This window comes from Empedobacter sp. UBA5528 (genome assembly GCF_002426075.1).
Taxonomy (GTDB): Bacteria; Bacteroidota; Bacteroidia; order Flavobacteriales; family Weeksellaceae; genus Empedobacter; species Empedobacter falsenii_B.
This window is the reverse complement of record NZ_DINY01000011.1, coordinates 1-57,671: the sequence shown is the minus strand read 5'-3', so window position 1 is coordinate 57,671 and position 57,671 is coordinate 1. Positions and strand designations below refer to the sequence as shown.

General features: G+C 30.3%; 62 protein-coding genes and 1 pseudogene (1 of these 63 running past the window's edge). 33 read left to right on the top strand and 30 right to left on the bottom strand.

What is annotated here, in order from left to right; genetic code table 11:
• The 4 genes from B4L98_RS03125 to pafA all read right to left on the bottom strand — a co-directional run.
• Window positions 1–549, bottom strand: the 5' portion of a protein-coding gene (locus B4L98_RS03125; RefSeq protein WP_291077510.1) for a hypothetical protein. The gene continues 228 nt to the left of window position 1, outside the view; the window shows 549 of its 777 coding nt (coding positions 1–549); the start codon lies at window positions 547–549; its stop codon lies beyond the left edge, outside the window.
• Between the two features lie 70 nt (window positions 550–619).
• Window positions 620–1,789: a porin gene (locus B4L98_RS03120; protein WP_286494816.1), complete on the bottom strand. Its 1,170-nt coding sequence runs from the start codon at window positions 1,787–1,789 to the stop codon at window positions 620–622.
• 54 nt (window positions 1,790–1,843) lie between these two features.
• Window positions 1,844–2,905, bottom strand: coding sequence for a linear amide C-N hydrolase (locus B4L98_RS03115; RefSeq protein WP_286494817.1), 1,062 nt, complete (start codon window positions 2,903–2,905; stop codon window positions 1,844–1,846).
• 406 nt (window positions 2,906–3,311) lie between these two features.
• Window positions 3,312–4,958 carry an alkaline phosphatase PafA gene (gene pafA, locus B4L98_RS03110; protein ID WP_286494818.1) on the bottom strand — a complete coding sequence of 549 codons (1,647 nt, stop codon included), beginning with the start codon at window positions 4,956–4,958 and terminating at the stop codon, window positions 3,312–3,314.
• Between the two features lie 104 nt (window positions 4,959–5,062).
• Here pafA and B4L98_RS03105 point away from each other — a divergent pair, with 104 nt between their 5' ends.
• On the top strand, window positions 5,063–5,515 hold the full coding sequence (locus tag B4L98_RS03105; RefSeq protein ID WP_115000556.1) for an SRPBCC family protein: 453 nt from the start codon (window positions 5,063–5,065) through the stop codon (window positions 5,513–5,515).
• Window positions 5,516–5,565: 50 nt separating this feature from the next.
• Here B4L98_RS03105 and B4L98_RS03100 read toward each other — a convergent pair whose 3' ends face one another.
• Complete coding sequence (locus B4L98_RS03100; protein ID WP_038334195.1) at window positions 5,566–5,772, bottom strand: hypothetical protein; 207 nt, start codon at window positions 5,770–5,772, stop codon at window positions 5,566–5,568.
• A 136-nt stretch (window positions 5,773–5,908) separates the two neighbouring features.
• On the opposite strand from B4L98_RS03100, the gene fumC reads away from it, so the two are divergent.
• From fumC to B4L98_RS03085, 3 genes are all read left to right on the top strand, one after another.
• Window positions 5,909–7,306 carry a class II fumarate hydratase gene (gene fumC / locus B4L98_RS03095; protein ID WP_180904387.1) on the top strand — a complete coding sequence of 466 codons (1,398 nt, stop codon included), beginning with the start codon at window positions 5,909–5,911 and terminating at the stop codon, window positions 7,304–7,306.
• A 128-nt stretch (window positions 7,307–7,434) separates the two neighbouring features.
• Window positions 7,435–7,869 carry an antitoxin Xre/MbcA/ParS toxin-binding domain-containing protein gene (locus B4L98_RS03090; RefSeq protein ID WP_221854470.1) on the top strand — a complete coding sequence of 145 codons (435 nt, stop codon included), beginning with the start codon at window positions 7,435–7,437 and terminating at the stop codon, window positions 7,867–7,869.
• A gap of 2 nt (window positions 7,870–7,871) precedes the next feature.
• Complete coding sequence (locus tag B4L98_RS03085; protein WP_180904386.1) at window positions 7,872–8,324, top strand: RES family NAD+ phosphorylase; 453 nt, start codon at window positions 7,872–7,874, stop codon at window positions 8,322–8,324.
• A gap of 58 nt (window positions 8,325–8,382) precedes the next feature.
• Here B4L98_RS03085 and B4L98_RS03080 read toward each other — a convergent pair whose 3' ends face one another.
• The 3 genes from B4L98_RS03080 to B4L98_RS03070 all read right to left on the bottom strand — a co-directional run bounded on the left by B4L98_RS03080 (window position 8,383) and on the right by B4L98_RS03070 (window position 13,539).
• Window positions 8,383–10,785, bottom strand: coding sequence for a heavy metal translocating P-type ATPase (locus B4L98_RS03080; protein ID WP_291077508.1), 2,403 nt, complete (start codon window positions 10,783–10,785; stop codon window positions 8,383–8,385).
• An 85-nt stretch (window positions 10,786–10,870) separates the two neighbouring features.
• The gene (locus tag B4L98_RS03075; RefSeq protein ID WP_286494821.1) at window positions 10,871–12,127 is read right to left on the bottom strand and encodes a sensor histidine kinase; all 1,257 of its coding nucleotides are present in this window, start codon (window positions 12,125–12,127) and stop codon (window positions 10,871–10,873) included.
• Between the two features lie 65 nt (window positions 12,128–12,192).
• On the bottom strand, window positions 12,193–13,539 hold the full coding sequence (locus tag B4L98_RS03070; RefSeq protein ID WP_286494930.1) for a sigma-54-dependent transcriptional regulator: 1,347 nt from the start codon (window positions 13,537–13,539) through the stop codon (window positions 12,193–12,195).
• A gap of 191 nt (window positions 13,540–13,730) precedes the next feature.
• Here B4L98_RS03070 and B4L98_RS03065 point away from each other — a divergent pair, with 191 nt between their 5' ends.
• The 4 genes from B4L98_RS03065 (at window position 13,731) to B4L98_RS03050 (ending at window position 18,423) form a co-directional block, all read left to right on the top strand.
• A complete protein-coding gene (locus tag B4L98_RS03065) occupies window positions 13,731–14,972 on the top strand; it encodes an efflux RND transporter periplasmic adaptor subunit (protein ID WP_286494822.1) in 1,242 nt (413 codons plus the stop codon).
• 117 nt (window positions 14,973–15,089) lie between these two features.
• Window positions 15,090–15,800, top strand: coding sequence for an ABC transporter ATP-binding protein (locus B4L98_RS03060; RefSeq protein ID WP_286494823.1), 711 nt, complete (start codon window positions 15,090–15,092; stop codon window positions 15,798–15,800).
• A gap of 5 nt (window positions 15,801–15,805) precedes the next feature.
• Entirely contained in the window at window positions 15,806–17,953 is a 2,148-nt protein-coding gene (locus B4L98_RS03055) for an ABC transporter permease (RefSeq protein WP_286494824.1), read from the top strand.
• On the top strand, window positions 17,950–18,423 hold the full coding sequence (locus B4L98_RS03050; protein WP_286494825.1) for a TolC family protein: 474 nt from the start codon (window positions 17,950–17,952) through the stop codon (window positions 18,421–18,423). Before B4L98_RS03055 ends, B4L98_RS03050 begins: the two co-directional genes overlap by 4 nt.
• Before the next feature lie 166 nt (window positions 18,424–18,589).
• Here B4L98_RS03050 and B4L98_RS03045 read toward each other — a convergent pair whose 3' ends face one another.
• From B4L98_RS03045 to B4L98_RS03025, 5 genes are read right to left on the bottom strand one after another with little or no spacing between them, the layout of a single operon-like run.
• Entirely contained in the window at window positions 18,590–19,627 is a 1,038-nt protein-coding gene (locus B4L98_RS03045; protein ID WP_291048244.1) for a cytochrome-c peroxidase, read from the bottom strand.
• A gap of 7 nt (window positions 19,628–19,634) precedes the next feature.
• Window positions 19,635–21,233, bottom strand: a complete 1,599-nt coding sequence (locus tag B4L98_RS03040) for a DUF6850 family outer membrane beta-barrel protein (RefSeq protein WP_291059635.1) — start codon at window positions 21,231–21,233, stop codon at window positions 19,635–19,637.
• A gap of 12 nt (window positions 21,234–21,245) precedes the next feature.
• Entirely contained in the window at window positions 21,246–22,250 is a 1,005-nt protein-coding gene (locus tag B4L98_RS03035) for a DUF4876 domain-containing protein (RefSeq protein ID WP_291072435.1), read from the bottom strand.
• A gap of 27 nt (window positions 22,251–22,277) precedes the next feature.
• A complete protein-coding gene (locus B4L98_RS03030) occupies window positions 22,278–24,602 on the bottom strand; it encodes a TonB-dependent receptor plug domain-containing protein (protein ID WP_291059631.1) in 2,325 nt (774 codons plus the stop codon).
• 5 nt (window positions 24,603–24,607) lie between these two features.
• The gene (locus B4L98_RS03025) at window positions 24,608–24,877 is read right to left on the bottom strand and encodes a carboxypeptidase-like regulatory domain-containing protein (RefSeq protein WP_291077506.1); all 270 of its coding nucleotides are present in this window, start codon (window positions 24,875–24,877) and stop codon (window positions 24,608–24,610) included.
• On the opposite strand from B4L98_RS03025, the gene B4L98_RS14665 reads away from it, so the two are divergent.
• Complete coding sequence (locus B4L98_RS14665) at window positions 24,861–24,962, top strand: NUDIX domain-containing protein (RefSeq protein ID WP_414646663.1); 102 nt, start codon at window positions 24,861–24,863, stop codon at window positions 24,960–24,962. The genes B4L98_RS03025 and B4L98_RS14665 overlap by 17 nt on opposite strands.
• A gap of 649 nt (window positions 24,963–25,611) precedes the next feature.
• Here B4L98_RS14665 and ffh read toward each other — a convergent pair.
• On the bottom strand, window positions 25,612–26,973 hold the full coding sequence (gene ffh, locus B4L98_RS03020) for a signal recognition particle protein (protein WP_219034600.1): 1,362 nt from the start codon (window positions 26,971–26,973) through the stop codon (window positions 25,612–25,614).
• 116 nt (window positions 26,974–27,089) lie between these two features.
• Here ffh and B4L98_RS03015 point away from each other — a divergent pair, with 116 nt between their 5' ends.
• On the top strand, window positions 27,090–27,452 hold the full coding sequence (locus B4L98_RS03015; protein WP_219034601.1) for a hypothetical protein: 363 nt from the start codon (window positions 27,090–27,092) through the stop codon (window positions 27,450–27,452).
• A gap of 57 nt (window positions 27,453–27,509) precedes the next feature.
• Here B4L98_RS03015 and hemB read toward each other — a convergent pair whose 3' ends face one another.
• Entirely contained in the window at window positions 27,510–28,505 is a 996-nt protein-coding gene (gene hemB, locus B4L98_RS03010; RefSeq protein WP_038334133.1) for a porphobilinogen synthase, read from the bottom strand.
• A 196-nt stretch (window positions 28,506–28,701) separates the two neighbouring features.
• Here hemB and B4L98_RS03005 point away from each other — a divergent pair, with 196 nt between their 5' ends.
• The gene (locus B4L98_RS03005) at window positions 28,702–29,160 is read left to right on the top strand and encodes a hypothetical protein (protein ID WP_291048257.1); all 459 of its coding nucleotides are present in this window, start codon (window positions 28,702–28,704) and stop codon (window positions 29,158–29,160) included.
• Between the two features lie 43 nt (window positions 29,161–29,203).
• On the top strand, window positions 29,204–29,890 hold the full coding sequence (trmD, locus tag B4L98_RS03000) for a tRNA (guanosine(37)-N1)-methyltransferase TrmD (RefSeq protein ID WP_125349373.1): 687 nt from the start codon (window positions 29,204–29,206) through the stop codon (window positions 29,888–29,890).
• A 36-nt stretch (window positions 29,891–29,926) separates the two neighbouring features.
• Here trmD and B4L98_RS02995 read toward each other — a convergent pair whose 3' ends face one another.
• The 3 genes from B4L98_RS02995 to B4L98_RS02985 form a co-directional block, all read right to left on the bottom strand.
• Window positions 29,927–30,712, bottom strand: a complete 786-nt coding sequence (locus B4L98_RS02995) for an alpha/beta fold hydrolase (protein WP_291048260.1) — start codon at window positions 30,710–30,712, stop codon at window positions 29,927–29,929.
• A 75-nt stretch (window positions 30,713–30,787) separates the two neighbouring features.
• Window positions 30,788–31,489, bottom strand: a complete 702-nt coding sequence (gene def, locus B4L98_RS02990; protein ID WP_219034603.1) for a peptide deformylase — start codon at window positions 31,487–31,489, stop codon at window positions 30,788–30,790.
• Complete coding sequence (locus tag B4L98_RS02985) at window positions 31,486–31,899, bottom strand: DoxX family protein (protein WP_291062517.1); 414 nt, start codon at window positions 31,897–31,899, stop codon at window positions 31,486–31,488. Before B4L98_RS02985 ends, def begins: the two co-directional genes overlap by 4 nt.
• 122 nt (window positions 31,900–32,021) lie before the next feature.
• Here B4L98_RS02985 and B4L98_RS02980 point away from each other — a divergent pair, with 122 nt between their 5' ends.
• From B4L98_RS02980 to B4L98_RS14660, 3 genes and pseudogenes are all read left to right on the top strand, one after another.
• Window positions 32,022–32,837 carry a hypothetical protein gene (locus B4L98_RS02980; RefSeq protein WP_291062516.1) on the top strand — a complete coding sequence of 272 codons (816 nt, stop codon included), beginning with the start codon at window positions 32,022–32,024 and terminating at the stop codon, window positions 32,835–32,837.
• A gap of 96 nt (window positions 32,838–32,933) precedes the next feature.
• The gene (locus tag B4L98_RS02975; RefSeq protein ID WP_291072437.1) at window positions 32,934–33,362 is read left to right on the top strand and encodes a hypothetical protein; all 429 of its coding nucleotides are present in this window, start codon (window positions 32,934–32,936) and stop codon (window positions 33,360–33,362) included.
• 122 nt (window positions 33,363–33,484) lie between these two features.
• Window positions 33,485–33,646 (top strand): annotated as a pseudogene (locus tag B4L98_RS14660) (DUF4130 domain-containing protein); the annotation flags it as partial.
• A gap of 17 nt (window positions 33,647–33,663) precedes the next feature.
• On the opposite strand, the gene B4L98_RS02970 reads toward B4L98_RS14660, so the two are convergent.
• Entirely contained in the window at window positions 33,664–34,764 is a 1,101-nt protein-coding gene (locus B4L98_RS02970; RefSeq protein WP_286494835.1) for a PorV/PorQ family protein, read from the bottom strand.
• Window positions 34,765–34,869: 105 nt separating this feature from the next.
• On the opposite strand from B4L98_RS02970, the gene B4L98_RS02965 reads away from it, so the two are divergent.
• The 4 genes from B4L98_RS02965 to B4L98_RS02950 all read left to right on the top strand — a co-directional run bounded on the left by B4L98_RS02965 (window position 34,870) and on the right by B4L98_RS02950 (window position 38,839).
• A complete protein-coding gene (locus B4L98_RS02965) occupies window positions 34,870–35,610 on the top strand; it encodes a CDP-alcohol phosphatidyltransferase family protein (RefSeq protein ID WP_286473582.1) in 741 nt (246 codons plus the stop codon).
• Window positions 35,607–36,365 (top strand): 3'-5' exonuclease, encoded by a 759-nt coding sequence (locus tag B4L98_RS02960; RefSeq protein WP_038334216.1) that lies wholly within the window; start codon window positions 35,607–35,609, stop codon window positions 36,363–36,365. Before B4L98_RS02965 ends, B4L98_RS02960 begins: the two co-directional genes overlap by 4 nt.
• A gap of 3 nt (window positions 36,366–36,368) precedes the next feature.
• A complete protein-coding gene (locus B4L98_RS02955; protein ID WP_115000569.1) occupies window positions 36,369–36,977 on the top strand; it encodes a fumarylacetoacetate hydrolase family protein in 609 nt (202 codons plus the stop codon).
• A gap of 92 nt (window positions 36,978–37,069) precedes the next feature.
• On the top strand, window positions 37,070–38,839 hold the full coding sequence (locus tag B4L98_RS02950; protein ID WP_291072439.1) for a MutS-related protein: 1,770 nt from the start codon (window positions 37,070–37,072) through the stop codon (window positions 38,837–38,839).
• Between the two features lie 2 nt (window positions 38,840–38,841).
• Here B4L98_RS02950 and B4L98_RS02945 read toward each other — a convergent pair whose 3' ends face one another.
• On the bottom strand, window positions 38,842–39,507 hold the full coding sequence (locus B4L98_RS02945; RefSeq protein ID WP_291059913.1) for an HAD family hydrolase: 666 nt from the start codon (window positions 39,505–39,507) through the stop codon (window positions 38,842–38,844).
• Window positions 39,508–39,725: 218 nt separating this feature from the next.
• Between B4L98_RS02945 and B4L98_RS02940 the strand changes: the two genes are divergently transcribed.
• The 8 genes from B4L98_RS02940 (at window position 39,726) to recN (ending at window position 46,906) form a co-directional block, all read left to right on the top strand.
• Window positions 39,726–40,193, top strand: a complete 468-nt coding sequence (locus B4L98_RS02940) for a hypothetical protein (RefSeq protein WP_038334238.1) — start codon at window positions 39,726–39,728, stop codon at window positions 40,191–40,193.
• Window positions 40,194–40,419: 226 nt separating this feature from the next.
• Complete coding sequence (gene dapA, locus B4L98_RS02935; RefSeq protein ID WP_291077504.1) at window positions 40,420–41,298, top strand: 4-hydroxy-tetrahydrodipicolinate synthase; 879 nt, start codon at window positions 40,420–40,422, stop codon at window positions 41,296–41,298.
• Window positions 41,299–41,310: 12 nt separating this feature from the next.
• Window positions 41,311–41,817 carry a ferritin gene (locus B4L98_RS02930; RefSeq protein ID WP_038334248.1) on the top strand — a complete coding sequence of 169 codons (507 nt, stop codon included), beginning with the start codon at window positions 41,311–41,313 and terminating at the stop codon, window positions 41,815–41,817.
• 81 nt (window positions 41,818–41,898) lie between these two features.
• The gene (locus B4L98_RS02925; protein ID WP_038334250.1) at window positions 41,899–42,780 is read left to right on the top strand and encodes an outer membrane protein assembly factor BamD; all 882 of its coding nucleotides are present in this window, start codon (window positions 41,899–41,901) and stop codon (window positions 42,778–42,780) included.
• A 27-nt stretch (window positions 42,781–42,807) separates the two neighbouring features.
• Window positions 42,808–43,131, top strand: coding sequence for a DNA-directed RNA polymerase subunit omega (locus tag B4L98_RS02920; protein WP_019973784.1), 324 nt, complete (start codon window positions 42,808–42,810; stop codon window positions 43,129–43,131).
• On the top strand, window positions 43,131–44,330 hold the full coding sequence (coaBC, locus tag B4L98_RS02915; protein WP_286494839.1) for a bifunctional phosphopantothenoylcysteine decarboxylase/phosphopantothenate--cysteine ligase CoaBC: 1,200 nt from the start codon (window positions 43,131–43,133) through the stop codon (window positions 44,328–44,330). The genes B4L98_RS02920 and coaBC overlap by 1 nt, the downstream gene beginning before the upstream one ends.
• A gap of 8 nt (window positions 44,331–44,338) precedes the next feature.
• Complete coding sequence (locus B4L98_RS02910; RefSeq protein ID WP_286494840.1) at window positions 44,339–45,247, top strand: DUF4835 family protein; 909 nt, start codon at window positions 44,339–44,341, stop codon at window positions 45,245–45,247.
• Window positions 45,248–46,906, top strand: a complete 1,659-nt coding sequence (gene recN / locus B4L98_RS02905; protein ID WP_291077502.1) for a DNA repair protein RecN — start codon at window positions 45,248–45,250, stop codon at window positions 46,904–46,906.
• Window positions 46,907–46,977: 71 nt separating this feature from the next.
• Here the strand turns inward: recN and B4L98_RS02900 are convergent, their stop codons facing one another.
• The 5 genes from B4L98_RS02900 to B4L98_RS02880 all read right to left on the bottom strand — a co-directional run bounded on the left by B4L98_RS02900 (window position 46,978) and on the right by B4L98_RS02880 (window position 50,145).
• Window positions 46,978–47,850 carry a nucleoside phosphorylase gene (locus B4L98_RS02900; RefSeq protein WP_286494841.1) on the bottom strand — a complete coding sequence of 291 codons (873 nt, stop codon included), beginning with the start codon at window positions 47,848–47,850 and terminating at the stop codon, window positions 46,978–46,980.
• A gap of 65 nt (window positions 47,851–47,915) precedes the next feature.
• Complete coding sequence (locus tag B4L98_RS02895) at window positions 47,916–48,245, bottom strand: translation initiation factor (RefSeq protein ID WP_115002063.1); 330 nt, start codon at window positions 48,243–48,245, stop codon at window positions 47,916–47,918.
• Between the two features lie 85 nt (window positions 48,246–48,330).
• Window positions 48,331–49,059 (bottom strand): hypothetical protein, encoded by a 729-nt coding sequence (locus B4L98_RS02890; protein ID WP_221854480.1) that lies wholly within the window; start codon window positions 49,057–49,059, stop codon window positions 48,331–48,333.
• On the bottom strand, window positions 49,047–49,286 hold the full coding sequence (locus B4L98_RS02885; RefSeq protein ID WP_038334320.1) for a hypothetical protein: 240 nt from the start codon (window positions 49,284–49,286) through the stop codon (window positions 49,047–49,049). Before B4L98_RS02885 ends, B4L98_RS02890 begins: the two co-directional genes overlap by 13 nt.
• A 157-nt stretch (window positions 49,287–49,443) precedes the next feature.
• Complete coding sequence (locus B4L98_RS02880) at window positions 49,444–50,145, bottom strand: DUF1826 domain-containing protein (RefSeq protein WP_115000583.1); 702 nt, start codon at window positions 50,143–50,145, stop codon at window positions 49,444–49,446.
• A gap of 111 nt (window positions 50,146–50,256) precedes the next feature.
• Here B4L98_RS02880 and B4L98_RS02875 point away from each other — a divergent pair, with 111 nt between their 5' ends.
• From B4L98_RS02875 to B4L98_RS02850, 6 genes are all read left to right on the top strand, one after another.
• Entirely contained in the window at window positions 50,257–50,472 is a 216-nt protein-coding gene (locus B4L98_RS02875) for a hypothetical protein (RefSeq protein ID WP_038334324.1), read from the top strand.
• Between the two features lie 60 nt (window positions 50,473–50,532).
• Entirely contained in the window at window positions 50,533–51,177 is a 645-nt protein-coding gene (locus B4L98_RS02870) for a peptidylprolyl isomerase (RefSeq protein WP_115000585.1), read from the top strand.
• A gap of 101 nt (window positions 51,178–51,278) precedes the next feature.
• On the top strand, window positions 51,279–51,632 hold the full coding sequence (locus tag B4L98_RS02865; RefSeq protein WP_115000587.1) for a YkvA family protein: 354 nt from the start codon (window positions 51,279–51,281) through the stop codon (window positions 51,630–51,632).
• Window positions 51,633–51,795: 163 nt separating this feature from the next.
• On the top strand, window positions 51,796–52,257 hold the full coding sequence (locus B4L98_RS02860) for a MaoC family dehydratase (RefSeq protein ID WP_038334338.1): 462 nt from the start codon (window positions 51,796–51,798) through the stop codon (window positions 52,255–52,257).
• 95 nt (window positions 52,258–52,352) lie between these two features.
• A complete protein-coding gene (gene miaA, locus B4L98_RS02855) occupies window positions 52,353–53,267 on the top strand; it encodes a tRNA (adenosine(37)-N6)-dimethylallyltransferase MiaA (protein ID WP_291077499.1) in 915 nt (304 codons plus the stop codon).
• Window positions 53,268–53,270: 3 nt separating this feature from the next.
• Window positions 53,271–53,762 (top strand): 3'-5' exonuclease, encoded by a 492-nt coding sequence (locus tag B4L98_RS02850; RefSeq protein ID WP_038334348.1) that lies wholly within the window; start codon window positions 53,271–53,273, stop codon window positions 53,760–53,762.
• A gap of 483 nt (window positions 53,763–54,245) precedes the next feature.
• Here the strand turns inward: B4L98_RS02850 and B4L98_RS02845 are convergent, their stop codons facing one another.
• The 5 genes from B4L98_RS02845 to B4L98_RS02825 all read right to left on the bottom strand — a co-directional run bounded on the left by B4L98_RS02845 (window position 54,246) and on the right by B4L98_RS02825 (window position 56,938).
• Window positions 54,246–54,572, bottom strand: a complete 327-nt coding sequence (locus B4L98_RS02845) for a DUF493 family protein (protein WP_219034621.1) — start codon at window positions 54,570–54,572, stop codon at window positions 54,246–54,248.
• A gap of 95 nt (window positions 54,573–54,667) precedes the next feature.
• Window positions 54,668–55,189 carry a GNAT family N-acetyltransferase gene (locus tag B4L98_RS02840; RefSeq protein ID WP_221854488.1) on the bottom strand — a complete coding sequence of 174 codons (522 nt, stop codon included), beginning with the start codon at window positions 55,187–55,189 and terminating at the stop codon, window positions 54,668–54,670.
• Complete coding sequence (locus tag B4L98_RS02835; protein WP_219034623.1) at window positions 55,189–55,515, bottom strand: DMT family transporter; 327 nt, start codon at window positions 55,513–55,515, stop codon at window positions 55,189–55,191. Before B4L98_RS02835 ends, B4L98_RS02840 begins: the two co-directional genes overlap by 1 nt.
• Window positions 55,516–55,589: 74 nt before the next feature.
• The gene (locus B4L98_RS02830) at window positions 55,590–56,150 is read right to left on the bottom strand and encodes a Crp/Fnr family transcriptional regulator (RefSeq protein ID WP_219034624.1); all 561 of its coding nucleotides are present in this window, start codon (window positions 56,148–56,150) and stop codon (window positions 55,590–55,592) included.
• Between the two features lie 83 nt (window positions 56,151–56,233).
• Window positions 56,234–56,938, bottom strand: a complete 705-nt coding sequence (locus tag B4L98_RS02825) for a phosphoadenylyl-sulfate reductase (protein ID WP_286494849.1) — start codon at window positions 56,936–56,938, stop codon at window positions 56,234–56,236.
• Window positions 56,939–57,671 lie beyond the last annotated feature (733 nt).

Genomic DNA, 57,671 nt, shown 5'->3' with positions numbered 1-57,671 from the left:
TTTGTTTGGTAAACTTCTTGTTCTTGCAACTAACATTGGATCTACCCAAGTTTTAGAAATACTACGATCTAAATGCATTGGTTTTAAAGAAACTGGATTGATTAGATTTATATCAAATCCAGATTTAATATTTACAAGGTTCATACTAATACCAGCTTCTAGCCAAGGTGTAATTTTTCTCAATAAACCTGCTTCAAAAGAGAATTGTTTTACTGTTAATTTACCATCCAAAACTAAAGGGTCTTTTTTAACATTTGCAGCTAAAGAAGCATAAATAATATCAGATGTAATCACCCAATCTTTGTTTTCGGCTTCAAAAATTAACATTCCAGCAAATTTCAAATGCTCAAAAAAGTCTGAAGGGGATTGACTTACATGTACATTCGGAAGTCGAGAAACACTCGCTTTTCCTTTCATATGAGGCAACATCATATTTGGCTCTACTTTGAAATGCCAAGAATCATCTGGCTGAATTGAGTCTTGAGCAAAAGTTTGCGTACTTGATGCTAATAGAATTAAAAATGTGCTTTTTTGAAAAAAGTTAAACATAATTTTTTAAGTTTCGTTTTATTAATTATTTCAAATGATAGAGAGAAAAGTTAAGTTAGTTGTGGTTTTATTATAGGTTAAGTTTCTTATTAAATTGTCTAGATAAATCTAGTTTCATTCCCAATGTAAAAACACTTTGTTCTTTTTTACCAATATAATTTTTACCAAAAGAGATACGCTGTTCTGTATATAATTGTACATATTTCATCGGATAATATTCTAATCCTGTAATGAAATCACTTCGTCTGAAATTTTTATCAATGATTATATTTTCTACAGATTTCTTTGTTTCAGGAACATATAAATTATAACCTCCTAAAATTGAAAATTTATTTAGTTTATATTTCAACGCTGTCTCAAAACCTTTTGCATCAAAAACATATGAAGGATTAATTGTATTTTCAGATTGATATGAAATAGGTATAAAATCACCATTTTGCTGTAAAATTCCAAGTAGACTAACATCAAATTGTTTACTCGTATATTTTAAACCAATTGAATAAAAAGTTGGATGTCCTGATAAACCTAAGATATGATTATCATCAATTAAGTTTTGAGCTATAAAAGCACGGTTAAATGCAGCTCCAATACTAATATTTTGATTTAATTCTAATTGAGCTGAAAAACCAAAACCATCAATAATCTTATCATCATTTCCACCTTTTGTTTGGATTTGAGCACCAAATTGAAAAGCTTTAATTTTATTTCTATAAATTATTGATTGATCTGCTCGTCCTGTTCCTAGCAAACCACCATCTGTTCCACCTGTAAAAGTTGCAGAAGCGCGTCCTCCAAATACATTAAAACGATCTGTATAAGCTGTAACATCACGGTAAACACTCCATTGTTTACCAAATGTTATTTTACCATATTTAGACAAATCAATACCTAAGTAACCCAAGCGATTACCAAAAACTTGTTGTTTTTGTTCTGAAACAATTGTCAAAAGATCACTATCTAAATTTCCATCAACATTAAACGACGAGTTACCTTTGAACATATTTATTTGGAGTTCAATACCAGCTACAAATGCAATATTTCCTTTTTTTAGATTAATTTCAATTCCAGCACGAGAGGCATTTTCTTGTAGCTCCATTACTTTATCATGCACAGCAAGATGACCTCTCAAACTAGTGTAAGGTCTTATCGAAATATCAATTGTATCATTTGATTTTTGAGCATAAACAATAGATCCTAATAATAAAAAGGCAGATATAAAATGTTTGTTATTGGCAATCATATTGAATGTTGATTTAGAACTATTTGCAAGAAAAATATTGATTAATTTTTCGATCTAAATTCCAACAAATGTAAATGGTTTTGTATCACTAAAAAGTTGTGAAGTTTCGCCAGCATACGTTTCATTTTTACTTACGCTTAATCGTTTTGTTTTTGCATTTTTACCAAAATCAATTTTCTTTAAATCAACCCAAAATGTATTTGGAGTTTTTGTAGTTTCAAAGTAATAAACAAGATTTTTATGATCAGAAACTGATCTCCATCTTGTAGACGATATGTTAGGTTCTGCTTCTGAAGAAATTCCTAACGGAACCGATACATTTCTGATAACACTAAAAACACTTGCAGTAGAAGTGCGAGTATCAGCGGTTTGCGGAATTGCATTAATGTAATATGATGCTCTTACATAACGATCAGCAGCTCTGTTAGTTCCTGGTAACATAATTGTTCCTGGAATCCCTTTCCAATATTGATTAATTGCTAATTGCTCATCAAAAACTGGAGAATTTGTCATTACTGTATAAGAAGGATCATGGTGTATTTTTAATTTCCCGTTTACATATTCGAAAATTGCATTGTCTCCATTTGCATCAGAAATTGAAAGATGTAAAGTTGTAAATTTTTGAGTACCTGGAATGTAGTCAGAAACAATTACAAATTTTTCTTTTCTCAAATCATCTACAGCTTCTTTTACTGTAGCATAATTATCTAAAACATATTGTGCCCAAGCTGCAATTGTAACACCTGGCTTTGTTCCTTTTGGATTAAATTGAGGATACTGGCTTTCTACTAACCACAAAACATTCGCAACAAGTCCTTTTTCGTTCATGCCATCTGTTGTCGCAATGTCCCAAGCACTTGCAATTACACTTCCGTATTTTGAAGTCCATTTTTCCGAAGCATTTCCAACGTTGCCAGATCGATCTATACCTCTAGGAAAAACCCAAATATTTGCATCAATTTCATCTTTCCAATCCATAGAACGAGCTGTGATTACAGTATTTTCTGGACCTTTATAGACAACTCTTGTGCAAGCATCTAGTTGTGGAGATAATAAAAAAAATAGGTTGGTAGAAAATAATGTCAAAGTTAATTTACTTAAAAAAGTCTTTTTCATTATGATGTATTTAGAATATTAAAGTTATTAATTTAATTGGAGAAAATTATACTCTTTTACTAATATTGTGCAGAATATTAAAAATTATCCATTTATACAATGTTGTTTTTGGAATATTATAACGTTCTATAATTTCTCATGATTTTGTATAATTATCTTCTATTACAAATCAACGAAAAATGCTGATTTTCCTCTTAAAACAAATCCCTCATTACCCCCTCTTATTTATATTTTTCTCATTATCAATAATATGAGCTTATTATTTATCAAAATAATGTTATAGATGTTAATCGTTAATTTCTTTAATTATAAAATTTAAACAATTGAAATAGAGTAAATAATAATTATAGAAACAAAAAAAAACGCAACTAATTAAGTTGCGTTTTTAGAATTATCTTTTATAAGATTATTTTGGATTTGTTACTTCAGAAACTGGTTCGCCAATATTTCCGTTTGGCTCTTCTATATGTAGCAAAGCGGCAACTGTAGGTGCGATATCTGTCATATAAACACGGTTATTATTTTTACCATGTTTTATACCCCAACCCATCAAAACAAATGGAATGTGAGCATCGTAAGCCCCCCAAGTTCCGTGTGTTGTTCCTCCAGCATTTTGTTTTCCGCCGTACCATTGTGGTTCTAAAATATAAGTAATAGCACCGCTACGTTTACGATTGTAACCGTTAACCATTCGTTCTTTGATAATCGCAGGAATAGAAGCTTCTCCAATTTTATCCATATCAGCTACGAAAGAAACACCATCAACTTTTTGCATAAACTTTACGATTTCTTCTTTGATATCTTCTTCGTCTAATTTATTTTGTTCGATCGTTTGATAATTCAAATGAACCTGATAATTTGTCAATGAGCGTACAATATCAGTAGATTTGAATTTCTCTTGTAATTTAGCATTTAATGCTTTTTTTACTTCTCCAGTTGGAAAGTATCCTGCATTACCTTTTTTATCTTGGAAATATTTAGGATTATGAGCTCCACCATGATCTGCAGTTAAGAAAACTAAATATTGCCCTTTTCCAACTTTTTGGTCTAAGTGATTAAATAATTGTTCCAAGTCTTTATCTAAACGCAAATAAGTATCTTCGGCTTCGATTGTATTTGGAGAAAATTGATGTCCAACATAATCAGTAGAAGAGAAACTAACCGCTAAAAAATCTGTAATTCCTTTCTCATTTTGACCTAATTTTTCGTTATCAATAATTTCAATCGCGATATCTTTTGTTAACGAATTTCCGAAAGGAGTAGAGCGAATCAAACCTAAACCATTTTCTTTTTTCAACGCTTTCAAATCATAAGGAAATTGCATTTTATCTAATCCTTTATAATTTTCGCGATATGGATTTCCATCTTTTTCACTTTGTACATAAGTATCAATCGGATAAAGTGTGTTCCATTTGTCTAAATATTTTTCAGGAACTTTTTTATCGTTGAATTTTTGTAACCATTTTGGCAACTCATTCATATAAAATGTACTCGAAACCCAGTTACCAGATTCTCCATCAAACCAAAAAGCAGCATCAGCAAAATGACCTGCAGGTAATATTCCTCCACGATCTTTTAACGAAACTCCATATACTTTTGAACGGAAATTTGTTGATAATTTTAATTGATCAGTAACTGTAGAAGTTAACAAGTTTTTTGGAGACATTTTTCCTGCTTTTGATGAAGTTCCAACCCCATTTACAGCATCATCTTGCGTACAATACATTTCTTGTCCTGTTGCTTGAATGATAAAATCGTTCCCAGCAATTCCGTGAATAGCAGGCACAGAACCTGTATAAATAGTGCTATGACCGATAGCTGTATAAGTAGGTATATAAGGAATATAGGTATTTTCGTTGCTAAAACCTTCGTTTAACATACGATTGAAACCTCCTGTAGAATATCTATCTTGGTAACGATATAAATAATCCCATCGCATTTGATCGACAACGATACCAACTACTAGTTTTGGACGGCTAACCTCTTGTTGCGCATATAGCGAAAGACCAGCAAATAACCCTAAAACACTTAAAAAAGTTTTATTAAATTTCATTTTAAAAATTTTACACATAGCAAATGTAACAATTAAATTTTGGGCTAAATTTAAATAATAATTAAAAAATTAGTAAATTAAACAAAATCATAAAAAAATAGAATATGAGTGCAAAGCCTGTAGAAATAGTAGAAATTTTTGATGTTTCAATTGATAAAGTGTGGAATGCCTTAACGACAAAATCTGCTTTTGATAAATGGTATTTTGATATTAAGAAGTTTGTTCCAGAAGTTGGATTCGAATTTGAGTTTTATGGCGGATCGTATTTACATCACTGTAAAATAGTAGAAGTAGAGCCGACTAAATTGTTAGCTTATACATGGAAATATCCTGTCTACGAAGGAAATTCTGTTGTTACATTTATTTTGGATGAATTAACAGATGAAATTGTTCCGCAAACAAAATTAACGTTGATTCATGAAGGAATTGAAACTTTTCCGCCTGATGATAAAAATTTCTCGCGCGAAAGTTTTGAAGCTGGTTGGACAGAAATTATCCGAATTAGTTTGAAAAATTATTTGGAAGGAAATTATGAAGAAGATTCGAAAGTCGAATAAATAAAAAAAGGAACTTCGTCAAGTTCCTTTTAATTTTTTTTTACAGCTTATTATTTTTTGAATAATACTGTGATTCCTTCTTGATTTGGTAAAATCGGACGAGGATCTTCTGCTGTTACTATTCCAGCTTTTTCTTTTCTTAAATTCGCAACCCAAAATGGAATCCAAGAAATAGCCATCGTTGCAAAAAAGATGATACCCCAGAATCCGCATAAAGCGATTGTTAAGAATAATAAGAAACCTAAAAATTGAATCATGATTTTATTTTTATGTGATACAAACTTAGTAAATAAAATTTATAGAAATACTAACATTAATCACTTTTCTTTCATCAAACGATTTCTTAAATTTGTGAGATAAGTAAACAATATATAAATAATAAAAAATACCAAAATGGAATACAGAATTGAGAAAGACACCATGGGGGAAGTAAAAGTTCCTGCAGATAAATATTGGGGTGCTCAAACAGAACGTTCTCGCAACAACTTTAAAATTGGCCCTGCGGCTTCTATGCCTCATGAAATTGTGGAAGGTTTCGCTTATCTTAAGAAAGCTGCTGCTTATGCAAATGCTGAATTAGGTGTTTTACCAGTTGAAAAACGTGATGCTATTGCTGCTGTATGTGACGAAATTTTAGCAGGAAAATTAGATGATCAATTTCCTTTAGTAATTTGGCAAACAGGTTCAGGAACTCAATCTAATATGAATGTGAATGAAGTTGTTGCTAATCGTGCGCAAGTTTTAGCTGGATTCAAAATTGGAGAAGGTGAACCAGTTCTTAAAGCGAATGACGACGTTAACAAATCTCAATCTTCTAATGATACTTTCCCAACAGGTATGCACATTGCTGCTTACAAAGCAGTTGTTGAAGTAACAATTCCAGGTGTTGAGCAATTACGTGACACATTAGCTAAGAAAGCAGAAGAGTTTAAATCTGTTGTAAAAATTGGTCGTACACACTTAATGGATGCAACTCCATTAACTTTAGGTCAAGAGATTTCTGGATATGTAGCGCAATTAAACCACGGTTTAAAAGCTTTAAGAAATACATTAGAGCATTTATCTGAAGTTGCTTTAGGTGGAACTGCTGTAGGTACAGGTCTTAACACGCCAGAAGGATACGATGTTTTAGTTGCTAAATACATTGCTGAATTTACAGGTCATCCATTTGTAACAGCAGAAAATAAGTTCGAAGCATTAGCTGCTCACGATGCAATCGTAGAAACTCACGGAGCTTTGAAACAATTAGCTGTTTCATTAAACAAAATTGCAAATGACGTTCGTATGTTAGCTTCTGGACCTCGTTCAGGTATTGGAGAAATTATCATTCCAGAAAACGAACCAGGATCTTCTATCATGCCAGGTAAAGTAAATCCAACTCAATGTGAGGCATTAACAATGGTTGCAGCTCAAGTTATGGGTAACGATGTTGCAATTACAATTGGAGGAACTCAAGGTCATTATGAATTGAATGTTTTCAAACCAGTTATGGCTGCAAACTTCTTACAATCTGCACGTTTATTAGGAGATGCTTGTGTGTCTTTTGATGAGCATTGTGCGCAAGGTATTGAGCCAAATTATGCTCGTATCAAAGAATTAGTTGATAATTCATTAATGTTAGTTACAGCACTTAATACGAAAATTGGTTACTACAAAGCTGCTGAAATTGCTCAAACAGCTCACAAAAATAACTCAACGTTAAAAGAAACTGCAATCGCATTAGGGTATGTAACTGCTGAAGAATTTGACGAATGGGTAAAACCAGAAGATATGGTTGGTTCTTTGAAATAAGAAATTTTAAATCATTATATAAGAAGAGGTTGCCTAAGCAGCCTCTTTTTTTGTTAAATTTATTTAAATTTGAGAAAAAGTTCCTTTATTAAGTGGAAAAATTGTAACTTTAATAAAAGTTTAGAATTATGGCAACTGTTAAACTAAAAAAATACGAACAAATCATAAATGAAATCCCTGAAGTAAGAGATTTTACGAGTGTTTATTTTTACGTAAATCGTTATAATATTGATCAAAAATACATTCAATATCTTGATGAATTATCAACGTTAAAAGACGAAATAATCTCAAGTTGGTTAAATATCACAACGCGTACATACAGAAATTATAAAACGAAAGATGTTTCTCTAAAAGATAATACAAAAGAGCATATTGTTTTATTGATTTCTTTATACAAACACGGTATGGAGGTTTTCAATACAAAAGATGATTTCGAGAAATGGTTAACGACGCCTAATGTTTTGTTAGATAAAAAATCGCCAGCAGATTTTCTTGATACAGTTTCAGGTCTGAAATTTATCGATAATCGTTTGACTGCGATAGAATACGGAGAAAACGTCTAACAATGTTAGTTTACAATATTCGTAAAGCGAAATATTCAAAATCATTACAAGCTTCTGGAGTTGCCAACAGATGGAATAAAAATGATGAATTTGTTATTTATGCAGGAAGTTCTCGCGCGCTTTCAACCTTAGAATTGGTGGTGCATAGAAGTTCTATTAGCATTGATAACTCGTACAAATTATTAGTGATAGAAATTGATTGCGAAGAAGATGAAATTTATGAAATTAAAAAGTCTAAATTACCTAGGAATTGGCAATCTGTAGAGGCTTATCCCGAGTTACAAGAGATTGGTTCTGCTTGGTATCAGGATTTTAAATATTTGGTTATCAAAGTTCCATCGTCAATCATTCCAAAAGAATATAATTATTTAATCAATACAAAACATCCTGATTTTTCTTCAAAGGTTAAAATCAAAGAATTAGAAGATTATAATTGGGATGATCGTTTGTTATAAAACACAAAAAAATCGACTAAATATTTAGCCGATTTTTTTATGAATATTTTAAAGTTTTTTAAATCTTTTTATACTTTAACAATAAACTATTTGTTACAACACTTACACTACTCAAAGCCATTGCAGCACCAGCAATCATAGGATCTAACAAAAATCCATTAATTGGATAAAGTACTCCAGCAGCGATTGGAATTCCGATTACATTGTAAATAAATGCCCAAAATAAATTTTGATGAATTGTTTTGACTGTTTGTGTTGAAAGATTAATCGCATGATCGATTTTTGTCAAATCTCCTCCAATCAATGTAACTTCTGCCACATCAATCGCTATATCAGAACCATTTCCCATCGCAATCGAAACATCTGCTTGAGCCAACGCTGCACTATCATTAATTCCATCACCAACCATTGCGACAACTTTTCCTTTTTGTTGCAAATCTTTGATAATATTCATTTTATCATTTGGTAAAGCATTTGCGACAACTTGATCAATTCCGACTTGTTTTGCAATTGCATTTGCCGAAAATTCATTGTCACCAGTTACCATCCAAACTTCAATTCCTTTTTCGTGAAAAGCATTAATAGCTTCAACAGAAGTAGCTTTTATTTCATCAGAAATTCCAATTAATCCCAAAACTTTTTCATCATTTCCAAAGAAAGAAGTGGTATAATTTTTAGTCGAAAAATCTTGAATAGCTTGTTCAACCTTTTCATCAATCTGAATATTTAATTCAGTAATCCAACTTGTTTTTCCAACATAATAAACGTTATCTAAAATATTAGCTTTCAAACCTTTTCCAGATACATCTTCAATTTTTAGTTCAGGTAAAATATCTTGCTCTCCAATATGTTCTGTAATCGCTTTTGCTAAAGGATGTTGCGAATTATTTTCGATTGTATAAAGTACATTTTTAGCAGAATCATCAAACCAAATCAATTCTTGTACTTTCGGTTTTCCTTCGGTAATTGTTCCTGTTTTATCTAAAATAATTGTATCAATTTTCTTCGCTAATTCTAAACTTTCGGCATTTTTGATTAAAATTCCTTGCTCAGCACCTTTTCCCATTCCAACCATAATCGCTGTTGGGGTAGCTAAACCAAGCGCACAGGGACAAGCTATAACAAGCACAGTAATCATCGATAAAAGAGCCATTGTAAAGGCATTTTCTTGACCTAAAACTAACCAAGTAATAAACGTTAGAATTGCAATAATAATCACAATTGGAACAAAAACACCTGCAATTTTATCTACCAATTGTTGAACTGGAGCTTTACTTCCTTGCGCATTTTTTACTGATTGAATAATTTGAGCCAAAAGCGTATCATTCCCAACTTTCAACGCTTTGTATTGAATGGAAGAATTTTGATTTAAAGTCCCTGAAAAGACATTTGTATCAATTCCTTTTTCGACCGGAATAGGCTCTCCCGTCAATGAACTTTCATCGATAAATGATTCTCCCGAAACAATAATCCCATCGACAGCAATTTTATCTCCAGGTTTGGCAATAATCAAATCTCCAATTTGTACATCTTCAATTTTAATTTCAACCTGATTTCCATCTTTCACAACCAACACATTATTAGGTTTTAAACCGATTAATTTCTTGATCGCTTCCGAAGTATTTCCTTTTGCACGTTCTTCCATCAATTTACCAATCAAGATAAAAACGATGATTAAACCAGCCGCTTCAAAGTAAGGATGCGCGTGCAAACCTTTGCTATGCCAATATTCTGGAAATAATGTATTAAAAATGCTGAAAAGATAGGCTACACTTGTACTCAAAGCAACTAAAGTATCCATATTAGCCGATTTATTTTTCAGTTGTTTCCAAGCCCCGACGAAAAATTGTTGTCCAAAAATGAAAAGAATTGGCGTAGAAAGTGCCCACATAATGTAATTTCCGTAAGGCATATCCATAAAAAACATTCCGATAATAAATAAAGGAACTCCAAAAATTAAAGCCCAAATCACTTTATTTTTCAGCGTTTTATACTTTTCTTCGTGAAGTTGTTCTATTTCTTCATCTTGATTTTTAGATTCATCAATCACCAAATCATAGCCAACTTCTACTAAAGCATTTTTCAAATTTTCTGGAGAAACTAAAGTAGGAATGTACTCTATTTTTCCCATTCCATTTCCGTAATTCACTTCCGCATTTACAACACCTAACTGACGATTAAGATTCGCTTGAGAACTACTCGCACACGAAGCACACGTCATATTGAGAACGGGATACGATTTTTCGACAGAATCTATTTTGAAGTTATTTTGCTTTAAAGTTTCGTAGATTTTAGGGGAAACTTTCCATAATTTCTTTGCCGAAACGTTAATCGTTTTAGCATCTAAATTCACAGCATATTCATCAAGATTTTCTATTTCAGAAAGTAATTTATTGATGAGTTCAACATCTTTTTCTGAATTCAAATTGATAATCGGTATAGTAAGTGTTAGTGCATTCATAACAGTAATTTTATGGGACAAATTTCCAAAGATTTTGGCGAGAAAGTATTATATAATTAGAGGTTAAAGTTACACTTTTTACTAATTACTTTAAGATGATATTAAAACGTTTCACGCCATCATTTTGTTGATAATACAAATAACCTTTGTGCGCTTCTATAATGTTTTTGGAAAGTGTTAAGCCAATTCCTGCACCATCTTTTCGAGTTGTATAAAAAGGTAAAAATATTTTGGAAATGATTTCTTCATCAATCAATTGTCCAGAATCTTGAATAATAATTTGCAATCGATTATCAGTTTGTTTCGATGAAATTTCAATAGATTTAGTTTCTACATTTTCTAATGAATAAATCGCATTTTTGATTAAGTTAATCAAAACTTGTTCAAATAAGATACGATCAATTTCAACTTCAATATTTTGTGGAATTAAATTCTGAAAAACAATATTTTTTTGATGAAATTCAGCCGAAAAAGATTGTTCAATTCCTTGGACAATTTCATACAAATTTTGTAACGATTTAACAGGGTTTGGTAACATGGTCAATTTACGATATTGCTCTACAAACGTCTGTAAATGCTGACTTCTATTCATAATTGTATCCAAACTCAAACGAATATCATCATAATCATTTTTGTCTAAATGATTCGCTTCAAAATAAGTTTTTGTGGTATTTGCTAATGAATAAATAGGCGTCAAAGAATTGATGATTTCATGCGCAATAACTTTCATAATATTCATCCAAGCCTCTTTTTCAGTGGAATCAATCACGCGCTGAATCGAATCAATAAAAATAATCGCATATTCATCATGAGCAATCAACGTTTTTGTGTTCTGAATCAGATAAGTTTGTCGCTCTTCATCATTAATTTGTATGTCAATTGTACTTTTAAAATCATCAAATTCTTTATTTTCTAAAGTTTCACAAAACTGTGGAATCAATTTTTTTAGATAATTCCACGAACTTGATTTTGGAACGCTAAATATCTTTTGAAAATGATGATTGATAAATATAATTTTTCGATCATTTTCTTCTTTTTTAAGAATCAAAAAGCCAAACGGAACTGCATTCAATAATTGATGATAAATGATTTCTTTAGACGAATTTAAAACATGTTCTTCTCTAATTTTATGATATAATTTTAATACAGAATTGTCTTTTTTATATTGATTTTGATTAATATTTAAGCTAAAGTCATTGTACAATAAAGCATCTATAATTTTCTGATTTTTAGAAAGATAATTTTTAGAAAAATGAATTATTTCCGTAATCGAAACAATTGTAATAATACATACAAATGTAAATGAAAACCAATAATTTTTGATTCCAATAAAAGCCAACATAAACAAAAGAAATGCTAAAAAAAGTATTCTGAGTACTAACTGAAAAATAAGAGAATTGCGTTTCATTATTTATAATTCGTAATGTTATATTTTTCTAATTTTCGATATAAAGCAGCACGAGAAACACCTAAATTTTCGGCTGTTTTACTAATATTTCCTTCAAAAAAATGTAAACGTTCTACAATTTTATTTCGCTCTATTTCGTTCAAATTATTTGAATTATCTGTTATTTTTTGAGGAATAAATGTTGTGAAACCTATATTTTCAATCGTAATTTCATTTTCTTCAGCCAAAATAATTGCACGTTCGATTCTGTTTTGCAATTCTCGAATGTTTCCGTTCCAATCGTAGTTTTCTAATTGATGTAAAATTTGTTCATGGATAATAGGTTTTTCTACTTCATATTTATCAACATAAAGTTCTAAAAAATAATCAATCAAAGGTTTAATATCTTCTTTTCGTTCGCTAAGACTTGGCATTGTAACTGAAATTGTATTGATTCGATAATATAAATCTTCCCTAAAACGACCTTCTTTTACTGCATTTTCAAGATTCGCATTCGTAGCAACAATAATCCGAACATCAATTTTTCTTGGTAAACTTTCTCCTAAACGAATAATTTCTTTATTCTGAATTACTTGCAAAAGTTTTGCTTGTAAATGATTTGGTAAATTCCCAATTTCATCTAAAAAAATTGTTCCATTATTTGCTGCTTCAAATCGACCAATTGTATCTTCTTTTGCATCGGTAAACGCACCTTTTTTATATCCAAATAATTCACTTTCAAATAGATTTTCGTTTAAAGAACCTAAATCAACATGAACAAATTTTTCTGTATTTCGAGAAGAATTTTCATGAATTGATTTTGCCAAAACTGATTTTCCTGTACCATTTTCGCCTAAAATCAAGATTGTTGCATCGGTTTTTGCAATTTTATTGGTGATTTTATATACTTTTTCGATACTCGGAGAATTTCCGTAAAACAACTTATTTTCTTTCGCTTCTTTTATTTTCCTCGATTTTCTAAGTTGTTTTATCGCTTCTTTTATAAGATTAACTAATTTATCATTATCCCATGGTTTTAAAATATAATCAATCGCACCAAGTTTTAAACCTTCAACCGCAGTTTCTACACTTCCATAGGAAGTCATTAAAATTACTCTCGTTTTTGGTTGCGCATGTTGAATTTCTTTCAGCCAAAAAATTCCTTCTTTTCCATCTTCATAACCTGTTCTAAAATTCATGTCCATTAAAACAACATCAATTTCATTTTCTACCAAGATTTGAGGAATCTTTTTAGGATCAGAACAAGTGATAATTGTTTCGAATTGGCGTTTCAAAAGTAGTCGACTTGCAATTAATATTTCTTCTTGATCGTCTAAAATCAGTATAGTGGCTAAAGTTTTCTTCATATTCAGTTTTGTCATGTGTCCGTTTCTGAACAAATAAGTGTTCGTTTTCGGACAGTCTATTTTTTATATAATTTTTTAAAAGAATTGATTTCAATGCTTTAAGAAATTATAAATTTTGGGCATATTTATTACGTATTGATAATTAGTAAAATAACCATAAATAAACGGTTGTTTGGTAAATTTAATAAATAATGGATACGAAAATCAATCAAAAAAATAAAAAATATAAACGCCTCGGAATAATTGCTGTAACGACCATAATTTTAGGCGGTTCGAGTTTTTATTTGATGAATCGACCGCGAACTTTAACTGTAAGTGCAAATGAATTGATGATAAAAGACGTTTCTGAAGATTATTTTGAAGATTTTGTTGTTTTTCAGGCACAAATAGAACCAATTAATTCAATCTTTATCAATGTGATAGAAGGTGGTTCTGTTCAAGAAATATTTGTAGAAAATGGTGAGAAGGTGACAAAAGGATTACCAATTGCACGATTATATAATCCGAATACGGAACTTAATTTTTTGACGCAAGAAACGGCAATTATTGAACAAATGAATCAATTAAATGTTGCAAAACTATCTATTCGGAATCAAGAATTAGATCTATCAAAGGATTTTGTAGGAATTGAACACGATTTTAATCAATCAAAATTAGATTATGAACTAAATCAAAAGTTATATGATCGAGAAGTGTTAGCAAAAAATGAGTGGGAGAATACGAAGGAAAAAATGCGCTATCAGCAAGAACGAAAAGCAATTATTCAAAAAAGTTTGGTAAAGGAACGTGAATCAAATTCGATTCAATTAAAGCAAATTAATGAAGCTTTAGCTATCATGCAAAAAAGTCTAGTAACGCTTCGGAAAAACAAACAAAATTTCTTGGTTTTAGCACCTGAAACTGGTCGTTTAAGTTCTTTTGAAGCGACATTAGGACAATCAATAGAAGCAGGAAAAAGCATAGGAAAAGTGGATATTCTAAGCGGTTATAAATTAGTTGCAATGGTAGATGAATATTATTTGGATAGAATTCAAGAAAATCAATATGGACAAATCGAAATTAAAGGAAAAATCATAAAAGTGAAAGTGACTAAGATTTCTCCAGAAATAAAAAATGGAAAATTTAAAACAGAATTAGAATTTATTGATAAAATTCCTGAAAATTTACAAGAAGGTTTATCCGTAGGAGTAAAATCGATTTTATCCGAGAAAGAGAAGAAATTAGTGATTCAGAAAGGTTCCTTTTATACAACCACACAAGGGAAGTGGATTTTTGTTGTTAATAATGATAAAGCAACACGAAGAAAAATTGAATTAGGAAGAGAAAATCCGAGTGTTTATGAGATATCCTCAGGATTAAAAGTAAATGAAAAAGTAATTATTTCGAATTACGAAGATTATAAAGAAGTACAAGAATTAACGATAAAAAAATAATAACACACAATTTTAGCTGTCATTTCGAGCTTATCGAGAAATCTATAAAATACAGATTCCTCATTTCGCTAAAAGCTATGTTCGGAATGACAAAAAATAAATTAAAAAAATAACATCATGATTAAAATAGAAAACTTATCAAAAATATTTATCACAGAAGATATTCAAACAAAAGCGTTGAATGAGATTAATTTAATAATCAATTCTGGAGAATTTATTTCCATTATGGGCCCTTCAGGTTGTGGAAAATCAACTTTATTGAATATTATTGGATTATTGGATTCTTTCAATGGAGGAAGTTATACCTTGAATAACCTTGAAATGTCTAATGCAAACGAATCGAAACGCTCTCAAGTTAGAAAAGAAAACATAGGATTTATCTTCCAAAATTTCAACTTAATTGATGAATTATCAGTTTATGATAATATCGAATTACCTTTGATTTATTCTAAAGTTTCGAACTCGGAACGAAAAAAACGAGTGCAAGAAATTGCCGAAAAATTAAACATTGTCCATCGTTTGCAACATTATCCACAGCAACTTTCTGGTGGTCAGCAACAACGTGTTGCAGTAGCAAGAGCTTTAGTGATTAATCCTAAAATAATTTTGGCTGATGAACCAACAGGAAATTTGGATAGTATTAATGGAAATGAAGTCATGGAGCTTTTGACCGATTTGCATGCGCAAGGATCTACAATTTTGATGGTGACACATTCGGCTCATGATGCGGCTTACTCTGATAAAATTATTACCATGAAAGATGGTGAAATTCTTTCTGAAAAAATGAATCAGAAAAATGTAAATGTTTTTGAGAAAACTAAAATTTAAATTCAATGCTAAAAAATTGGCTTAAAATATACTTAAGAAATACGATCAAGAATAAAGGGTTTACATTTCTTACAATTCTTGGTTTAGCTATCGGAATTGCTGGTGTTATTTTTTCGACTTTATATTGGAAAGATGAAACGAGTTACAATCAATGGAATCCGAATATTGGTCGCGTATTTGAAACATTAACTGTATTTCAGAGAGGTGGAGAAACTTGGCCTACAAGTGTTGAACCTTTGCCTCGTTACTTAAAAGAAAAATCAGATAAGATAGAAAGTTATTGTTGGTTTGAAGGTTGGTATGGGCAAGAAACTTATTACGTCAATAATAAAAAAGTTTATGTTACTGGAATTACTAGTACAGATCAGAATTTTTTTGATTTTATTCCATTCAAGTTTATAAAAGGAAGTGTAGATGATTTTCGCAAAAACAGATATGGTGTTGCAATAGAAGAGAGTGAAGCAATCAAAATCTTTGGTAAAGAAAACCCTGTAGGGAAAATCTTGACAACATATGATGGAATAAAGATGCCGATTTATGGTGTTTTTAAAGCAGAAAAATACACAAGCTTTCAACCTAAAATGGTTATTTCTAATATTTATTCACGTTTAGAGGATATTAAGGATAACTGGGGAAATTATGGCACAGGACTATTTATAAAGCTTAAAAATCCTGCAGACAAACTAGAAGTAGAGAAACTGGCTACACAATTATTTTATGAGAATAATACAGTTAAAAATGCGCAACGAGAAGGAGTTTCAGTAGAAGAATTTTCAAAGATATACGAACCTGTTAAAGTACAATTACAGCCTTTAAAAGATTCGAGATTAAATGCCAAAGTTTCAAGACTTCCGGAAGGAATGGGAAACAAACTGTTTTTACAGATTAACCTGGGATTATCTTATCTGATTTTAATTTTATCCATCATCAATTATATTAACCTTTCCACTGCACAAGCAATTAGAAGAGCAAAAGAAGTAGGAATCAGAAAAGTGGTTGGAGCAACCAAACGAAATATTGTTGTCCAATTTATTGTAGAAACAACCATTACAACTGTTTTGGCATTTGTGGTTGCTTTGGCTTTGGTTGAAGTAGGTTTACCCAGTTATAATCAGCTGATTGACAAAAACCTGGAAATAGAAATTATCCCGTTTATCCCATATCTTGTAGCGATTTTCATTGTAGTTGTGATTATTGCCGGAATTTTTCCTGCCATTTATGTGTCAAATTTTAAAGAGCTTAACGTTCTAAAAGGGAATTTTTCAAGAAGCAAGAATGGAATTTGGTTACGAAATGGAATGTTGATTTTACAATTTTCTATTGCTACATTCTTTATTGTAGCTGGAACTCTTGTTATTCAACAAATGAATCATATTGCAAAAAAAGATTTGGGATTTTCAGGAGATCAAGTGATTAGTATTCCGTTTAAAAGACAGGATTTAGGAGAAAATAAGTTCAATTTTTACGAAAGTTTCCAGCAAGATTTAGCAAAAATTAAAGGCGTACAAAGCATTAATGCAACGGCATTTAAGTTTGGTTCCGGTGGAGCAATATCCAACACAAGTTTTAGAGTAAAAGATAAACAATTGGTAACAGATAATATGGCGATTGACTTTGGCTTTCTAAACATGATGAAAATTGAAGTAAAAGAAGGACGAGATTTAGATCCTAAAATCTCATCTGATACAATTTCCAGTGTTCTTATTAATGAAACCGCAAAAAAACATTTTGGAGAAACATTAAAGTTAAATGACGAGTTCGATTGGAATAATCAAAAATTAAAACTGGTTGGAGTAATAAAAGATTTTAATTTGGGAGAGCCACAGGCTAAGATTAGACCAATGATGTTTTTTCATTTTAAAGTTGTAAAGTGGATGCCTTCCAATCTTCAAAATATACTGATTAAAATAGACACAGAAGATACAAAAGAAACCATCGATAACATTGAAACGTTTTGGAAAGCTAAAGTTAATCAAGATTATCCATTTGAATATGAATTTGTTGATAAGCAATTTGCTCGTTCGTATGAGAATTACACAAAACAAGAGAAAATGTTCAAAATTCTAAATGTTATTGTGATTACAATCGCATTATTTGGATTGTTTGCGCTTTCATCTTACACAATCGAACGTAAATACAAAGAAATTTCTTGAATTATTCTTACGGAACTTTTTATGCGCAGAAAATTAAGAGTTTGGCGGATACTAATTTTCAGTTTGGAAATCAATTAAAAGACAACAAAAGTCAATATATTGGATTGAATCTTTCTATTCCAATTTATTCGAGAGGAAATACAGCGCAACAACGAGAATTGAAAAAAATTGAATTACAATTAAATGAAGTGCAAAAAGATAAAGAGGAAAAACGATTAAATGATCTCGTTAATCTTGAAATAAAAAAATTAAATTTATTGAAAGATTTGACCAATTCTTTAATTGAAATTGTAAAAACTTCTGAACAATCTTTTGAAACCACAGAAACAAAATATAAGTTTGATAAAGTTGATGCTTCTGTTTACAAATCGTCTAAAAATCAAGTGTTAAAATCAAAATATAATGAACTCAATAATAATTTGAGTCAAGTATTTATTCAAAATCAATTAAAAATTTTAGTTGAAAATTAAAACTATACAAAATAAAAAACGACTCAATTATTGAGTCGTTTTTTATTTATAATTTGTTATTTATTCGGTAATTGCGGTGGACGCATTTTGTATTGATTCTGTTTCAAACTCAACAAAAAAGCTTCTAATGCATCCATTTCCGAAGCAGTTAAATTCAATTTCTGAACTAACTCTGTTGTTTTCGGAAATAATGAATCATTTTCTGTTTCTCATTTGGTTGAAAATGGAACATTCCTGCATTGTACATATTGATTACACCACGAATCGTAGGAAAAAGTCCGTTGTGCATATAAGGAGCATTTTGAGGAACTTCTCGTAATGAAGGTGTTTTGAATTCACCAACATTCTTAGCCAATTTAGTTGTATTGTATAATCCTAAATCCTCGTATTCTCGACCATAATATGTCAAACCTATATTATGAAATTTATTATCCGAAAAATATGCTGTATTGTGACAATTGATGCAACGCGCTTTTGTACGGAAAAGATGTAAACCTTCAATTTCTTGATCAGTTAATTCATCCGATTTTCCTGAAATAAATTTATCAAATCTATTTTTTGGTGATAAAATCGTACGTTCAAAGGTTGCAATTGCTTTTGTAATACGGTCATTCGTTACTTTTTCGTCACCAAAAGCAGCTTTAAATAATTCTTTGTAACCATTAATTTCAGCAATTCGTTTTGTTGCAAAATCAATATGATGATTCATTTCTTTTTTATCACGAATCGGAAATTCAGCTTGTTCTTCCAATGTTTTTGCACGACCATCCCAAAACATCACTTTTGAGTAAGCAACATTCATCAAACTCGGCGAATTACGCGCTCCCAATTGTCGATCTTCGCCATAAGGAACACGACGACCATCACCCCAATTCAGCTCAGGATCGTGGCAATTTGCACAAGAAATTTGATTTGAATTTGATAAACGAGGATCAAAAAATAAGGATTTTCCTAACTCAGCTTTTTCTTTAGAATACGGATTATCTTTAGGAAAAGGAACTTCGCCTAATGTACCAATATCTTCAAAACCATCTTTCAAAACACTTTCGTCAACAGTTGGTTTAGGCCATTTTGACTGATCTCCGCTACTATACAATGCACGTAATTCGGTAACTGTATAACCTTGATCGATTATTTTGTTACTGTTAAACGCATAAAATAGAGTAGTCGCACCAAATGCAACGATTGGAAGCATTTTTTTCATCTTCATTCTAATAATTTAATTGAATTCCGAAATTCATTAAATACGTATTATCTGTATTGATTTCGGTAAAATTGCTCTTATTTGTTGCAAATATACCTTTTAACTGCGTATATACTTCGATTGTTTTATTGTTTTTTACAGGTAAAATGTAGCGAATAGAAGTTGAAGCATCAAAATGATTGGTTGTATTGTACGCATAATCATAAGCCGCTACATTGTCATAGAAAGTATCTTCGTTGATTCCAGTCATTTTTGTATAATCAAAATAAGAATCCAATAAAGCATAATAATTAAAAGCTAAACCAATATTTATTTTCGAATTATCATTCAACATTAAATCTTTATTTCCATAAATACCAACATCTAACGATTTAATTTTCATGTCATAAATAGCTAAAGCATCGTAATATTTGTTCTGATTATAGCTTGTTTTGAATCCAAGAAAATAATTCATTTTCGTAACATCACGATTAGCTAAGTTAACATCAAAATTTAGATTTTGTAAACGATTTTGATAATTCATTCCACCGATAGAAACATCGTAATTTTCACCATCTTTTCTCGAAAAATCTAAACGTGTATTGATTGTATTGTTATCAAATTTTGTCATAAAATTCGCATAAGCAAAATGCTCGTTGATATCCCAAACATAGATAAAGAACTTATCTTCTTTTGTTTTGCTATCATACATTCGCTGTTGATTTTCTTGGTAATTGTAACCTAAAATCAACTTTGTATTGTCTGAATTAAATTGATATCCACCACCGATTTTAGAAATGATATTTCGTGTAAAATATTCGTAAATTGTTTTTTCGTTATCTATTTTATTTCTCAATGGATTATTAATTTCGCGACCATAACCAGCCATGTAACGCAAATAGGTATTCGAATTTTCTTCTACATCTTGATTTCTACCTTTATACTTTAGACTATAATCTTTATCTTTTCGACCATATGAACCTAACACAAAAATCTGATGTCCCTCAAAAAGTTCATAACCAACTTGAATTTCTCCAACTAATTGATTGTTTTTAATCTCTGGACGAGGATCTAATTTACGCGCCATTTTGTTGACATTCAATTCAGCTTTTGCAGCCAAAGTTAAATTGCCAAAATTTTTCGAAACTCCACCACGAATCAAATATTGCTGATTATCCCAATCTGCTGCACGCGGAACGTAGAAATATTGAGGAGAAAGCACTTGTTGCTCATCTGTACGCTCTTCAGAAAGGTTCCATGAAAGATTTTTTTCATTGAATTTCTGCAAGTCAATCATTCCGAAAATTCTAAAACCATTTTCAGTTGTATATAAACCTTCGCTCAAAAAACCGTAACGACTTGTTTCTTCTGCTGTTTGTTTACGCGAAAATTGATTGTTTTTATGACTGAAATAAATTCCAGTATGCGTATAATCTTTAATCGGTAAAGAATGTGTCGCAACAGGTAATTGCCAATTCAAATCCTTTATAACTTGTTCAGCTTCGTTAGAAGTTACTTTTATCGAATCATTTTCTTGCGCAAATGATGTACTTCCTAAAAGTAAACAAGCAAAAGAAACAATTTTCAATAATTTGTTATCGTATGTTGTTAAATCAATTGATTTCATGTTTTTTAATTTCTATTGCGCAAAAATCTTTGGTTCAGCTTTGATGTTTACAAAATCGTTTGTCGAATTGTTTGTATCCTTCAAAATTATACGACCATTAATTGTTTTTTGAGTTTTACGAATAATAGATGTTGATGTATAAGATCCTGCTGTTAAATAGACGTAACCAGCATCTTGTTTGTTCTGTAATTTTTTCGGAACCAATTTAGTTCCCATGTCTTGTGTTGTTTCTACAGCATCTAAAATAAAATAATTCGGCAATTGTAAATACTGATACGTCGTTTTATTTGATGGATTTTTAACTTTTCCAAAACCATTTATATCATTTTCATCAGCCCTAAAAAGAATATAAGCTTGACGACCTAAATTATCTAACAATAAATCTTTATTTCCATTTGCCCACCAAACAATATCTAAATCTGGAACAGCAGGATTTTGAATATCATATGAATATTGAGAACCTAAATAGCTCGTCATATTTACCTCAAAATCTGCATTTGATAAATCGACCGTCAACTCTGGTTTTAGAATTTCGATTACTTTACCATTTGCATCGGTGTAATTTCCTTTGTGATTTATCGCCGTTTGCGCAATTGTAATACTTTGTCCTGGTTGAACTGGATAAGTCGTTCCATTTCCTGGAATACGAACCGCATTCGCAACATACACATAACCTGTATTTGCTTCTGCACCTTTTGTGTTTCCTTCACCTTTAGACCAATCTAATTGTCCATTTGCTTGGGAATATGGTTGAGATTCGACTGTATTTGCGCCAAATAATTGTCCAAAAATTAAACCATCTGCATAAATTACTTCATTCGTCATTCCTGTTTGTATATTTTTTAGAATTGTTTTCGCATTTACAGGTAATTTTGAAGCATCAAAATCGCTATCAAAAGTAACTTTTGTTGTAAATGTAACGGGTTGAACCGCTGAATTTCCAAAATCATCATCAGAACAAGAATTAAATAATAAACTTGCTAAAATAGGAGTGAGAAGTATATATTTTTTTAACATAATAATCTTTTTTGAAATTGTTTAGAATTAGAAAGTATATTCAATTTTACCTCCCAATGAAAATTTTGCGATTTTTGAAACAATTCTTTCACCAGAATCGTTGATATAAGTAGGTTTTAAACCAAAAACATTTGTTGTATAAACAGATACTTTGAATCCATTTAAGAAATCTTTCGAAATACGTAAATGAAAATTATGCAATGAATTTTGTAATTCTGCTAATGTTTTTTGTGGAGCTTTAATCAAATGTCCGTATAATTCTGTATTTCCTCGATCTTCGACAGGAATTTCGTGATAAACAGAATTTTCATCTAAGTAACCAATTGGATTTCTATTGTTGTATTTATCGTGATTTTGAATAAAAATATGTTCTGTACGAAGAGATAAAATCAATCCAACTTTTTTTAAATGATAATTAAAATTTGTTCCAAACATTAAAGCTTCATCATTCGATTTTGGATTATAATAAACAGCATATTTCTCTTTTGCTAAAACATTTGTAGAAGCCGAATATTCATAAACAGGCTTATTATTTGTAGTTTTTGTATACGAACCATTCACTGAAATATCTAAATTTAGAGGTTTGATTCGGTTAAAATTCATAAACATTTCAATACCTTTATCTGTCGATTCTAAATTATTTTCCAAAGTATTATAAATAATTTGATAGGCTTCTTTCCCAATAACAGAATAAGTTGGAGTAGAAGTGGATGTGTCGACACTAATTGTAGAACCTTCTAAAGTTGCTACATGATCAACTCTTGAAATTCCATCCTTCAATTGATTATAATACCCTGTTACATTTAATGATCCAAAAGGTAAATTAACATCAAAACCAATTTCTGAATTGTAAGATCTACTTGGTTTCAAGTTTAAGTTATTTCCTTCCAAAAGAAACGTTTCAATCCACCCATATTGTTTATTGTTGACATAATAAATTCCGTCTCCCAACAAACGATCATAAATTCGATCTCCCGTGAATAGCTGATTTAACGAAGGTGCTTTAGAAGCAATACCGTATCCACCACGAATTCTAAACACTTTATTGAACGCATAAGATGTATTTATACGCGGTTGAAATGTGTTATTTCCATACTGATTATCGAATCTAAATCCTAAATCTAATTTGAAAACATTGTCATTTTCGCCAAATTTTACAATTCTATCTTCTGCATAGACAGACAATTGCCATTGCGTTTTGGTATTTTTGAAATTATAATCACGATAACCTAAACCACCTTTTGCACCGCTTAATGTATAATAATTAGGCGTTGTATTTTCGTCCGTATATGTCCCTCGACCTTTGTTAGAGCTTGATCGAGAAGATAAACCAACAGAAAAAGTATGGTTCCAATTATTTTTAGATTCGTAATTTTTCACACCTTCTATATTTAAGAAAGTAGACATCGGAATTCCTTCTACATTTTTGACAAACGTGTATTGATTTGGTAAAAATATCGCATCCGAAATTCCATTTTCCGTAGAAGTTGTAACCGCAGCAGTTGCGACATTATTCCAACGTTCTTCTTTCGAATTTTGCTTTTCATAACTGATATTTGCATCAACATTCAAAGCATCAATCCAATCTTTTTTCAAGTTCCATTTCAGATTATTAGATAATCGAATCGAAAACTTGTCATTCTTTATTTTAGGATCCGAAATATCATCTGGATCATATTTTATTTTATCATTATTGATTGCGAAACTTCCTTCTAAAGTATTAACCAATGTATTGATTTTGTTTGATGATTTCCACGCCGCATTTGTTGTTATACGATTATAGGATTTTAAATTATCGCGAACATCTTCATTAGAAGCCAAATAATTACCCGACAAACTCAAGAAATTTCTATCATTAATTTTAAAACCTTTTGACATATTATATTCAGTCGTCGCATCTAACATCGAAATGGAAGCGCGTAGGGGAGTTGCACTAACTTTAGAATTGATGATGATTAATCCTGAAGTTAAATCACCATATTTTGCAGGAGCTATTCCTTGAATAATTTTTACTTCATCGATATTAGCAGTTGTAATTTGACGTAAATCAACACCATAACTAGGGTTATTAAAATCATTGAAACCACCACCAGATAAGGAAGTAAACGCTTGCATATTTTCATTGTTCGAAATTGGAATATCGTTGACTACAATCGACGTCCCAAACGCTTTATTCTGAAAATAATCTTTGCGATCATTATTTGTATTACTTGACAAACTTCCTGATAATCCCAAATTATTTGAAGAAATCGCAGTTCTAAAAACAACATTTTTGAACTCGTTATTATTAAAATCCATTGTTACTTGTCCTGGTAATTGTTGCAAAACTTCGTTTAACGAAAACGCTTGCACATTTTCTATTGCTTCTTTACCAAGCGTAATCTCGGAATATTCTTTCTTTTTTTTGGGAAAATATCAACTTGTTCCAAACGTAAAGTTTGATTGTATAACACAATCGAAACGTTATTTTCTGAAGAATCTACAACAATTTCTTGTGTTTCTTTTCCTTTTTGAGAAAAAGACAAATTAGTATTCTCGTTCGTTAATTCTATTGTAAAAAAGCCATCCGAATTTGTTTGTGTCCATCGTTTCGTTTGAAATGGAAAATATTTGTTAGTTAAAAACAATAGAAACGAATGGGAATTGCCTGGAGGAAGATTAGAACAAAATGAATTAGTAGAAGAAACTGTTGTTAGGGAAATCAACATTTAAAATTATAAATAATGGATATATAAAAGAGCTTAATAAAATACTTTATTTAACATAATATATATTATAATAATAATATTTCATAGAAATATTATTATTAATAATCTTTATTATGTAAAGTTGAATAATGTCGTCTACCTATTATTTGGGATTATCTATACAACTTTGAAGGTTTTAGATTAGGAATATATTTTAGAACAATATAATTTGCAAACTATTTAAAACTATAATATGTCCATAATAACTATTTTTTATTGTGTCTGTTACAAAAATAATTTTTGATAATTTATTTTGTAAACTTTTATACAATTTTATGTCTTTCTTCTCTAATTTAAATTGATATGAACCTCCATACTCTGTTTCCGCATAATCATCAAATTGATTAATTTCTATATTTNNTTTACTTTTTAAATAAAGTTTATAGAATATGTGTATTCATAGTCATTTAATTTCCACTCTAGCTCATCATCTTTTGTATAATTATAATATACTATTATACCATCTTTCTCTCTAGCTCCATTAAGACAGTTTATAAAAATTCCGAAAAAAATAACTATTAAGAAAAATCTATTTAACATAATATATTTAGTTTAAAATAAAAAAACCTCTAACAATTAGAGGTTTTAATATACTATAAATTATTGTATTATTATTACATTTTTGGCATTCCTGGGAATCCACCTGCAGGCATATTTTTAGACATTGTTTCCATCATCTTTTTACCATTTGCAGAATTCATAAATTTCATCATTTTTCCCATTTCAGAGAATTGTTTCAATAATTGATTCACTTCTTGTAAAGATGTTCCAGAACCAGCTGCAATTCTTTTCTTACGAGAATTATCGATAATATTTGGATTTTTACGCTCTTTTTTCGTCATTGAGTGAATAATCGCTTCAACCCCTTTAAAAGCATTGTCGTCAATATCTACATCTTTCAACGCTTTTCCAGCTCCAGGAATCATTCCAACCAAATCTTTCATATTACCCATACGTTTGATTTGCTGAATTTGTTTTAAGAAATCATCAAAATCGAAGCTATTTTTTGCAATTTTCTTTTGCAAACGTTTTGCTTCTTCTTCGTCAAATTGCTCTTGAGCACGCTCTACTAACGAAACAACGTCACCCATTCCCAAAATACGATCCGCCATACGTTCTGGATAGAAAACATCTAAAGCTTCCATTTTCTCACCAGTAGAAATAAATTTGATTGGCTTATCAACAACAGTTCTAATCGTTAAAGCAGCTCCACCACGTGTATCACCGTCTAATTTTGTTAAAACAACTCCATTATAATTCAATACTTCATTGAAAGCTTTTGCAGTATTCACCGCATCTTGACCTGTCATAGAGTCTACAACAAATAAAGTTTCGGTAGGATTAACTGTTTGGTGAACGCGACGAATTTCATCCATCATTTGCTCATCAATCGCCAAACGACCAGCTGTATCGACAATAATTACATTATTTCCATTTTGTTTTGCTTGTGCAATCGCTGATTGAGCAATTTCTACAGGATTTTTGTTTTCTAAATCAGCATAAACATCTACACCAATTTGCTCTCCTAAAACTTGTAACTGATTGATGGCAGCTGGACGATAAACATCACCAGCAACTAATAATACTTTTTTGTTTTTCTTAGTTTTTAGGAAATTAGCTAATTTACCAGAAAAAGTTGTTTTACCAGAACCTTGCAAACCAGCAATCAAAATAATTGTCGGATTATCGTCTACTTTCAGTTCAGTAACCTCACCTCCCATTAATTTTGCTAATTCATCATGAACAATTTTTACCATTAATTGTCCAGGATTAAGCGACGTAATTACGTTTTCACCTAAAGCCTTTTCTTTTACCGTATTTGTAAAATCTTTTGCAACTTTATAACTAACATCGGCATCAACAAGGGCTCTACGCACCTCTTTTACGGTTTCTGCAACGTTAATTTCTGTAATTTGTCCTTTTCCTTTTAAGGTATGTAATGCTTTATCTAATTTATCCTGAAGATTTTGAAACATTTTGAGTCAATTTTAGGACACAAATATAAAAAAATTATACCGAATAATATAAAATCACACAACAAGGGTTTTAATTAAGTTATAATGATTAACTTGCGTGCTCAAATTTTGGTTGAATGAAAAAAGGTTTAGTACTATTTTTATTCTTTGTTACTGGGGTGGTTTTCAGTCAAACAAAGAATAACCAAACTTATTATTTTTTTTCCATCGCTTATGGACAAGATAATGAAGTTTATGTGACAGATGTTTATGAAGCAAACATCGATAACAAAGATATCTACGGCAAATTGGCAGATAGATATACAAAGTTTCAGAATTATTTATTGAAAAATGGAACGATTGGTTCTTTAAAAGAAATTCAAACGGGTTACGAAAAGAATTATCAGAAAAAAGAACAAGCTGAAGCTGAACAAAAATATTTTCTATCTACATTAGAAAAACAACAATTTACAGCGAAAATGGTTAATTATTCGCTTTAAAGCATAAAAAATCCACTTCAAATGAAGTGGATTTTTTTATTTTTATTTTGAACTGATTTATTGATCGTTCAATAATCTTGCTGCTTCTTTTGCAAAATAAGTTGAAATTAGGTCTGCTCCTGCTCTTTTGAAACAAGTTAAAGACTCTAAAATTACTTTATCATTATCTAACCAACCTTTTTCTACAGCAGCTTTTATCATCGCATATTCACCTGAAACCTGATAAACAGAAACCGGAACTTGTAAATTATCTTTCACTAATTTAACAATATCCAGATATGCCATACCTGGTTTTACCATCAAAATATCTGCACCTTCTTCTACATCCGCAATTGCTTCGCGCAATGCTTCTTGTGAATTATGGTAATCCATTTGATAGGTTTTTTTGTCTTTCGGAATTTCTTGAGAATCAACTGGTGCAGAATCTAAAGCTGTACGGAAAGGTCCATAAAAAGATGATGCATATTTCGCAGCATACGTCATAATTCCTACATTATGAAAACCGTTCTCCTCCAACGCAGCGCGCATCGCTCCTATTCGACCGTCCATCATATCAGAAGGCGCAACAAAATCTGCACCAGCTTCTGCATGAGATAATGTCATTTTTACCAAAGCATCAACTGTTTCATCATTAATAACTTCTCCATTTTTGATGATTCCGTCATGACCATAAATTGAATATGGATCTAAGGCAACATCAGGCATTACAATCATTTCTGGAACAGCATCTTTAATTGCTTTGATTGTATTTTGCATCAATCCGTTTGGATTCCAAGCCTCTTTACCTGTATTATCTTTTAAGTTATCACTAACTTTACAATATATGTTAACTGATTTTATACCTAAATCCCAAATTTCTTTTACTTCTTTTACAGTATTGTCAAGAGATTGGCGGTAAATACCTGGCATTGCAGCAATTTCTTCCTTCACGCCTTCTCCTTCAGCCATAAAAATTGGTAAAATAAAATCGTTTGGTGACAAATGATTTTCGCGAATCATACTACGAATTGATTCGTTTTTGCGTAGTCGTCTATGTCTGTTATATAAAAACATTTGATTAAAATTTTAGACAAATTTACTCGATTTCATTTGAATAAGGCTAATGAATAATATCAATTATATTTATTGATTTTAAAAGAAAATCAATCATTTGAATAATCAATTAAAATATTTATCATTCATTATATTATTTGGATTAATATCTTGTAATAAAAGCAATTATAAAACGATTCAATTTAGAAGTTTTTCTATGGAAATTCCGAAAGATTGGAAAAAAGTGAAATTAGGCGGAATTGATAGTGAAGTTGGAGGAATTATTACTCCAAATAATGATACATTAATTTATGATTATGGTTTACTTGCAGGCGGAGATTTTGATATTAATGCTAAAATTGCAGATAGTATTTTTACAACTATTTTAAATAATAATCCTGATTTAGAATTGGAAAAAATCTCTGAATTATATATCAATAAACTTCATAAAACAAATATTGATTCTATCGTACATTCAAAATACCAGATTTCTTATATTGTTATTGATCATCAAAAAGCAAAACTTATACAATCAAATCATCATAAATTAATTGCAGTTTATATGGATACTATTAAAAACTCAACTTCAAAATTTAATTTTATTGGTTACAATTTAGATGAAAAGTCACAAGAAGAATTTATAAATTCTATTAAAACAATCAAATTCAAAAAATAGATTTAAACTTGCTCAAACGTAGCTAAACAAATATCTTTGCAGCATGCGAATAGATATTATCACTGTTTTACCCGAATTATTAGTTAGTCCATTTTCTGCCTCGATTATGAAACGTGCGCAAGACAAAGGTTTAGCTGAAATTCATGTTCACGATTTGAGAGATTTTGGAAAAGGACGTTATCGTCATGTAGATGATTATCCGTACGGAGGAACTTCTGGAATGGTGATTATGTGCGAGCCTTTGGACAAAATGATTTCGAAATTGAAAGATGAACGAACTTATGATGAAATTATTTATTTGACGCCAGATGGTGAAACGTTGAATCAAACAATTGCGAATGATTTGTCGTTGAAAGGAAATCTTATGATGATTTGTGGACATTACAAGGGAATCGATCAACGTATTCGAGATATGTATGTGACGAGAGAAATTTCGATTGGCGATTATGTGCTTTCTGGTGGAGAATTTGGCGCAATTATTTTGGCTGATTCTATTATTCGTTTATTACCTGGCGTAATTGGTGATGAGACTTCTGCCCTTTCAGATTCGTTTCAAGATGATTTGTTAGCGCCACCAATTTATACGCGTCCTGCCGAATATAAAGGTCTAAAAGTTCCTGATGTTTTACTTTCGGGTAACTTTCCTAAAATTGAAGAATGGTTGCATGAAAAAGCAGTTGAACGTACAAAAGAACGTCGCCCAGATTTGTTAGAAAAAAGATCAAAATAAACTAAAAAAAGCTTNNGAAGCTTTTTTTAGTTTATTTTATTTAATTCGATGAATATATTCAATTACTTTATCGTTAAAAATTTGTGGTTGATCGACATTCACAACATGTCCACAATCTTCGATAACAATCAATTCTGAATGTTTGGTATGTGCTTTTATTAATTCCTGAATCGAAGGCAAAAACATATGATCTTCTGCTCCCATCACATATAAAGTCGGAATATTTAATTCAATTTTTCGAAACCATTTTAGCAATGGATTGACATCCGCAGTGAGTTTGAACCATTTCAAAAATTCTTTTTGATACAATTTCTTCGCCTCATTGATAAATAATAGCCTTGACTCTTTGTGCGTATTCTTTGGCATGATAGCGAAAGCAAAAATTCGATACAAGATTAAATAAGGCAACATATGTTTGAATGTATTTCCAACGTTAATCAAAAATTGACATTGAAAATTAATTTTCATAATTGCGCCTCCCATCACCATTGATTTGAATCGCTCCGAATAATCTTCTGCCAATTGTCGAATCACAATCGTTCCCAAAGACATCCCAACAAAATGTGTTTTATCGATATTTAAATGATCTAAAACATCAATCACATCTTTTGAAACTGATTTGAAAGTATAACGTTTTTCGAAAAGCGCTTTCAAGTTTTTCTTAGAACGTCCATGTCCTCTCAAGTCCATTAACAAAACATTGAAATGTTTGCGAAATTCACGCAATTGCTTGAACCAAATCGTAGAACTTCCTCCTGCTCCATGAACAAAAGTCACCCATTCTGTGCTCGTTGGATGATTATATGTAGTGTATGCTAACAATTTTCTAAATAAGTTTTTGCAAAATTAAACTAAAAACTATGCCAAGCATAATAATTTCTAGGTTTTAAGAAATTTTTAATCTTCATCGTCGTCGTCATCTGTAAAAGAACTAGTCTTTTTCAAGTAAAAAACATCGTTCATCACTTCAGCTTTCACGTAATTTAGATTTTCTTGCTCTTTCATTCGATCTGTAAATAACGTTCCTGTTAAATGATCGTATTCGTGCTGAAAAATAACCGCTGTAAAACCTTCAACTGTTTCATCATGAAAATTTCCATCCAAATCATAATATGCCAATCGAAGAACCAAGCTTCTATACACTTTTCCGAAAATATCAGGAATAGACAAACAACCTTCGCGACCGTGACGAACAATGTCCGAATACCACGTGATTTTTGGATTGATAATAAACTCAAAAGGTTCGCCTTCTTTGTCAAAACGTTGCACCCAAACCGCGTTGCGATTAATTCCAATTTGTGGAGCTGCAATACCAACACCTTTACTTGCCTCGTCTTGAACCGTTGCATACATACGATCGGCCAATAATTTGATTAATGGATCTTTTGGATCAATATCAATAGAAGTTGATTTTAAGATTTTTGTATCTGCATCCGAAGTTGTTAATAAAACACGAAAAGGATCATAGGATTTCTTTTCTTTTATTAATGTTAATTCTGCCTTTGCTAATGGCGTATAAACAATGTTTTTCATATTTTTTGATTGAGCAAATAATGCAGAAGAACAAATCAATAAACTATAGGTTAATGTTTTTATCATTTTTTAAGTATCAATTTGTCTAAAGAATATTTTCCTGCGCCTGATAAAAATATAACTAAATAATTGATTAAGTAGAATAATCCCAATTCTTTTTTACCAAAATCATGATCTGCATGCACGATAAATACAGCAACTAACATTGTAATGATTAGTGGAATTACCGCCAAACGAGTAAATAATCCAACTAAAACTAAAAAAGCACAAAGAATTTCTGCAAAAACCGTTAAACCCAAAGATATTTCTGGTCCAAGTCCAATTGGATCACCAAATTCAAAATTTCCATTGACTAATTTTTGCAATTTTCCGAATCCGTGTGTAAACATAAATCCTCCTACTGCGATACGTAATAATAACAATGATAAATCGATAAATGCTGGTTGATTTCCTAAAAGTTTAAATTTTGTGCTCATTTTTTTATTTTTTTCAAATATAAGTTCTAGTTTTTACGTTCACCTTTAAATAGATCAAGGAATTTACATTTTTGGATTAATTTTGGTTAATCTTTCTATTCAAGAATAAAAAAATACAACGTATGTTTAAAAACATTGCTTTAATTACCATATTATTTTCAGGTTTTGCATTTGCTCAAAAATCTGAATTACAACAAAATGATGTTTTAGGAAATCCAACTTTTATCGAAGAATCGATGCAAAAAGCACGTATTCGCATGAAGTTTATTGAAGGTTATGAAACGGAATATTACACAAAATCAACGTATAATAAAGATGGTAATCCGACAAAACGTGATTATTTTGATGAAGCTGGAAATAAAACTTTTGCTGAAATATTTAATTATAATGAATCGAATAAATTGATTTCGAGTGAAATGAAAAACAATGACGAAAGTTTAGTTTTCAATTTTGATTACGAATATACAACAGAGGGTTACATTGTCACCAAGAGCGAAAATGATGTCAATGTTTCTAAAACGGAATATAAATTAGATCAAAATCAGAATATAACTTACGAAAGAGAAACTAATTTATTGGAAGATTCGGATGTTTTTATCGAAAAAACGTTTGAATATCAAAATGGATTTTTAGTCAAAACATTGGTAAAATATAACCAAGGAACTTATACGTTGAATTATAAGAATGACGCGAAAGGCAATCCAATAGAGGAAACTTATGTGGACAAAAACAATAAACAAGTCAATAAATATGTGCGAAAATTTGATGAAAACAATAATATTATCGAAGAAACGGTGATTGATGAAACAGGAAAAGTAAAGAATATATCAACGATTAAATATCAATACGATAATCACAAAAATTGGGTCAAACGAACGCAATTTGTAAAAGATATTGATCAACCAATTTCAAATACGACAAGGACAATACGTTACTAAAATTCAAGAGCCAAAACTAATTTGGCTCTTTTTTATTTGATTATTTAACTAAATATTTTTAAATTTATTTTAATCAATTATTTAACTTCATCTATTATGATCAATAATGTGCAAGAATTTAATCGACTTTTTCAGTTATACCAAAAAGATAATCGTTTCAATTTGTACATAAATGATTATCCTAAAAACGAATTTTTATTTCAATTTTATTCAGATGAGATTGAAGATTTAAACTTAGAATATGTTGATATTACTTCAAATTCTATCAAAAAAATTCATGATTATCGTGCAAAATTAAGCGATTTTTTTCAACCCGAAGAACTTCCAGCATTAGAGATTAAATCAATTTCAGGTTATTTTAGTCATTTTGATTTTTATTTTATGACCAATGAAAAAACCTTTGTATTTAATTATATTAATCGCGATTTTTTATCTCAACTAATTGATATTCTTCTTTCTGAATTAGATTGTAATTTTATCAGCCGATTAAAAACTGAACTTTTAATCAATTTGGAGTACGATTAAATTTTTTGTTAAACTTTTTCAGCGATATTTATTCGTTTTGAAAAGATTAATTAAGATTTATTTTTTGCGAAAACTGATCCAAAATATAATGTTTTACCTTTAATTATTATTTTGATGTAAAAGAGAATTTATACCAAGAATTGTGGAAGTCTTATTTTAATTGGACAACAATTGAAACAAGGAAAAATTCGATGTTACTAATCCAAATGATGCCAAAACGCTTTTGGAAACACTTGACAGAGTATAAAATATCAATATTCAGAAAAATATACCTATCAATATAATTATGAGTAAAACTTATTTATCTCCATTTATCCATCTCGAAACGGACTGAGAAAATGTTAGAATATAATCCTAAACCGCTGTCTCCAAAGTTTGTCAAAGCATAATCAATCGAGATTCCTTTGTATTTGAAACCTACCCCAACATTTGGCTGAATTTGAGTTTTATCTTTTCCATCAAATTGCGAAATCTTCTGTAAATTGTTCAATCCTCCACGTACAAAAACCATGTCATCATAACCTAATTCAAGACCAACTTGTGGCGAAATCGAAAATCCTTTTCCAGAAATTGCGGCATTCGTTTGTTGAAATTCGATATTCATATCAACCTCTCCCAATAACGAAACTCGTTCATTAAAATCAAAACGTTTTCCAACTCCAAATTGCAATTTAGGCATTGTTAATTCGATATTCTCTCCAGGTAAATCATTCAAAATTGTTGGCTCACCTTCATTATTTGGTTCGTCAATCGTGATTTCTTTTACCTTTTGTTTATTGATACTCCACGCATTGAAAGTTGTTGTAATATCTCGTGCCATCAAACCAAAATACATTTTATTATCGGTACGATATTGCAAACCAAGATCTAAACCGAAACCAAATCCTTGCGCAAATTTCCCAATATGTCGATAAACGATTTTAGCATTTGCACCAAACTGAATATCTTTATTATTAAAGACATTTCCCGCATAAGACATTGTTAAAGCATAGTCTGCTGTAGAAAATTTAGAGATTTTATCGTAATTAATATTTCCTTGATTATCAATCAATTCTGTTGTATTCAAAATATTATCAACACCAAAACGTGTAAACGAAAATGCAATCGTAGAATTACTTTCTCTCAACGGAATTGCAACCGCCGCATAATCAAATTTTGCAATCGACTGAAAATATTCAGCATGCATTGCTGCAGCTTCCCAATCATAGGTAATTTCCGTTAATCCAGCAGGATTCCAATAAGCCGCATTTGCATTTCCAATATTCGCCACAACCGCATTACCCATTGCAAACGAGCGCGCATCTGCACCAATATTCAAAAACTCGTTCGAATATTTGCGTGTGGTTTGAGAAAAAGCAAATTGACTTGCCAGAACAGATAATATAAGGAATGTCTTTTTCAAAATTGATGAATTACGAATATAAAAACTCAAAAATAGTGGTTTTATTGTGTTTAAAAAGGATTCAGATTAATTTTTGTTTGTATTTTTGCGATGAAAAATTCATTTATGAAATTATTTACAATTCCAAATTTTCTAACACTACTTAATCTTTCATGTGGTGTATTATCAGCCATTTTCATGATTTCGAGCAATGCTCAAATCACAACTACCACAGTTACAATTGTGATGGTTTTGATGTTGATTTCATTAGTTGCTGATTTTTTGGACGGAATGGTTGCACGACTAATGAATATTGGTAGCCCGATTGGAAAAGAATTGGATTCTTTGGCAGATTGTATTTCGTTTGGTGTTGTACCAGGATTGATGTTATTTTCGATGTTTAATCATTTTTCAACTGATTTTATTTATGAAAATGAGAATTTAAAAATTGCTGCAATTTCATTATTTGCTTTTTTAGTTCCTGCTTTTTCGGCGTTACGATTAGCAAAATTTAATTTAGATGAAGATCAAGCAACGTATTTCAAAGGTTTGGCAACACCATCAAATACCTTATTTATTTTCTCATTATTTTCTATCTATTACAATAATGGACAAATTATAAATCCATCTCTTGATCCGTATTTATTAATTGCCGTTTCTATTGTATTTAGTGTTTTATTAATTGTCGATTTACCATTATTTGCCTTAAAATTTAAAGGATTGAGTTGGGCAGAAAATTATTATAAATATATTTTCTTAATCATTACATTAGGTTTAGTGGCTTGGTTGCAAGTTGCTGCAATTCCGCTAATCATCTTATTGTACATCCTTATCTCAATCATTTTTAGAAAAGAAATTACAAAATGAAATTAACTAAAAATATCTGTTTCTTTGATTTAGAAACAACTGGAACTAATGTTTCAAAAGACCGTATTGTTGAAATCTCTATCGTGAAAGCTTTGACAGACGGTTCAAAAGAAGTAAAAACTTGGAAAGTTAATCCTGGAATTCCAATTCCACCAGAAACAACTTTAATCCACGGAATTTCTGACGAAGATGTTGCCGATGCGCCTTCTTTCAAAGAACTTGCCCCTGCGATTATGGAAATGATTAAAGATTCTGATTTGGCAGGATATAATTCAAATCGTTTTGATATTCCACTTTTAGCAGAAGAATTATTACGTAATGGTTTTGATTTTGATTTATCAAAACATCGTCCAATTGATGTGCAAGTGATTTATCATAAAATGGAACCTCGCAATTTAAGCGCTGCTTATAAGTATTATTGCGATAAAGATTTGATTGATGCACATTCTGCGGAAGCTGATACAATTGCGACTTACGAAGTTTTGATGGCGCAAATCGAGAAATATGACGAGCTTGAAAATGACAATAAATTTTTGAGCGAATTTTCTTCTCAACGCAAAACGGCTGATTTAGCTGGATTTATTCAGTACAATGATAAAGACCAAGAAATTATTTCGTTTGGCAAGTATAAAGGACAAGTTGTGACGGATATCTTTGCGAAAGATCCAGGTTATTATGCGTGGATTCAGAATGCCGATTTTCCTTTATATACAAAGAAAGTTTTTACTCGAATCAAATTACAAAACGGTTTTTAAGCGATGAAAATTATTTGTGTCGGACGAAATTACGTCGAACATGCAAAAGAATTAGATAATCCAATTCCAGAATCGCCTATGTTTTTTATGAAACCAGATTCGGCCATTTTAAGAAAGGGTTTTCCTTTTGTTATTCCAAGTTTTACGAAAGAAGTTCATTTTGAAACGGAAATTGTAATTAAAATTGATCGAGTTGGAAAAATGATTCAACCTCAATTTGCAGATCGTTATTTTTCAGAAATCGGTTTAGGAATTGATTTTACAGCGCGCGATGTACAACAAGAATTGAAAGAAAAGCGTTTTCCTTGGGAAATTGCGAAAGCTTTTGATGGTTCTGCATTTGCTTCTGATTTTCATCCAAAAGAAAATTTTGATTTAGAAAATCTTACATTCAAATTAGATCGAAATGGAGAAAATGTACAAACAGGAAATTCAAAAGATATGATTTTTCATATCAATACCTTAATTGCTGAATGTTCTAAATATTTTACCTTGAAAAAAGGTGATTTAATTTTTACTGGTACACCAGCGGGAGTTTCTAAAATCAATTCAAAAGATACCTTAGAAGGTTATTTGAATGATGAAAAAGTATTCGAAATAAAAGTGTTGTAATTCATACAATTATATAAACAACAATTTAAAAGAGCGAAATTTCGCTCTTTTATTATTTATACCACTACCTTTAATCAGAAATAAAATTAAGAATGGAAGACTATCTAAAAATAGAAGAAAAACTACAAAATGATTTTAATATATTGAAATCTAAAAAGAATAAAATCAGCAATATCAGACTTGTTGCATTTATTATTTCAATTGTATTATTCTTGCTTTATGTTACGTCGAGCAACAATTTGTATTTGATTATTTCTTCTATTTTATTTATTGTTTTCATCGTTTTAGTAGTTAAAACTTCTAAAATTTCTTCGCAACTCAATTATTCAATTCAAGCATTAGAAATTATTAATCAAATAAAAACGGATGATTCTATCGATCAATTTGTTGAAGATAATTCTCAATTCAATAATGTTTACAACAAAGATTTAGATATTTTGGAAGGAAATTCAATCTTCAATCGAATCAATAAAACGCAAACTCGAATTGGAAATTTACAGTTGAAACATTTTTTATCGAATTTGATTTTAGACAAATCAGAAATTATTGATAGACAAAATGCATTTACAGAATTGGCTGAAAAAAGAAATTGGATTGTGACATTTTTGACATTTACAAAGCGATTAAACATGAATCAATTTTCAATTTTTGTGTTCGAAAATCGTGTATTCAATACTGATTCAATAAAATTATTTCCACTCATCTTTTCTGTTCTGAATATTTTGTGTTTTATCGCTTTAGCAATTATTGGTTTTCCGAAAGAAATTGTTTTTTATTGGATTTTAGGTGCAGTCATTGTTTCGAATGCAATTTACATATTTTATAAGCAACAACTAAGACGAATTGTGGCTTATACGACAATGAAAGCAGATGAATTGGATAATTTATATGAAGTTTTTCGACATATAGAAAATGAAAATTTTGAATCAAAACTAAATGTAGAAATTCAAAATACATTTGTAAATCCTTTCAAATCATCGGATTTAATCAAGACAATTTCTTCAACAAAAGAAACTTTAGATGCAGCAAATTTCCCAATTGTCGGATTTGTGTTGAATACATTTTTCTTGTGGCGTTTACATTATTCGATCAAATTTGAAAATGAAATTCAAAAAACGGTTCATCAAATCAAACCTTGGTTAGATGAATTGGCTAAATTAGAGGCTTTTGTGTCGTTTGCTTTGTTTAATGATAAATACAAAATGTTTACGTATCCAGAAATTGTTGAAGAACCTTATGAATTAAAAATTACGAATGGTTTTCATCCTTTATTAGATGAAAAAACAGTTATAAAAAATGATTTTGAAACAAATCGTCCAAACAATATTGCGATTATTACAGGGGCAAATATGGCTGGAAAAAGTACATTTTTAAGAACAGTTGGAACAAATTTGGTTTTAGCGATGAACGGCGCAAAAGTGAGTGCAGAAAAAATGTCGTTTTACCCAATGGATTTATTTACAAGTATCAGAACGGTTGATAATTTGTCTTCTGGCGATTCTTATTTCAAAAATGAAATTAATAAATTGAAAATTTTGATTGAACGTTTAGAAAATGATCAACCACAAATCATCATTTTAGATGAGATTTTAAAAGGAACAAATTCAGAAGATAAACTAATTGGTTCACAAAAATTTTTAGAAAAATTGATTAAATCTCCCACAAAATTGATTGGTTTTATCGCTACTCACGATTTAGAATTAACGAAAATGGAAGGTGAAAACCGGGATCATATTATTAATTATTGTTTCGAATTAAAAAACGTGGACAACAATTATTATTCAGATTATAAATTAAGAAAAGGCACAACCAAAATGATGAATGCCATTTTCTTAATGAAACAATTTAAGATTATTGATTAATCTTAAATTGTTAATTCAAATTCTTTAATAAAATTTGCATCAATCGCATTAAAATCATCTACAATACAATTTGCTTTTGAAATATCTTGTTGTTTCGAATTTGCACTTTTGTAACCTAAACAATACAAATTCGCACGGGAAGCCGCTTCCACTCCGTTTTTACTATCTTCGATAACTATACATTCAGCATGTTTAGATTTAGCCAAATCAGCTGCATGTAGAAAAATAGCAGGATCTGGTTTTGACTTCGGAAAGTTTTCGCCAGAAATTTTATGTGTAAAATATTGATTCAACTCAAAACGATTAAAAACTCGATCAATTGTCGATTTTGAAGCCGAGGACGCCAAAATCAGTTCGATTCCATTATTGTATAAATCTTTAATCAACTTCTCTACACCGTCAATCAAATATAAATCTGGTTTTGTGTCAAAAGCTTCATTAAAGATGGTACGTTTTCTCAAAACCAAATCGTTCACTTCTTCTTTCAAATCGAATTTATCTTTCAGAATTTGATAAACATTCTTTGTCGATTGTCCTGTAAATGTAGCAAATAATTCTTCCGTAACTGGAATATTCAGTTCTTTATAATGTTCGAAATAAGCATATTTATGTACTGGTTCTGTATCGACGATTACGCCGTCCATATCGAAAATTACAGTTTTAATCATTATTGTTTTGTTTCTACAAAATTAACTTTTTTAAGAGAATAATGTAAAAGTTTAAACTTTAGAATGATTTTAAATTAACCAAATATCTTACTCATACAAAGCAATATATATAATTATTATTCGATTAAAAATGTTAAAACTTAACATTAAGATAACATTTGCACGCTTTTTGTAAAATAGATGGTATAACAAAGTTAAAAACTGAAAATTTAATAAAAATGAAAAAAGTATTATTAGTTGCTGTAATGGCATTAGGAATTTCTCAAGTAAATGCTCAAAACTATAAAAATGCTTTAGGTGTTGTTGTAGATTTAGGAGATGGAGAAACATTAGTAGGTCCACAATTCAAACACTCTTTTGATGGTAAAAACGCTGGTAATGTACAGGTGATGTTTGGAGATCATGTTACTGTTTTAGGTGCAGATTATACATATAATCAACCTTTTTCTGGTACAAATGGCTTAGGATGGTATGTAGGGGTTGGACCTCAATTAACTTTTGTAGATAAAGGATATTATGAAGATAAAACAATATTTGGTATTCGTCCACAAGCAGGTTTAGAATATAAAATTCCATCTGCTCCTTTGGCTTTACATTTTGATTGGAAGCCTGATTGGAGATTATCAAATGATTCAGATTTTGAAGCTGGTCGTTTTTCTTTAGGATTTAAATATACATTTAACTAATCTAAAGTTAGAAATAATATGAGCCACTCGTTTTGAGTGGCTTTTTTTTATAAGTAAAATCATAAAACATTGGCTTAAATTAATTTTATTCCTATAAATTAATCGCTATTTTTGAAAGATTTTGGATTTTATCTAAGACCAATTATAGATTAGCACTATTATTTGATTATTCAAGATATAATTCCGAATTTTAACTTAGTATTAGATTTAATAACATTTATAAAAGATGAAACAATTAATTGGGACAGGAGTTGCTTTGGTTACGCCTTTTCAACAAGATGGTACCGTAGATTATACTGCATTAGAAAATTTAGTAAACTATAGTATCGATGGCGGTGTTGAGTATTTAGTTATTTTAGGAACTACTGCAGAAGCAGCAACACTTACAAAAGATGAAAAGAAACAGGTAATCGAAACAATAAAGAAGGCGAATGCTAATCGTGTTCCGATGGTTTTGGGTATTGGAGGTAACAATACGGCAGAAGTTATTAATGGATATCAAGAAACAGATTTGAGTGATTATATCGCAGTTCTTACGGTTTCTCCTTATTATAATAAACCAAATCAAGAAGGGATTTATCAACATTATAAAGCGATTGCAGAAAGTACAGACGCCAACATTATTTTGTATAATGTTCCTGGTAGAACGGGTTCTAATATCTCAGCAGATACAACAATTCGTTTAGCAAATGAATTCAAAAATATTGTTGCGATTAAAGAAGCTTCACCAGATTTCTTACAATCAACAGATATTATCCGTAAAAATACACGCGAAGATTTCAATATTATTTCTGGTGATGATGAATTCGCTGTTCCAATGACTTTAGCTGGAGGTTCTGGTGTTATTTCTGTTATTGGACAAGGTGTTCCAACTGTTTTTACAGATATGATTCGCAAAGCAATCAACAAAGAAGTTGTTGCTGCTTACGAAGGTCATTACAAAGTTGTAGAAATTACACGTGCTATCTTCGAGGAAGGAAATCCTTGCGGAATAAAAGCTGTTTTAGATAACAAAGGCATTTGTAAACCATTTACAAGATTACCTTTAGTTCCAGCATCAGCTAACTTGACAACAAAAATTAACCAATTATTATCAAACATCTAAAAAAATAAAGCTATGATAAAAGATACAATATTAGACGCATTAAACAAACAAATCAAATTAGAAGGAGATTCTTCTCAATTATATTTAGCTATGGCTTCTTGGGCTGAAGTGAAAGGTTTAGAAGGAACTGCAAATTTCTTGTACTCGCATGCAGACGAAGAACGTATGCATATGTTAAAATTAATTAAATTTATTAACGAAAGAGGCGGAAAAGCGTTTGTTCCACAAATTGAAGAACCAAAACAAGATTTCACAACATTGAAAGAAGTTTTTACTGCAATTTTAAACCACGAATGCTTTGTTTCTGAATCAATTAACGAAATTGTAGGCTTAACATTAGAAGAAAGAGATTATTCAACTCACAATTTCTTGCAATGGTATGTTTCTGAGCAAATTGAAGAAGAAAAATTAGCAAGAAATATCTTAGATAAGCTAGAAATGATTGGATCTGACAAAGGAGGTTTATATCTATTTGATCGTGATATAGTTACATTAAGTACAGACACAACAGCGGAATAAATCAAAACTTTGAGATTTTATTAAGAGGATAAGAAAAAAATATTTTATACTTTAGTCCTCAAATTTTATTAAATTTGCAGAATGTTTAAAAAACTAAGCTTAGTAGTTTTAATTGGCGCTTCTTTAGTGTCTTGTAACAAGACCTATAACAAAGCGATGAAAAGTACGGATAAAGACGAAATCTTTACATTGGCTACACAATTGTATCAAGATGGTAAATATGATTTGGCAAACGAATTGTATGAAAAAATTTCTACATCATTTGTAGGAACAGAAAAATCTGCGGACATTGCCTATAATATGGCACAAGGTAACTTTAACGAAAAAAGTTTCCGTTTAGCAGGACATCAATTCAAAAGCTTTGCAGGAGCTTATCCTATGGATAGCCGTGCAGAAGAAGCTTTATTCAAATCGGCATTTTCTTATTACAAAGATTCGCCAAAATATGACTTGGATCAAACAAGTACGTACACAGCAATCAGTGAGTTACAAGGATTTATCAATTCGTATCCAGAATCAGCACACGTTGCAGAAGCGAATAATTATATTACAGAACTTAGACAAAAATTAGAATTAAAGTCTTTCGAAATTTCTAAAGTTTATTACAAAACAATGAAATATAAGGCTGCTGGAGTTTCTTTTGACAATATGGTTGATGAATATCCAGATTCTAAATTTCGTGAAGAAGCAATGATGTATTCATTACGTTCTAAAACAGAATTGGCGTTAAATTTCTCTCGTATCGAGAACAAAGATTTACGTTTACAAGATGCCAGAACGCAATATCTTTTGTTAACAAGATATTATCCGCAAACAAAATTTAAAGCAGAAGCTGATAAATTGATGGAGAAAATCGACAAAGATATGGTTGAGACTAAAAAACAATTAGCTGATATAGAAGTAGCTAAAAAGAAATTTGAAGCTGATCAAGCTGAATTAAGCAAAGAGCAAAATAATAAATAATAGTAAAATATATAAAATTCTTTCATTATGAATTTCAAGGATATCGGTGCAGCACCAACAACACAAACTTATGATCGTAATAAAATCGATGAGAAAACAGGAAACTTATACGAATCGATTGTAATTATGGGTAAAAGAGCAGAACAAATTAACCAAGAAATGAAAACTGAATTAATTCAGAAATTGGATGAGTTTGCTGCACATACAGATTCTTTAGAAGAAGTTTTTGAAAACAGAGAGCAAATCGAAGTTTCAAAATTTTACGAAAGATTACCAAAACCGACTTCTATTGCGGTTAAGGAATGGTTAGACAATGACGTATATTACAGAAATCCAAATGAGGATAAATAATGTCTGTTTTACATAGTAAAAAAATTCTTTTGGCAGTTTCTGCCGGAATAGCGGCCTACAAAGCCGCTTTTCTTGTTAGAGGGCTTATCAAAAAAGGAGCAGATGTCAAAGTTATTATGACACCAGAAGCTCAAAACTTCGTTACCCCACTTACACTTTCCACGCTTTCCAAACATCCAGTTGAATGGGAGTTTTTTGGCGATAAAGGTGATTGGAATAATCATGTAGAATATGCACTTTGGGCAGATTATATGATTATTGCACCTTGTACAGCAAATACACTTTCTCATATGGCAGATGGAACGTGTGATAATTTGGTTTTAGCTACTTATCTTTCGGCTAAATGTCCTGTATATTTTGCTCCAGCAATGGATTTGGATATGTACAAACATCCATCAACTTTAGAAAATATTGCTAAATTAGAATCTTTCGGAAATATTTGTATTCCTGCCGAAGCTGGTGAATTAGCAAGTGGATTAATTGGAGAAGGTAGAATGGCTGAACCTGAAAACATTATTGCGTTTTTGGAAAGTACAATCGAAGCTACTCTCCCACTTCACGGAAAAAAAGTAGTAGTTTCTGCTGGTCCTACATACGAAAACTTAGATCCTGTTCGTTTTATAGGTAATTATTCTTCGGGAAAAATGGGATTCGAGATTGCAAAAGCTGCTGCTAATTTGGGTGCAAAAGTTACCTTGGTTAGTGGTCCAAGTCACGAATCTGTTACAGGTTTTCCTATCGATCGAATAAATGTTGTTTCTGCTCGTGATATGTACGAAGCGATGTACGCTAATTTTGCTGATGCTGATGCTGTGGTAATGTCAGCGGCTGTTGCAGATTATCGTCCAAAAAAAATGGCTGAGCATAAAATTAAGAAAGAAAACGATGATAATTTAATTATCGAATTGGTGAAAAATCCTGATATTCTAAAATCGTTAGGCGAAATCAAAACACATCAATTATTGGTTGGTTTTGCATTAGAGACGAATAACGAAGAAGAATATGCAAAGAAAAAATTAGCCAAAAAGAATCTTGATTTTATTGTTCTTAATTCGATGCAAGATAAAGAAGCTGGTTTTCAGAAGAATACAAACAAAATTACAATTATTGATAAAGATTTATCGATGCAACAATTTGATGCAAAATCAAAAACAGATGTTGCAAAAGATATTTTGAATGTCATTTTAAATAAGTTATAAAATTTATTATGAAGAAATTAGCCTCAATTTTCTTTTCGTCGTGTTTAGCTATTTCGGCTTTCTCGCAAAATATTATTGCAGATGTAAAAGTCGATTATTCTCAGGTTCAGGGATCTAATACACAGGTTTATCAAACTTTAGAAAGATCATTAAAAACGTTTATTAATTCAACAAAATGGACAAATGATCGTTTAAAAACATACGAAAGAATTGAAGCTAGTTTCGTCATCAATGTAACGGAACGTGAGGGAAACAGAATGAAAGGTACTATTTTGGTACAATCTCGTCGTCCTGTTTTTAACTCAACGTACTATACGCCTGTTCTTAATTTATCTGACGATAATTTTACGTTTCAATACCAAGAATCTGAAGAGTTAATTTTCAATGATCGTAAATTCAGTGGAAAAAATTTGACAGATGTAATGACGTATTACATTTATTTGGTTTTGGGATATGATGCAGATACGTTTGCGAAAGAAGGAGGAACAGAGTATTTCAAAATGGCGAAAAAAATTGCAGATTTCGGTCAAGCAAATAATAATTTCTCTGGTTGGAGCGAATTAGATGGAATAAAATCGCGTTCTGCGTTAATTAACAATATTCTAAAATCGGATAATTCTACACTTAGAAATATCATCTATCAATATCATAGAAACGGCTTAGACATTATGTCTGAGAACGAAGTTCGTGGGAAAAATGCGATTGGAAATACATTATTGCAATTAGAATTTTACCAAAGAGGAAATTATTCTCAATTTTATCCTTTAGAACTTTTCTTAACAGCAAAAAATAGCGAAATTAGTCAAGTATTTTCAGGCGGACAGGTTTCTACGGTGAATATCGAGAAACTGAAAGGAATTTTAAATTCAATCGCGCCAAAATACAACGACAATTATTGGAATAAATTGAAAAAGTAAATGTTAAAAACTCTTCGCGTTAATAATTTTGCCATTATCGATCAATTGGAGATTGATTTTCATCAAGGTATGACCACAATTACCGGTGAAACGGGTGCTGGAAAATCGATTTTGTTAGGTGCTTTAAAATTAGTTTTAGGCGAACGTGCCGATTTAAAAGCCTTGAAAAATATTGATGAAAAATGTATTATCGAAGCTGTTTTTGAGATTAAAAATCTTGAATTAAATGATTTTTTCGAAGAAAATGATTTGGATTACGAAGACGAATCTATTTTGAGAAGAGAGTTATTACCTTCTGGAAAATCGCGTGCTTTTATCAATGATACACCTGTTAAAGTCTCTATTTTACAGGAATTATCAGAGTTATTGATTGATATTCATTCTCAATTTAATACCCCTAAAATCTTTGAAGCTGATTTTCAACTTTCGATGTTGGATATTTACGGAGAAAACAAAGACTTATTAAAAGAATATAAGAAAGATTTTAACCACTATATTTCAACAAAGAAAAAGATAAAAGATGCTCAAAATTCTTTAGAAAATCAATCGCAAGATTTAGAATATAAATTGCATTTGTGGGAAGAATTGAACAATGCTTCGCTAAAAAATGAGGAATTAGAACAATTGGAAATCGAAATAAAATCTTTATCAAATGTAGAAGAAATTATTTCGACTTTGAATGAAACTTACCAATTTTTGGAACATCCAGAAATGGGAATCATTTCTCAATTGAATGAAGCAAGCAATAAATTGAATAAAATTTCGGATTATAATTCACAATACAATTCGATTTATGAGCGATTGATTTCATCAAAAATAGAATTGCAAGATATTTCTGGTGAAATGAGTAATTTGATAGATTCGACTGAAATTAATCCTGAAAGATTACAAGAAATTACTGATCGTTACGATTTGATTCATAAATTATTACGAAAACATAATGAGACTTCTGTTGAAGAATTAATTGCAAAACGTGATGAATTAGAAAGTCAAACATCTGGTTTTGATAATTTGAGTGATTTAATTATTCACTTAAATAAAGAATTGAATTCCATTTCAGAAAAACTTGAAAAACAATCAATTAAAATTAGAAAAAATAGATTTTCTTCTATCGAAATTATCCGAAAAAATATCTTGAATACTTTGTCACAATTGGGAATGGAAAATTCTCAATTAACGATTCAATTAAACGAAACAGCAGATTTTACAGCAACTGGAAAAGATGAAGTTTTGTTTTTATTCTCAGCAAATAAAGGAATGGAACCTCGTATTTTTGAAAAATCTGTTTCTGGAGGAGAGCGTTCTCGATTGATGTTGGCAATTAAAAAATTATTGGCAACACATCAACATTTACCAACGTTAATTTTAGATGAAATTGATACAGGAATTTCCGGAAAAGTTGCGAATGAAACAGGAAAAGTAATGCAAAAAATGGCAGAAAATATGCAACTTTTAGTAATTACGCATTTGCCGCAAGTTGCTTCAAAAGGAAATTATCAGCTAAAAGTTTACAAAGAAGTTGTAGACGAAACAACGCAAACAAATGTGATTGAATTATCTCAACAACAACGTTTAGAAGAAATTGCTCAAATGATTTCTGGTTCAGAATTAACAGACGCAGCAATCAATCAAGCAAAAGAATTAATGAATTTGAATTAAAATTTCAAAACCATATAATATCAAAAAAGCTCGAGAAAATTCTCGAGCTTTTGTTTTATATGATTCCGAAATTATTTTGTTAATCTTTCTAACGAATATTCAATCATTGCATCAACAGCTTTGTAAGAATCGGCACTAAATTCACCTAAAATTCTATTTGCAACAATTGCATTTATCGACAATGCTTCATGTCCCATCATCGCTGATAATCCATAAATTGCAGAAGTTTCCATCTCGAAATTAGAGATTCTTAAACCTTCGTAATTAAAAGTTGTTAAACGCTCATTAATATCGGCTGGATTTGGTTGTAATCTCAAATAACGTCCCTGAGGTCCGTAAAAACCACAAGCTGTAGCCGTTACTCCTTGAATTGTTTTTTCAGAAGCTAATTTATCTAATAACAAATCAGATCCTTTTACTAAATATGGACGCGCTTTATTCGGCGACCAATCAACATGTTTGATAAAAGCATCTTCTACCTCTTTATTCATTATCGCTTCGCTCCCAACATAATAATGCAAAAGTCCATCTAAACCTAAACCGTGAGAACCAATAACGAAACTATCAACAGGAATATCCGCTTGCAAAGCTCCAGAAGTTCCCATACGAACAAATGATAATTTTCTGAAATCTTTTTTGATCTCACCAGTTTCCAAATCGATGTTAGCCAAAGCGTCTAACTCAGATAAAACAATATCAATATTATCCGTTCCCATACCAGTCGAAATAACTGTTAAACGTTTACCATTCAACGTTCCTGTATGCGTCACAATTTCTCTTTTGCTTGCTGTCTGCTCGATTGTATCAAAATGTCTTGAAACTTTTTCGACACGATTTGGATCACCAACAGTTATAATAGTATCTGCTAAATGCTCTGGTCTTATATTACAATGGTAAACACTTCCGTCTGCATTTAAAACTAATTCTGATGCTGCTTTACTCATGATTTTATAATTAAAAATAAGAGAACAATATACAATTTTTATCAGTAATAATTGTAAAGAAATTATTAACCACCTACTCTTTTCACTTTAAATCCTTTATCTTTCAGGAAAGCCATAATCTTATCGCGATAATCTCCTTGAATGATGATTTGTTCGTCTTTAAAACTACCTCCAACACCCAAAAATTGCTTAATTTCTTTTGCTAAAAGTTTGAAATCTTCTGTTTCTCCTTCGTAACCTTCTATAATTGTATTTATTTTCCCTTTTCGTTTCTCAAACTTACAAATCAATGGTTCTTTCTGAATCCATAACTCATGTTGTTCTTCATTTGATACTTCTTCTGGCTCAGGTATATGATCAGGAAAAAGATTTTTTAATTGATCTTGTAAATCCATAGTATTTGATGTAATCTTTGTAATAAATGGCGTTTTAAATTGGAATTCGTCCATTTGTACCATTATAATTACAAAGATAAAATTTTTATTGCAGTTGTTTTATAAACCAATTTGGAACTTTATCCGAAACTATTTCAAGTTCATTTCTCTTAACTTGTGCAAATAATCTCATTTCTTGAGTTGAATTATCAAAAATATAGCCTTTATCTACAATTTTTAAAGCTGGAAATAAATTCATTAAAGTAGAATGATATCGTTTAATCACCTTTTCATCTGGTACAGCGTGACCACCTTTTTCTACTCTATTTTCAATTCGAGAAATATTAATCAAAGGATCTTCAATACAGACAAAATACATATATGTTTTGAAACCACGATTTTTAGCATCCACTATTTCATCAATTTTAGAAGGATGACTCATTACCGTTTCAAATGAATAAGATTTACCTTTAATCAATAAGTGTTTTCGAATAAATGAAGTAATAAAAGACGCTTCGTAACTATGTGTAGATTTAGATTTATCAACCAAAACATTATTTCGAAACTGCACATCAATTGCTTTTCCTTCGTTATTTGCTTTTTCGAATAATGAAACTGAAGCAGGTTCAGTTTTAAAATCTTCAAAATCTTTTTCGGTAAGTTTTAGTTCATATCGATCCAAATCAATAAAACCTTTTAAAGAAATTTCTTTCTCAATCAAATCTGAATTAATAAAATATCCAGCATTAAATTTTGATGAGATTGAATCGAATAAAGTAGACTTTCCAGATCCATTTGGACCAGCAAAAACGCGTAAACGTTTTATTTTAGACATAATTTAGCTCCTTTTTTCAATTCAGCTGGAACTTTTATTCGATCTATTGTTTTAATCACCTTAATTTCTCCATTAGGTTTTCTCTCGATGATTCGATTTCCTTGAACATATTGAACTGATAAATCTAATGCTTCTGAAACTCTAATTGCAGCTTGTGATGCAGATTTAGCTAAACGATTTAACGCTCCTGCTTCTTCTAATTTTAGTATATCTGATTCTTTGTTCATAATAATAGAAATTAAATTAACAATAATTATTCATCAATAAATGTACGCAAATTTAGTGAAACCATTGTAATAATAAAAGCTTGACTTCATTCAAAAGCCTAATCTTTTGAATCTAAATTATATAATTTTTATTAATAGTTATTTGATTAATTTATTCCTAACAGATTAACAATAATCGATATTCATCTTTATTTTCTTTCGGCGCGCGATGTACACAAGGCAAAACTTTTTGTTCTGGATGATCAACTGCCAATCGCCAAAGATTTCCTAATCCTAAATTAATTGGTTCAACACCTGGACGAATTTGATAATGCAAATCAAAGAAATATTCTTTCAAAAAATCTTCAAAACCATCAATGTATCCATCATATAATTCGAATAGTTTTTCTCTAATTTCTGGAATCAAAATTTTTTGTTCCACATCTTCATTTGCAACAATATCACTGGAAGCGCCATAGTAAGTGCACAAAAAAGTATCCGTAGGAATTAGCGAACGATCAACGTGAAATGAATAAACATCTGTCGAAATAAAATCAAATTCAGTATCGCGTTCATAACATTTCAGTAAGTTTAAAGTTGGCGAAGCGCCAAAAACAGTTAATTGTTGTAAATCATTGATCAAAATATTTCTCGCTTTAATTCCTTCATTAGATAAATCTAAATCATTCAAATCAGCAATAGAAATAACAGTAATATCATCCTTTAAAATCAATTGATTCACAATTTCCTCAAAATCACCTTCTAAATTTCGCCGCCAATTTATCGCATTATTTTTCCCAGAAAAAGCTGTATGTACAAGTTCATCAAACGAAGAAACGACAAGAACTTGTTGTTGATTAGAATTATTTTGAGTAATCATATAGCTGCAAAATTACTATTTATCAAAAAATAATTCAGCCTAAAAATTAAATTATTCCGAATGTAAATTCTCCGTTGCAAAAGTTGTATTTTTACCAAAGATTAAAAGACAATGGAAAAAGAAATTATCACCAAAACATTTACATATAAAGGCCACACCAAAACTTTTAGTGCAGAAGTGCAACCTTTACCGCCTTTCAACCCAGAAACGATGGATCGCGTGAAATATGAAGAAACCAAAGAAGCACATTATATGCTTGCCGAAGCGGAAGTTTATAACCAGAAAACAGAATGGTTTTTTAAAATTGAACAAGAATTGCAAAAATAATGAAACGACACTTACGCTAAGTGTCGTTTTTTGTTTAAGTTTAATCCACAAAATTAAAACATGAAACAAATTACTTTAACATTATTTACACTTATTACGCTTTCGGCTTGTACTTCTAGCAAAACGGTTTTTCATAAAAAATGGACAACAAAACAAGCGCCAGAAAATTTTGTTGCTCGATTTGAAACAACAAAAGGAAATATTGATATCGAAGTTGAAAGAAAGTTATCGCCAAAAGCTGTTGATCGTTTTTATCAATTGGTTAAATACAATTTTTTCGAAGATGGAACTTTTTATCGTGTTGTTCCGAATTTTGTCGCCCAATTTGGAAATACAGACACAATTGTTTCTAATCAATGGAAAAAGTTTATTGTAGAAGATGAACCTGTTATTGCTGGAAATAGTAAAGGAGCTTTGAGTTTTGCGCGCGCAGGAAAAAACTCAAGAGATTTGGATTTGTTTATTAATCTGAAAGATAATCATCGTTTGGATACAATCAATTCCAATGATGTAGTAGGTTTTCCAAGTTTTGGAAAAGTGGTGAACGGAATGAATGTTGTAGAAAGTTTGTATGATGGTTACGCTGGACAAACAATGGAAGATGAAGAAATTTTTAACAGCACAAAATTAATGCGCGAAAGATATCCAAAGCTTGACAGAATATTGAATGCAAAAATCATTAAACTGAAAAAGAAAAACAAGTAAAACAATGTAACATAAAGTTTTAACATGACACAAAAATCAATTTAAATGTTTTGGCATGTACTTTGTAATACATAATACGTTTTTAAAACATATTTTGTGAAATGAAAAAATCAAAATTCTTTAAAGTCGCTGGAGAAGCAGCAATGGCAGCTCAAAAAGACAAATCTTTTTTTGAAAAAGTAAAGGCTTTTTTCAATATGTTAGGTGATTACAAAAAAGGAAGTTATAAACCTGACAACATGAATTTATTTCTTGGATTTGTAGCAACTTTATACATTATTTCTCCTATTGATATTATTCCAGAAGCGCTATTTGGACCTTTTGGTTTGATAGATGATTTTGGGATTTTACTTTTTGGAATGAAATATTTCAACAAAGAAATTATTAAATATCTTGCATGGAGAGATACGCAAAGAGCCTATGCAAATGTTGAAGATGCAAAAATTATTGAGTAGCAATAAATTAAATAGCTATAAAAAATCCGATTGAATTTTCAGTCGGATTTTTTATTTTTAGATTATTCAAAAAATGCTCTCTTTCTCATAAATAAAATTTATTATCTGACGATTATTCATTAGATTTGAGCAATACAATACTAAAAACTAAAACACCTGAATAATGGTAATTATTAATAATTTCGATGAATACAAAGCTTTCGAAGGTAAAGAAATCGGTAAATCTGACTGGCATATAATAAATCAAGAACAAATCAATCGCTTTGCTGATGCAACTTTAGATCATCAATGGATTCATACAGATCCTGAAAAAGCAGCTAACGAAGGACCTTTCAAAAAAACAATAGCGCATGGTTATTTAACGCTATCTTTAATTCCACATTTGTGGGATCAAATTGCGGAAGTGCGCAACATCAAAATGTTAATCAATTATGGAATTGAAAATTTGAGATTTGGACAAGCTGTTTTGGTTGATAGTGAGGTAAGATTAACTGCAAAATTGAAATCTATTACTAATTTGAGAGGAATTGCAAAAGTTGTCATCGAAGCAAATTTAGAAATTAAAGATAATCCGAAACCTGCTTATACGGCGGATGTGGTTTTCCTTTACCACTTTAATGATTAATTAAAGATCAATATAATTTACAAAGCTTCTATTTTTTATAGAAGCTTTTTCTTTTCATAAAATATCGAAGTATCTTGCGCTCGATTTCATATAACATGCAAAAAATTCAAAATAATAAAACCTTAATTTCTATTGTTGGACCAACTGCAATTGGTAAAACCAATTTGGCAATAGAAGTTGCAAAACATTTTCAATCCGAAGTTATTTCTTGTGATAGTCGTCAATTTTTCAAAGAAATGAAGATAGGAACTGCTGTTCCTTCTGAGGAAGAATTGACTGAAGTGAAGCATCATTTTATTCAAAATATTTCTATTCACGAAAAATATTCGGTTGGTGATTTTGAGCGTGATGGCTTAGCTTTTTTGAATAATTATTTCAAAACAAATGACATTTGCGTCATGGTTGGTGGATCTGGTTTATATGAAAAAGCGATCACAGTTGGCTTTGACGAATTTCCTGATGTTAATCCTAAAATTAGAGAAGATTTGAATAATGAGCTTGCTGAATTTGGAATTGAAAAATTGCAAAAAGAATTGCAAGAAGTCGATCCAAAGTATTTTGAAGAAGTTGATATTTTCAATAAACAGCGTGTAACACGTGCTTTAGAAATTTTTAGATCTTCGGGTTTACCTTTCTCTAACTTCAGAAATCAAGATTTGAACAAACATCCATTTAACATAATTAAAATCGGTTTAGAACTTCCTCGCGAAGAAATGTACGACCGAATCAATCGTCGAGTTGATATTATGATGAACGAAGGTTTATTAAATGAAGCAAAAAATTTATTTCCTTTAAAAGATTTGAATGCTTTGCAAACTGTTGGTTATCGAGAATTGTTCGACTTTTTTGAAGAGAAAATTACATTGGATTTTGCGATAGAAGAAATCAAAAAGAATACAAGACGTTTTGCAAAACGTCAAATGACATGGTTCAAAAAAGATGAAACTGTCAATTGGTTTTCTCCTTTCGAACAAGAAAATATCATTAATTTTATATCGAACAAAATATAAATTATGGAAAATTTTGTTGCCATCGATTTCGAAACTGCAAACAATTATCGTAATTCTGCTTGCGCGGTTGGAATTGTAACTGTGACAGATAATGTGATTACAGACGAGTATTACACGTTAATTCAACCACCACAAAATCAATATAATTATCATAATATTTTGGTTCATGGAATTCGTCCCGAAGACACAATTGATGCACCAAGTTTTGAAGACGTCTATTTTGAAATCAAACATCGTTTACAAAATCAGCTTGTTGTTGCACATAACGAATCGTTTGATCGTTCTGTTTTGAAGAATACAATGGAGTTTTATAGCCTCAATTACTCTCAACTTAACCTTGCCGAAAAGTGGGAATGTACATACAGAATTTTCAAACAGAAAGGAATTGTTCCTACAAAATTATCCGATTGTGCTCGCCGATTTAATCTTCAACTCAACCATCATGAAGCTTTATCTGATGCAAAAGTTTGTGCTCAATTATACTTATTAAAATAGTTTTACTAAAAATTTATCTGATTAAACATTTAAAAAACAATTCTACATTAATTATAATAAATTTATATTCAGCAATATATCCATTTACAAATATTTGTAAGTATTTACAAGTATTTAAAATTGATTAATAATAACTTTAATAACTCACTATTTCTAAGAAAATTTAATAAAGCAAAAATTCTATTCTAAATAAGTTGATTTTATGAAATGAATTGAGAATGCAAAATTTTGAAAATTAACTTTCAAAATTTTATAAAATGAAGTATAAACTAAAATTTAGTTCCGATAAATCTTTGCAAGTTGAAAAAAATAATAATTTAAAAAATTGATTTCAATTGTTTTTATCGAAGAAGTAAAATAATCACATTATGTATTTAACATAATAAAGAGGGTTACTCTGGGAACATTAATTTCATAATTGAAAAATTGATACCTCCCTACTCTTTTTAAAAAGATAAAAAAAGGTTGCATTTGCAACCTTTTTTATAACATTATAACGCCTTCTATCTTCGAAACTTCTTTGTAATAATTGATTACTGTATCCGCATCAATCACATAAAGTTTAATCGAAATAGATGTATATTTTCTATTTTTTGAAGCTTTGTAATCAAATTCAGCATTCGTTCCTGCAAAAATATCTTTGATTTTTTCCATCGTTTCTTCACTTGAAGGATAAATGAATTTGAACAAATAATCAGCTGGAAATTTTTGTACATCATCTAATCTTTCTTTGAATTTTGCATAAAAATCTTGCTCATTGTGAGAGCTATCTGGTATTTCTTCGAATGTATAATCTCTATTTGTGTCCATATCTATTATTTTTTTGTTACAATGTCAAAAACAATACCACTTCACATTATTGATAAAATATAGAATTAATAAGACATTTTGACATATTATAAATCTTATAATTTTAATCTCATTAAATAATCTATTTGTTCATCATCACCAAGTCTGAAAATATGTTGATCGAATTTTTCGAAACCATTCTTTAAATAGAAATTAATCGCAGAAATATTCTTTTCCCAAACTCCTAACCAAATTGTATGCAAGTTGAGGTTTTTAGTTATTTCTACAGCTTTATTAAAAAGAATTTGTCCAATTTTCTTTCCTTGAAACAATTCTAACACATAAATTCTTTCAATTTCCAAAGAATTCATATCATAAACTTCTGTTTGAGCATCACCAATATTTAATTTCAGATAACCGACAATTTTTTGGTTAATCATTGCAAAAAAGAACAACGAATTTTGATTCTTCAATTCTTTTAATAATTGATCTTCTGAAAAACTTTCGTTCAAATATTTTTGCATATCCTCTTCTGTGTTAGAAGAAGAAAATGTATCTGCAAATGTCTTTTTAGAGATTTCTTGAAGTTCTGTAATGTGTTTTTCTTCAACTCTTTTTATTGTAATTTCTTCGTTCATTAATGCGAAACAAATTTTAATCCTACAATTGAACTAATTAATGTAAAAATAAAGAATATTCTCCAAAAATTAGCTGGTTCTTTGAATACAAAAATTCCGATTAAAACTGTTCCAACAGCGCCAATTCCAGTCCAAACAGCATAAGCAGTTCCCAAAGGTAAAGTTTGTGTTGCTTTGATTAATAACGTCATACTTGCAACCAAACATATTGCAAAAGCGCCATACCAAATGTACATTTCTGAGCCTGTTGTTTCTTTGGCTTTCCCTAAAGATGATGTAAATCCAATCTCGAATAATCCTCCTAAAATCAATAAAATCCAATTCATTTTGTTAATATTTTGATGCAAAGATGAATTAGAAAAAAATAGATTTTTTTTACATTTGTAAAAAAATTATTCGCTTAAATTTCTGTGCGAATCCTACTTAATGTCACTTGAGAAATTCCTAAATAAGACGCGATATAACCTAATTGCACACGATTAATCAAACTTGGATTTTCTTCTAACAATTTTTTATAACGATCAATCGCCGTTCCTAGTTGCCTAGAAATAAAACGCTCTTCAGTTTTTATCAATTCAATTTCAGCAAGTTTTCTTCCCCAATTTGCAATTTCTAAATTTGTCGCATAAAACAATTGTATGTCTGAAGATTTAATTTCATATAACTCACAATCTTCCATTAATTCGATTGTTTCGTAACTAATTTTATTTTCGACATAACTTCGCATCGATAAAATCAAATCGCCTTCTTTCCCAAACCAAAACGTAATTTCTTTTCCATCGTCTATCGTATACGCGCGAACAATTCCTTTTTTGATGAAATATAACTTTTTCTCAACTTTATCAGCATCAATAAGCGTGGTGTTTTTTGGTAATCGAATCAATTGAATTTTATCTGCTATCAATTGAATAGACTGTGATGAAAGTGGCGAAATTTGATTTAAGATTTGTTCTATTTCCATTATTGAAACTTATCTAGTAAAAGTAAACAAAAAACTCAACCTAAAATAGGCTGAGTCATTCAAATTAAATTAACACCTGAAGTCTACTTTGCATGTAGACCGCATTCTTTTTTACTATAGTCTTCCCACCACCATCTTCCGGCACGAAAATCTTCACCTTCGTTTATAGCACGTGTGCAAGGAGCACAACCAATACTTATAAAACCCTTGTCGTGTAACGGGTTGTAAGGAACTCTATTTTCTTTCAAATATTCGAAACAATCCCCTGTTGTAAAATCAATCAATGGATTGAATTTGAATAATTGTTTTTCTTCGTCAAACTCTATTTCGTGCATATCATGTCGATTATTCGATTGCTCCGCACGCAAACCTGTAATCCAAACTGATGCTTCTTTTAATGCACGATTCAAAGGAATTACTTTTCTGATATAGCAACATTGTTTTCTTAAATCAACCGAATCGTAAAAAGGATTAATTCCATTTTCTTCAACAAAATTTTCTAACTCCTCTGTTGGTGGATAAAATGGTTTAATCTTCGCTTGATATTTAAATTCTGTTTTGTTCCACGTATTGTACGTTTCCTGAAAAACACGACCTGTATCTAAAGTAAAAATCTTAATATTGTCTAATTTTTGACTTAAAATAACATGAGAAATAACTTGATCTTCGAAACCAAAACTTGTCGAAAAAACTATTTTTTCTTTAACGTTGTTATTCAAAAAAAATAATTTTTCTTCTAAACTTACTTGTCCTGTAACTTTTTCTAATATCTCTTTTAGTTGATTCATTTACTTATATAATATCTATAGTTTTTATAGAGTATTTATTTTAACAAATGTATTAATTCCAATTTTCTAAAACAACACTAATCTCGACTAATTTTATAGATATAATATAATATAGAATCAATAAATTATACAAGCAAATTTTGTTTATACTTAAATCATCTTCGAGAGTGAATTTTCATATTCGTAAAATAGAAGAAAATCAGTCCAAATTGGCATTAAATAAAGGTTTTCATAGAGTATGGATTGCTAATTAATTCGAAAATCAATATAATTATTAAGATAAAAACATTTAAAATGTCTTAAGAATAAATTCTATCTAATCATCTTCGAGAACGAATTATGAATATCACAAAACTAAAAAGTCAAACTTTACAATGTTTGACTTTTTAATTTATATTTTTTGTAATGATAAATTAGGACAAAAATGGATGAAAATAACCAAATCCAATAACCAAAATGTGGTAAATCATATTCATGTATTTGTAAAATATCTAATCTTGTTAAATGATTAATTTCGTATAATGACATTTGAATAACAGCGATAATACCTAATATTCATCCTATTTTTATCTTATAAAAAATCCAAGAAAATAATAATGTAAAGTTCCCTAACCAACAGATAAAATCAATTGGCAACTCTGATATCGTTATATATCCTAATATTAGATATGTAATTCAAATATTCTGTTCTAGAATCTCCAGAATAATATTCAACCCGTAGTGCATTTAGGTA

What these genes read in the sequence shown, in the direction of transcription:
- B4L98_RS03120 (WP_286494816.1), bottom strand. Translation starts at nt 1,789, where the DNA reads ATGATTGCCAATAACAAACATTTTATATCTGCCTTTTTATTATTAGGA.
- B4L98_RS03115 (WP_286494817.1), bottom strand. Translation starts at nt 2,905, where the DNA reads ATGAAAAAGACTTTTTTAAGTAAATTAACTTTGACATTATTTTCTACC.
- pafA (WP_286494818.1), bottom strand. Translation starts at nt 4,958, where the DNA reads ATGAAATTTAATAAAACTTTTTTAAGTGTTTTAGGGTTATTTGCTGGT.
- B4L98_RS03105 (WP_115000556.1), top strand. Translation starts at nt 5,063, where the DNA reads ATGAGTGCAAAGCCTGTAGAAATAGTAGAAATTTTTGATGTTTCAATT.
- B4L98_RS03100 (WP_038334195.1), bottom strand. Translation starts at nt 5,772, where the DNA reads ATGATTCAATTTTTAGGTTTCTTATTATTCTTAACAATCGCTTTATGC.
- fumC (WP_180904387.1), top strand. Translation starts at nt 5,909, where the DNA reads ATGGAATACAGAATTGAGAAAGACACCATGGGGGAAGTAAAAGTTCCT.
- B4L98_RS03090 (WP_221854470.1), top strand. Translation starts at nt 7,435, where the DNA reads ATGGCAACTGTTAAACTAAAAAAATACGAACAAATCATAAATGAAATC.
- B4L98_RS03085 (WP_180904386.1), top strand. Translation starts at nt 7,872, where the DNA reads ATGTTAGTTTACAATATTCGTAAAGCGAAATATTCAAAATCATTACAA.
- B4L98_RS03080 (WP_291077508.1), bottom strand. Translation starts at nt 10,785, where the DNA reads ATGAATGCACTAACACTTACTATACCGATTATCAATTTGAATTCAGAA.
- B4L98_RS03075 (WP_286494821.1), bottom strand. Translation starts at nt 12,127, where the DNA reads ATGTTGGCTTTTATTGGAATCAAAAATTATTGGTTTTCATTTACATTT.
- B4L98_RS03070 (WP_286494930.1), bottom strand. Translation starts at nt 13,539, where the DNA reads ATGAAGAAAACTTTAGCCACTATACTGATTTTAGACGATCAAGAAGAA.
- B4L98_RS03065 (WP_286494822.1), top strand. Translation starts at nt 13,731, where the DNA reads ATGGATACGAAAATCAATCAAAAAAATAAAAAATATAAACGCCTCGGA.
- B4L98_RS03060 (WP_286494823.1), top strand. Translation starts at nt 15,090, where the DNA reads ATGATTAAAATAGAAAACTTATCAAAAATATTTATCACAGAAGATATT.
- B4L98_RS03055 (WP_286494824.1), top strand. Translation starts at nt 15,806, where the DNA reads ATGCTAAAAAATTGGCTTAAAATATACTTAAGAAATACGATCAAGAAT.
- B4L98_RS03045 (WP_291048244.1), bottom strand. Translation starts at nt 19,627, where the DNA reads ATGAAAAAAATGCTTCCAATCGTTGCATTTGGTGCGACTACTCTATTT.
- B4L98_RS03040 (WP_291059635.1), bottom strand. Translation starts at nt 21,233, where the DNA reads ATGAAATCAATTGATTTAACAACATACGATAACAAATTATTGAAAATT.
- B4L98_RS03035 (WP_291072435.1), bottom strand. Translation starts at nt 22,250, where the DNA reads ATGTTAAAAAAATATATACTTCTCACTCCTATTTTAGCAAGTTTATTA.
- ffh (WP_219034600.1), bottom strand. Translation starts at nt 26,973, where the DNA reads ATGTTTCAAAATCTTCAGGATAAATTAGATAAAGCATTACATACCTTA.
- B4L98_RS03015 (WP_219034601.1), top strand. Translation starts at nt 27,090, where the DNA reads ATGAAAAAAGGTTTAGTACTATTTTTATTCTTTGTTACTGGGGTGGTT.
- hemB (WP_038334133.1), bottom strand. Translation starts at nt 28,505, where the DNA reads ATGTTTTTATATAACAGACATAGACGACTACGCAAAAACGAATCAATT.
- B4L98_RS03005 (WP_291048257.1), top strand. Translation starts at nt 28,702, where the DNA reads ATGGAAATTCCGAAAGATTGGAAAAAAGTGAAATTAGGCGGAATTGAT.
- trmD (WP_125349373.1), top strand. Translation starts at nt 29,204, where the DNA reads ATGCGAATAGATATTATCACTGTTTTACCCGAATTATTAGTTAGTCCA.
- def (WP_219034603.1), bottom strand. Translation starts at nt 31,489, where the DNA reads ATGATAAAAACATTAACCTATAGTTTATTGATTTGTTCTTCTGCATTA.
- B4L98_RS02985 (WP_291062517.1), bottom strand. Translation starts at nt 31,899, where the DNA reads ATGAGCACAAAATTTAAACTTTTAGGAAATCAACCAGCATTTATCGAT.
- B4L98_RS02980 (WP_291062516.1), top strand. Translation starts at nt 32,022, where the DNA reads ATGTTTAAAAACATTGCTTTAATTACCATATTATTTTCAGGTTTTGCA.
- B4L98_RS02975 (WP_291072437.1), top strand. Translation starts at nt 32,934, where the DNA reads ATGATCAATAATGTGCAAGAATTTAATCGACTTTTTCAGTTATACCAA.
- B4L98_RS02965 (WP_286473582.1), top strand. Translation starts at nt 34,870, where the DNA reads ATGAAATTATTTACAATTCCAAATTTTCTAACACTACTTAATCTTTCA.
- B4L98_RS02960 (WP_038334216.1), top strand. Translation starts at nt 35,607, where the DNA reads ATGAAATTAACTAAAAATATCTGTTTCTTTGATTTAGAAACAACTGGA.
- B4L98_RS02955 (WP_115000569.1), top strand. Translation starts at nt 36,369, where the DNA reads ATGAAAATTATTTGTGTCGGACGAAATTACGTCGAACATGCAAAAGAA.
- B4L98_RS02950 (WP_291072439.1), top strand. Translation starts at nt 37,070, where the DNA reads ATGGAAGACTATCTAAAAATAGAAGAAAAACTACAAAATGATTTTAAT.
- B4L98_RS02945 (WP_291059913.1), bottom strand. Translation starts at nt 39,507, where the DNA reads ATGATTAAAACTGTAATTTTCGATATGGACGGCGTAATCGTCGATACA.
- B4L98_RS02940 (WP_038334238.1), top strand. Translation starts at nt 39,726, where the DNA reads ATGAAAAAAGTATTATTAGTTGCTGTAATGGCATTAGGAATTTCTCAA.
- dapA (WP_291077504.1), top strand. Translation starts at nt 40,420, where the DNA reads ATGAAACAATTAATTGGGACAGGAGTTGCTTTGGTTACGCCTTTTCAA.
- B4L98_RS02930 (WP_038334248.1), top strand. Translation starts at nt 41,311, where the DNA reads ATGATAAAAGATACAATATTAGACGCATTAAACAAACAAATCAAATTA.
- B4L98_RS02925 (WP_038334250.1), top strand. Translation starts at nt 41,899, where the DNA reads ATGTTTAAAAAACTAAGCTTAGTAGTTTTAATTGGCGCTTCTTTAGTG.
- B4L98_RS02920 (WP_019973784.1), top strand. Translation starts at nt 42,808, where the DNA reads ATGAATTTCAAGGATATCGGTGCAGCACCAACAACACAAACTTATGAT.
- coaBC (WP_286494839.1), top strand. Translation starts at nt 43,131, where the DNA reads ATGTCTGTTTTACATAGTAAAAAAATTCTTTTGGCAGTTTCTGCCGGA.
- B4L98_RS02910 (WP_286494840.1), top strand. Translation starts at nt 44,339, where the DNA reads ATGAAGAAATTAGCCTCAATTTTCTTTTCGTCGTGTTTAGCTATTTCG.
- recN (WP_291077502.1), top strand. Translation starts at nt 45,248, where the DNA reads ATGTTAAAAACTCTTCGCGTTAATAATTTTGCCATTATCGATCAATTG.
- B4L98_RS02900 (WP_286494841.1), bottom strand. Translation starts at nt 47,850, where the DNA reads ATGAGTAAAGCAGCATCAGAATTAGTTTTAAATGCAGACGGAAGTGTT.
- B4L98_RS02895 (WP_115002063.1), bottom strand. Translation starts at nt 48,245, where the DNA reads ATGGATTTACAAGATCAATTAAAAAATCTTTTTCCTGATCATATACCT.
- B4L98_RS02890 (WP_221854480.1), bottom strand. Translation starts at nt 49,059, where the DNA reads ATGTCTAAAATAAAACGTTTACGCGTTTTTGCTGGTCCAAATGGATCT.
- B4L98_RS02885 (WP_038334320.1), bottom strand. Translation starts at nt 49,286, where the DNA reads ATGAACAAAGAATCAGATATACTAAAATTAGAAGAAGCAGGAGCGTTA.
- B4L98_RS02880 (WP_115000583.1), bottom strand. Translation starts at nt 50,145, where the DNA reads ATGATTACTCAAAATAATTCTAATCAACAACAAGTTCTTGTCGTTTCT.
- B4L98_RS02875 (WP_038334324.1), top strand. Translation starts at nt 50,257, where the DNA reads ATGGAAAAAGAAATTATCACCAAAACATTTACATATAAAGGCCACACC.
- B4L98_RS02870 (WP_115000585.1), top strand. Translation starts at nt 50,533, where the DNA reads ATGAAACAAATTACTTTAACATTATTTACACTTATTACGCTTTCGGCT.
- B4L98_RS02865 (WP_115000587.1), top strand. Translation starts at nt 51,279, where the DNA reads ATGAAAAAATCAAAATTCTTTAAAGTCGCTGGAGAAGCAGCAATGGCA.
- B4L98_RS02860 (WP_038334338.1), top strand. Translation starts at nt 51,796, where the DNA reads ATGGTAATTATTAATAATTTCGATGAATACAAAGCTTTCGAAGGTAAA.
- miaA (WP_291077499.1), top strand. Translation starts at nt 52,353, where the DNA reads ATGCAAAAAATTCAAAATAATAAAACCTTAATTTCTATTGTTGGACCA.
- B4L98_RS02850 (WP_038334348.1), top strand. Translation starts at nt 53,271, where the DNA reads ATGGAAAATTTTGTTGCCATCGATTTCGAAACTGCAAACAATTATCGT.
- B4L98_RS02845 (WP_219034621.1), bottom strand. Translation starts at nt 54,572, where the DNA reads ATGGACACAAATAGAGATTATACATTCGAAGAAATACCAGATAGCTCT.
- B4L98_RS02840 (WP_221854488.1), bottom strand. Translation starts at nt 55,189, where the DNA reads ATGAACGAAGAAATTACAATAAAAAGAGTTGAAGAAAAACACATTACA.
- B4L98_RS02835 (WP_219034623.1), bottom strand. Translation starts at nt 55,515, where the DNA reads ATGAATTGGATTTTATTGATTTTAGGAGGATTATTCGAGATTGGATTT.
- B4L98_RS02830 (WP_219034624.1), bottom strand. Translation starts at nt 56,150, where the DNA reads ATGGAAATAGAACAAATCTTAAATCAAATTTCGCCACTTTCATCACAG.
- B4L98_RS02825 (WP_286494849.1), bottom strand. Translation starts at nt 56,938, where the DNA reads ATGAATCAACTAAAAGAGATATTAGAAAAAGTTACAGGACAAGTAAGT.